The following is a 47,450-nucleotide window of genomic DNA, read 5'->3' as shown; positions in this document are numbered from 1 at the left end:
CCACCCTCGAACGCGGGATCCGCCGAGACGACGACCTCGCCAACTCCTACCGCGAATGGCTCACCGCCGCTTGACAGCCCATAGGAGCATCAATCCGTCCGCCGCCGGCCGGCCGCCCGGGACTGTCGGTCCCGGCTGCTAGGAATGTGCTGTCCGCCGGGAAGCTGACGGACAGTCACCTCCCGTTCCGTGATCCGATCCAGCCGGAGTACCGCCATGAGCGCTGCCGACACCCCCACCGCTGCCCAGCCCGAGCCGAACGACCCGAACGACCCGCTGGCCCTCGCGGAGCTGTTCCGTGGCGGCGGCGAGCCGTGGCTCCCGCTGCTGAAGCCGGTCATCGAGGCGCAGCCCGGCGCGGCCTCGTTCATCGGTCCGGGCCGCAGCCCGGAGGTCGTGCCCGTCCGCGAGCTGACCTTCCAGGCGCTCAAGCCGCACGCACCGCACAAGTGGAAGGTCGTGGTCTTCGGCCAGAACCCTTACCCGCGGCCGGAGAGCGCCACCGGCATCGCCATGTTCGACAACACCTTCCACGACTGGAAGGACAGCCAGTTCGGCCGGGTGATCAGCATCCGCTGCCTCATCAAGGCCGCGGCGATGTGGAAGTACGGCATCCCCAAGAAGACGCCGATCGCCGACATACGGGCACTGCTGAAGGAGCGGGAGACCGTCCAGCCGCCGGAGTGGTTCCAGGCGATGCTGACCCAGGGCGTGCTGCTGCTGAACGCGGCCCTGACCGCCAGTGCCGACGGCGCGATGGGGCCGGACCAGCACACCGGGTTCTGGCGGCCGGTGGCCGAGCGGATCATCGAGGAGATCCTCCGGGCCAAGCAGCAGGCCGACGAGGAGGACCGGGGCGTCGTCTTCGCCTGGTGGGGCGCGCACGCGCGCAGCCTGAAGAACGTGGTGCTGCGGCTGCAGAAGAAGTACCCCGAGGTCGAGGTCCGCCACATCGACCACGCCAACCCGGCCGCCCAGGGCGACATCTTCTGCGACGGCGACCACTTCGCCACGGTGAACGCCGCGCTCGCCTCGCTCGGCTGCGAGGAGGTCGACTGGCTCCCCAGTGCGGGCTGGAACACCGGTGCGGCGCAGGGCGGGGGTGCGGACGGCGGGGTCGCCGAGCGGATGGGCGCGTTCATCGCCTCGACCATGGAGCTGCACCAGCTCTACCTGGACCGACTCGCGAGCGTCAAGGACGAGGGCCTCGAACTCCCGGCGATCAGCGGGGTGTTCGACACGCCGCTGATGGACTTCCGGGGAGCCGTGGCCCCGGTGGCCGAGCTGCTCCGGGGCCTGGACCGGCACGTCGCGCTGTCGCACGACTTCGGCAAGCGGCGCGCCGACGAGGGGGAGTCCGGCCTGTCCGCCGACGCGATCGCGGCGCTCTACCTCTACACCTGCGAGTCCGCGTTCTACCGGGAGATCAACGCGGTGCTGCGCTCGCCGGACCGCGGCCGGCTGGTGCCGTACCTGCCGTACCTGCGGCTGCTGTTCGCGGCGGTCTCGCAGCTTCCGGTGCGCACCGAGCCGCTCTGGCGCGGGGTCTCGCTGGACCTGCGCAAGCAGTACCCGCTCGGGCGGACGGTGACGTGGTGGGGCGTGTCCTCCTGCACCTCCAAGCTCGGCGTGGCCCAGTCCTTCCTGGGCAGCCGGGGCAAGCGGACGCTGTTCGAGGTGCGCCCGCTGCGGGCCGCGGGCATCCAGCGGTTCTCGGCGTTCACGGGGGAGGAGGAGTTCATCCTGCTGCCGGGCACCCAGCTGAAGGTCACGGACGTGCAGGCCCAGCGCGGCGGGCTGTGCACCGTGACGCTGACCGAGGTCGAGGAGGCGCCCCTGGTGTCCTGAGCCGACCACGGCCCACTAATATCTGACTCAGTTAGGAGAGTTACTTGGTTAAGTCGTGATGGCTCCTCCGAACAGCAGCCGAGCCGACCACGGGGGAAGCGATGACGTCCGAGACCTTGGGCCTCGACGGCGAGTTGGCACGTGAGCGGGCCCATGTCGAGGCCTGCCGCGCGGCGACGGCCCGGCAGGTGGCGGAAGCCGACCACCAGGTCGTCGCCGGCGAGGACGTGTCGGGCGACGGCGCGAGCGCGGAGGCGCTGGGCCGCTACCTGCGGACCCGTGCCAAGCGGATGCGGGAGCTGCCGGACAGCCCGTCCTTGTGGCTTGACGTCAGAGGAAGTAGAGCCGGCTCAGGGCGACCTCCTCGGCGGGCTCGGAGCGCAGCGGGGTGCCGTCGAGGGTGACCAGCCCGGTCCGCGCGTCGACCAGGACCTCGCCCAGGCGGCTGTTGCGGACCATGTCGGCGGGCCCGATGCCGCGGGTGTTCCGGACGGCGACGCGGCGGCGGCGCGTCGTCATGCTGTCGTACGGGCGGTCGCCGCTGCCGGACTCGGCCGCGGCGCGGCTGGTGAAGGCGACCGAGAGGTCGGCCGGGGTCGCGCCGTGGGCGCCGAACAGCGGCCCCAGGACCAGGGGTTGGCAGGTCTCGGTGGCCGCGTTCGGGTCGCCGGTGACACCGTACGCGGGGAACCCGGCCTTGAGGACGAGCTGCGGCTTGGCGCCGAAGTGGTCCGGGCGCCAGAGCACGATGTCGGCGAGCTTGCCGACCTCGATCGAGCCGACCTCGTGGCTGAGCCCGTGCGCGATGGCCGGGTTGACGGTCAGCTTGGCGATGTAGCGCAGCACCCGCTCGTTGTCGTCGTCCGGCCCGTCGCCCTCCATCGGGCCGAGTTCGGCCTTCATCTTGCCGGCCATGGCGAAGGTGCGGCGCACCGTCTCCCCGGCCCGGCCCATGCCCTGGGCGTCGGAGGAGGTGATGCCGATGGCCCCCAGATCGTGGAGGACGTCCTCGGCGCCCATCGTCCCGGCGCGGATCCGGTCGCGGGCCATCGCGGCGTCGCCGGGCAGGTCGACCTTGAGCCCGTGGACGGAGACGATCATGCCGTAGTGCTCGGCCACCGCGTCCCGGCCGAAGGGCAGGGTGGGGTTGGTGGAGGAGCCGATGACGTTCGGCACGCCCGCCATCTTCAGCACGTTGGGGACGTGCCCGCCGCCGCAGCCCTCGATGTGGAAGGCGTGGATGGTCCGGCCCTCCAGCACGCGCAGGGTGTCCTCCACCGACAGGCATTCGTTCAACCCGTCCGTGTGCAGCGCCACTTGGACGTCGTGCACCTCGGCCACGGACAGTGCGGTGTCCAGCGCCCGGGTGTGGGCGCCCATGTCCTCGTGCACCTTGAACCCGCAGGCGCCGCCCTCGGCCAGGGCTTCCACCAGCGGAGCCGGGTGCGAGGACGAACCGCGGCCCAGGAAGCCGATGTTGACGGGCCAGGCGTCGAAGGCGTTGAACGCGTGGCGCAGCGCCCAGGGGGAGTTGACGCCCACACCCCAGGCCGGGCCGACCTCCTGGCCGATGATCGTGGTGACGCCGGAGGCCAGCGAGGCCTCCATGATCCGCGGCGACATCAGGTGGACATGGGTGTCGATGGCGCCAGCGGTGGCGATCAGCCCCTCGCCGGAGACGATCGTCGTCCCGGTGCCGACCACCACCTCCACCCCGTCGAGCGTGTCGGGGTTGCCCGCCCGCCCGATCGAGGTGATCCGGCCCTCCCGGATGCCGATCGAGGTCTTGCGGATGCCCTGGACCGCGTCGATCACCAGCACGTTGCTGATCACCACGTCGCAGGTGTCCCGGACGGCGGCGGCCTTGAGGTGCAGGCCGTCCCGGGCGGTCTTGCCGAAGCCCACCAGGAACTCGTCCCCCGGCTGCTGGGAGTCCGACTCGACCCGGACGACCAGCCCGCTGTCGCCGAGCCGGACCCGGTCCCCGGCGCGCGGGCCGTGCACGGCCGCGTACTCGGACGCCTCGATGCTGCTGCTCACCGCTCGGTCTCCTTTGCGTCGTCGTCACCGCTCACCCCGAGGTAGCCCTGCGCGGCGGCCCGCCGCAGCGCCTCCCGCCGGACCCGGGGCGAGTCCAGCGGGCCGTCCACGAGCCCCGCGAAGCCGATCGCGACCCGCTCGCCGCCGATCGGCACCAGGCCGACCTCGACGACGGCGCCCGGGTCGAAGCGCACCGAGGATCCGGCCGGGACGGCCAGGTGCATCCCGTACGCGGCGGCCCGGTCGAAGTCCAGGCGCGGGTTGGCCTCGAAGAAGTGGAAGTGCGAGGTGACCGAGACCGGCACCTCGGCCGTGTTGCGCACGGCCACCGTGCACACCGGCCGTGGGGAGGGGGCGCTGTGGTCGGCGAGGAGGACGGCGCCGGGCGCCGCCTCGCCGAGACCGCCGCCGCCGAACGGGTCGGCGATCACGGCGAGGCGGGTGCCGTCCTCGAACACCGCCTCGACCTGGATCTCGGTGACCAGGTCCGGCACGCCGGGCAGTACGTCGTCGGGGGAGAGGACTGACCGCCCGCGTGCCACGGCCTCGGTCAGCCGCAGGCCGTCGCGGGCGGCCTCGCAGACGGTGTCCGAGATCAGCGCGGTGGCCTCGGGGATGTTGAGCCGCAGGCCGCGGGCGCGGCGGGCGCGGGCGAGTTCGGCTGCGGTGAAGATCAGTAGCCGGTCGCGTTCGGTGGGGGTCAGCTGCACGGGGTCGGTTCTCCCTCGGGGCGGCGGGACGGCGTCAGACGGCTGGGCGGCGGGAGCGCGGGGCGGCGGGACCGCTGGGCGGGCGGGTCAGCCGGCGGGCTGGTCGTGGGTGGAGCAGTGGATGCCACCGCCACCGGACGCGATGGTGTCGATCTGCAGCGGGACGATCTCGCGGTCCGGGAACTGGTCCTTGAACACTTCCTGGGCGTGCCCGTCGGCCCGGGAGTCGCCGAACAGTGGCAGGTAGACGCCCTTGTTGCCGATGTAGAAGTTCATGTACGAGGAGACGAAGGCGTCACCGCGCCCGGTGATCTTGTCCGGGTCGGGCTGGCTGATCTCAACGACCTTCAGCTTCTTGCCGGTCGCGTCGGTCGCTTCCGCCAGCACGGCCCGGGCCTGGTCGGCCGAGCGGGACCAGACGTCCGCCGGGGTGCCGGGGAAGGCTTGGTCCAGGAAGACGACGCCGGGCGCGGCGAAGCGGGCCAGGCAGTCGACGTGGGCGTCGGTGATGTCCTTGCCCTTGACGCCCGCCAGCCAGATCACCTTGGTGACGCCCAGGGCCTGCTTGAGCTCGGCCTCGACGTGGTCGCGGTCCCGGCCAGGGTTGCGGTTGTCGTTGACCACCGAGCTCTCGGTGACCAGCAGCGTCCCCTGGCCGTCGCTCTCGAAGGAGCCGCCCTCGGCGACCAGCTGGGTCGCGACCCGCTCGATCCCGTACTTGTCCAGCACCGCCCGGGCGATCCGGGCGTCGTTGCCGTGCTCCTGCTTGCCGCCCCAGCCGCTGAAGTTGAAGTCGACGCCCTTGACCTTTCCGCCGTCCTCGACGAACACCGGGACGGTGTCGCGGGCCCACAGGTCGTCCACCGGGACGGACAGCAGCTCGACGTCCTTGCCGCAGGCGTTGCGGGCCGAGTCCTCCTGGCCGGGACGGACCAGCAGGACCAGCGGCTCGCGCTGGCCGATGGCCCGGGCCACGGCGGCGATGTCCTTCCGGACGGCGCCGAGCTGCTCGCCCCAGACGTTCTCGGAGGCGGGCCAGGCCATGAAGGTCCGCTCGTGCTTCTCCCACTCGCCGCCGAGCCGGCGTCCGCGCGCCGGTGCGGGCGCCGAGGGGTTCGCCGGGGCCGGCCCGGACGGCTGCTCGGCGGCGCCGGAGGACGGGGCGGCCGGCTCGGCCGGGTCCTCGTCGGCGGCGCAGGCGGTCACGCCGAGGGCGAGCACACCGGCACCGGCGAGGGAGCGCAGCACCGTGCGGCGGGCGAGGGAGGACTGGGACACGGTGATCTCCGGTGGGGCCGAGGGTGGATCGAGGTGCGGTGGCTGCGCGCGGGCGGCGGTCGACGGCGGATCGGCGGACGCGAGTGGTCGGGGGCCGTGAGTCGACGCGAGTGGTCGGCAGCGCCGGGACTGAACTCTCGCATTGACTGAAAAATCAGTCAAGCTCTACGGTGAAGCCACCAAACCACCCCGAGACGACCCGGGCCGCCCGAACGCGGTTACGGTCCCGACGATGAAAGGCCGGGTGAGGCGGAGATGCTGCGCAATGGTCTGGAGCCCTGGCACCTCCTGATAGTGCTGGCGGTCGTGGTGCTGCTCTTCGGATCCAAGAAGCTTCCGGACATGGCGCGCGGACTGGGCAAGTCGATGCGCATCCTCAAGGCGGAGACGGCGGCCATGCGGGAGGAGGACCCGCCCAGCCCCGGCACGGCCGCCACCGGGACGGCCACCCCCGGCACGCCCGCCACCGGGACGGCCACCCCCGGCATGCCCACCCCCGGCACGCCCGCCGTCGGAACGGCCGAGTCGGCCCGGCGGCCGGCCTGACCGGTCCCGCCGCGACCCCGGAAGCGCCGAGAGCCCGTCGCCCCCACCACCGAGTGGAGGGACGACGGGCTCTCGGTCGTGCCGACCGGGTCAGCCGTTGCGGTGGTAGTGGTCCAGCGACACCTTGACCGGCCCGTCCGCGCCGGCCGCCGACAGCACCCGGACCACGGCCAGCTCCCGGCCGTCCGCGGACCGGACGCAGAAGGCGCCGCGCGCGCCGACCGCGCTGAACGGCAGCCGCGCACTGGGACGGCTGCCGAGCCCCTGGAGGCACTCGGCGAGGCCGAGACCGGCGTCCCGGCCGATGTAGGAGTCGGCGCTCTCCGGGATGAGGAACTCACCGTCGGTGCGCCCGACGTACCAGCTCGCGCTGTCGGTCGGCACCACCGTGCCCGAGGCCAGGTCGAACTCGTACCCCGGGTCCGCCGAGGTGAGCTCGACCGCCCGGTAGTCCGCCGTGTAGTCGGCGGCGGGTGCCGACGGCGCCGGGCGGGTCGGCGAGGCCGTCGCGGGGCCCGAGCGCGCGGGGCCCGGCGATCCGGTGGGCGTCGGCGAGGCCGGAGGTGTGCCGGGCTCGGCGGACCCGGACACCGGGGCCTCGGCCGTCGCCGTCTCCACCGGATCCGGGTCGTCGAGCACGAACACCGCCGCCGCGGCGCCGACGGCCAGGGCGACGGCGGCGATCAGCGCGGTGCGCCCGAGGGCCCGCTTCGGCCGCGCTTCCGGACGCGGGCTCGGACTCGTGCCCGGACCCGGCACGGCGCCGGGCCCGGGCGAGGCCGCGGCGGAGGCTGCCACCGGGGCGGGCGCGGCAGCGAGCAGGGTGGGCGTCGGCCCGGCCGATGAGCCGAGGACCGTCGGGGCCGAGTCCAGGCCGGGGCGGGCGGCCTCGGCGGGCACCTGGGGCAGGTCGGCGTGCCGGGTGATCTGGCTGGTCAGCGGGTACGGCAGCCAGTCCTCGCCGAACCTGAGCCGCCCGCCCACCGCCGGGTGGTTGCGGGCGGCGGCGATCACCTCGGCGGTGGTCGGCCGGTCCTCCGGCCGTTTGGCCAGGCAGTGCCGGAGCAGTTCGCGCAGGCTCTCCGGGACCCGGTCGAGGTCGGGCTCCTCGTGGACCGTCCGGTAGAGCGCCGCCGGGTCCGGTCCGTCGCCGAAGGGCGGGGTGCCGCCCGCGACGTGCACGCCGAGGGCGCCGAGGGCGTACACGTCGGTGGCCGGTGTCGCGGCCTGTCCCATGGCCTGCTCGGGGGCCATGTAGGCGGGCGAGCCGATCCGCAGCCCGGTGCCGGTCAGCGCGCTGGCGTCGGCCGCGCGGGCGATGCCGAAGTCGATCACCCGGGGGCCGTCGGCGGCGATCAGCACATTGGCCGGCTTGAGGTCGCGGTGGACCACCCCGCTGGCGTGGATCGCCTGGAGCGCCTCCGCGATGCCGGCCAGCAGCAGCAGGACGGTCCGTTCGGGGAGCGGGCCGAAGCGCTGCACCACCTGCTGCAGGGACGGGCCCGGCACGTAGGTGGTGGCCAGCCACGGCGTGGCGGCGTCCGGGCCGGCGTCGACCAGCTGTGCGGTGAACAGACCGTGGATGCGCCGGGCGCTGGCCACCTCCTGAGCGAACCGGGCCCGGAACTCGGGGTCCTCGGCCAGCTCGGGCCGCACCACCTTGAGCGCCACCGGCCGGCCGCCCGGGGTGTACGCGAGGTAGACCCGGCCCATGCCGCCGGCGCCGAGCCGCGCGTACAGCAGGTGGCCGCCGATCTCGCGCGGGTCGTCCGCGGTCAGCTCCTGGAAGACCGGCTGGAGGGCGAAGGGGGATCGGTCAGCGGACATGCGGGCTGCCTCTCTCGGCGGACAGGGACGGGACGCGGAGCCGTCCGGGCCCTGGGTGGGCAGGCGACGGCTCGCTGGCGCCGCAGAGTTTAGAGGTTTCGTCAGGATCCGCCGAATCCGACCCCGCCGGGCCGCCGGAGGCCGCGCGCCCGGCCGCGCTCCTGCTCCGCCCGGCCACGCTCCGGTTCCGTCCGGTCGCGCCTCGGCTCCGCCCGGCCGCGCTCCAGCTCCGCCTCGACGGCGCCGCGCAGCAGCCGGCGGGCGTGCTCGATCGGCAGCGAGCCGCTCAGCCAGCGCACGCTGAGGCCCTCGACCAGGGCGGTGAGCCGTTCCGCGGCGGCCGCGTGGGCCGGGGCGGTGCCGCTCGGGTCGGCGCGGGCGAGCAGCTCGGCGACGTCGTGCACCCAGCTGTGGGTGCTCCGCGCCAGTTCCTCGCGCAGGTCCGGCTCGAACACGGCGGTGGCCCGCAGCTCACCCCAGGCGGTGCTGTTCTCGCGCACCTCGGCGGTGTCCTGGAGCTCCAGCAGCAGGACCTGTTCGAGGTCGGCGCGCGGGTCCCTGGCCTGGCCGGGGGCCCGGTCGAGGGCGGGGCGGTCCTCGGCGGTGTAGTGGTCGGCGCGGTCGCCGATGTACTCCAGCGTCTGCCGCAGGATCCCTGCCCGGTCGGTGAAGTGGTAGTAGATCAGTGCGGTGGACACGCCGGCCTCGGCGGCCAGCTCGCCCATCCGCAGGCCGCGCACGCCGCGTCGGGCGATGACGCGGGTGGCGGCCTGGAGTATCCCTGTCCGGCGGTCTGACATGGACGCTCACTCTACCCGTCCTGGTTGCGGTCTTGACGAAATCCTGATCAGTTTGTCAGGTCGTTTCGCTTTATCCGGCTCACGGGGTTGACTGGATTTTCAGTGAGGTACAGGATGCGGGGCAACCCCCACACCTCCCACCTCTTCCAGGGAGCGTTTCATGATCATTCCCAAGCCTTCCGAGGCCACCCCCATGCCCTCGCGTCGAAGGCTGCTCCAGTACGGCGCGACGGCCCTGCCGGTGCTGGCGCTCGGTGCGGCCCTGCCGGCCGCCGCCCACGCGGCGACCACCGACTACGCCCCGGGCAGCGACTACGCCCCGAGCGCCGATCCCCGGACGGCCGCGGCCGCAGCCACCCCCGGGCTGCGGATGCCGGCCGAGACCGACCGGCACGACCGCACCTTCATGGCCTGGCCCGCCCTGTCCTCGATCTGGGGCAGCCAGCTCTCCGCCGTCCGCGACGACATCGCCCGGGTCGCCTACGCGATCTCCCGGTACGAGCCGGTCGTCGTGGTGGCCCGCCCCGGCCAGGCCGCCGACGCCCGGTACTGGCTGGGCCGCGGCGGCGCCTACGGCATCACCGTCCTGGAGATCCCCAACGACGACCTGTGGATCCGGGACTTCGGCCCGACCTTCCTCACCGCCCCGGGTGCGGTCGCCGGGCTCGACACCAACTTCAACGGTTGGGGCAAGAGCGGTACGTCCTACTACCAGCCCTACGCCGAGGACGCCGCCGTCGCGGCCACCCTCCTCCGCGGCTACGGCGTCGACCGCGTCCGCGCGCCGTTCACCGGCGAGGGCGGCGCACTGGAGACGGACGGCCAGGGCACCCTGCTGGCCACCGTCAGCTCGCTGGTCAACCCCAACCGCAACCCCGGCATGACCCAGGACCAGGTCGAGCAGGCCCTCAAGTCCAGCCTCGGCCTGAGCAAGGTGATCTGGCTCCCCGGCCTGGCCGGCCAGGACATCACGGACGACCACATCGACTGCCTGGCCCGCTTCACCGCGCCCGGTCGGGTCGTCCTCGACCAGCCCGGCCCGGGCACCGCGCAGATCTGGATCGACGTCTACCAGCAGTCCAAGCAGATCCTGGCCGACGCCACCGACGCCCAGGGTCGCCCCCTGGTCGTCACCGAACTCCCCGGCCCCGACCGGCAGTTGATCCGGGGCAGGGGCAAGGACTTCCTGTCCAGCTACACCAACTACTACACCGCCAACGGTGCGGTCTTCGTCCCGCAGTTCGGTGACACCGCCGCCGACGCAGCGGCGTACGCGATCCTCCAGGCCGCCTACCCGGACCGCGACGTGGTGCAGCTGAACATCGACAACATCGCGAGCGGCGGAGGCGGCATCCACTGCGCCACCCAGTCCCAGCCCAGCGTCCCGCCGGCCGTCTGAGCCACCCCCCCGAGACCCCCGGCGGCCCGCGGGCCAACCCCACGGAGGCGGGCCGCCGGGCCCATCGCTCCACCCGCACACCCGATCCCGAAGAGGTATCCCGTGACCGTCACGTACCGCATGCCCGCCGAGTGGACCGAACACGAGGGCTGCCTGATGGCCTGGCCCGTCCGTGCGGACCTGTGGGGCGACACGCTCGCCGAGGTGAAGCGCGAGTACGCCGAAGTCGCCCGCGCCATCGCCGAGTTCGAGCCGGTGACGATGGTCGCCCCGCCCGGCCACGGCGAGGAGGCACGCGCCCTGTGCGGCGCGGGCGTCGCCGGTGTCACCGTCGTGGAACTGCCGCTGGACGACTCCTGGTTCCGCGACTCCGCGCCGATCTTCGTGCTCGACGCCGAGGGCCGCCGCGCGGGCGTGGACTTCCGCTTCAACGCCTGGGGCGGCAAGCACCACCCCTGGGACGCCGACGACCGGATCAGCGCCCTGCTGCTGGAGCACCTCGACGTCCCGGCCGTCCGCTCCGAGATGATCCTCGAAGGCGGCGCGATCACCGTCGACGGCGAGGGCACCCTGATCACCACCGAGCAGTGCCTGCTGCACCCCAACCGCAACCCCGGCATGAGCCGCGAGGAGATCGAGGCCGAACTCAAGCAGCGCCTCGGCGTGACCAAGGTGATCTGGCTGCCCTACGGCGGCCTGCTGGACACCGAGACCGACGGGCACGTCGACGGGGTCTGCGCCTTCGCGGCCCCCGGCAAGGTCGTCATCCAGCTCCCGGCCGACCCCGAGCACCCCGACTACGCCCGGATGCGGGCCAACCGCGCCGTGCTGGAGCACTCCACCGACGCCCAGGGCCGCCCCTTCGAGATCGTCGACGTCCCGCAGGCCGCGTTCGTGGAGGTCGACGGCCGCGAGGTCGAGGTCGGCTACCTCAACTACTACCTGGCCAACGGCGCCGTCGTCGTCCCGGTGGCCGACCACCCCGAGGACGAGGGCGCCCTCGCCGTGCTGGCCGCGGCGTACCCGGGCCGCAAGGTCGTCGGCGTCCGCTCCCGGGTGATCGCCTGGGGCGGGGGCGGGATCCACTGCATCACCCAGCAGGTCCCGGCCGCCCGCGGCTGACGGACCCCCTCGCGCGGCCCGCCGGAAGCAGGGTCGTACGCTCTCCGGACCCCACCAGCGGCCCGACCCGGACAGGGTCGGGCCCGAAAGCGGTCCGGACCGTACGCCCGCAAGCCCGCGAGGCCCCCACGTCCTCTCCCCGCTCCGACCGAAAGTCCCCCTCATGACCCTCACCCCCGCGAGACGCGCCACCTCCCCGGGCCGGCTCGCCCTCGCCGCCACGGCCCTGCTCTCCGCCGCGGCCCTGGTCGCCGCCTGCTCCGGCCCGCCGCACAACGGTGGTGGCGACCAGGCCGGCGTCCAGCTCTCCGCCACCACCCCGCAGGCCAAGGGCGACATCGACTCCTTCACCTGGGCCACCTACGCCGAGCCGCCCACGCTCGACTACATCCAGGCGTTCGACTACCCGCAGAACACCATCCTCGCCAACGTCTGCGAGAGCCTGATGCGCTGGACGCCCCAGCTCACCCTGGCCCCCGGACTGGCCGAGAAGGCCTCCAACCCGGACCCGACCACCTGGGTCTACGACCTGCGCTCCGGCGTGCACTTCCACGACGGCTCGGTGATGACCGCCGACGACGTGGTCTACAGCTTCGGCCGCCAGACCAACCCGGACAACGCCGCGGCCTGGGCCCAGACCTTCCAGAACGTCGACTCCGTCACCGCGACCGGCCCGCTCCAGGTCACCGTCAAGCTCAAGCGCCCCGACTCCCAGTTCCCGCAGTACATGGCCACGGCCGCCGGCGTCGTCGCCGCCAAGGCCGGGGTCGAGGCGGCGGGCAAGGACTACGGCACGGCCGGCAGCCTGGACTGCACCGGCCCTTATCGGCTGGGCACCTGGAACAAGGGCCAGTCGATCGAGCTGGAGCGCTTCGACGACTACTGGGGCACCAAGGCCAAGGCCAAGAAGGCCGTCTTCCGCTTCCTCACCGACCCCTCCGCCCGCACCAACGCGATGCTCAGCGGCGAGGTCGACGGCGGCTACCTGATCCCGACCGAGAGCTACGACCGGCTGAAGAAGACCGGCCCGGGCACGCTCTACTTCGGCGAGGGCCTGAGCACCGTCAACCTCAACGTCACCAACCTCCAGGGCGTGCTCGGCGACGTCCGGGTCCGCAAGGCGCTGTCCCTGGCGCTCGACCGCTCCGGCTTCGTCAAGACCGGCCTGGCCGGCGCCGGCACCGTCACCGGCTCGCTCACCACCAAGGCCGCCTGGGGCGGGGCCCCCGAGGACGTCCGCAAGAGCGCCTTCGAGAACCTCACCCCCACCGCCCAGGACCTCGACCAGGCCAAGGCCCTGATCAAGGAGGCCGGCGCGAGCGGCAAGACCGTCACCGTCGCCACCAGCACCATCGGCCAGGACGTCTCGCTGCTCGCCACCGCCGTCCAGTCCGCCGGCGCGCAGATCGGCCTGAACGTCCAGCTCAAGACCATCGCGCCGAACGCCTTCACCGCGCTGTTCACCGACCCCAAGGCCCGGGAGGGCCTGGACCTCTTCCCCGAGACCTACTACGACTCGGTGACCGACCCGCTCGACCTGCTGGCCAACTTCAAGACCGGCGCGTACCAGAACTTCGGCGGCTACAGCGACCAGGCCTACGACGGGCTGGTCGACCAGGCCACCGCCGAGTACGACCCGGCCAAGCGCGCCGCGATCGAGGCCAAGCTCCAGCAGACCGCCTCCCAGCAGCTGCTCTGGATCCCGGTCGCCGAGTGGCCCACCGCTCTTTTCCTCAACAAGCGGATCACCGGCGCCCCGACCACCATCTCGTACATGTACTACCCGTGGGCCGCCGATGTGGGGGCCGCCCGGTGAACTCCCCCGGAGCGATGGGCTTCCTGAGGTTCGCGGCCCGACGCCTGCTGGAGATGGCGGTCACCCTGCTCGGCGCGTCCTTCGTGGTGTTCGGCGCGATGTACCTCGCGCCGGGCAACCCGGCGAGCTTCCTGCTGTCCGGCCGGTCGGCCTCCCCGGAGGCCCTCCAGGCGATCAACGAGCAGTACCACCTGGACGACCCGTTCCTGGTCCGCTACCTCCGGTGGCTGGGCCAGGTCCTCCAGGGCGACTTCGGGCGTTCCATCACCTACCGCACCGACGTCTCCAAGTTGCTCGCCGACCGGCTCCCGGCGACCATGCTGCTGGTGGCCATGGCCCTGGTGGTCGTGGTCGTCGTCGGCCTGGTGCTCGGCCGGCTCGGCGCGGTGCGCGGCGGCGCGACCGACTCCACCATCCTGGTCACCACCACCTTCGCCCTCGGCACGCCCTCCTTCGTCGCGGCCGTCCTGCTGCAGGGCCTGTTCGCGGTGAAGCTGGGCTGGTTCCCGACCAGCGGCGCCGGTGACGGCCTCGGCGACATGCTCTGGCACCTCACCCTCCCGGCGATCGCCCTCGCGCTGTACCTGATCGGCATGCTCGCCCGGGTCACCCGCTCGGCGATGCTGGAGGCCCTGGAAGGCGAGCACGTCACCGTCGCCCGTAGCCGGGGCGTCCCGGAGCGCGAGGTGATCAGCCGCCACGTGTTCCGCAACGCGCTGGGCACCGTGCTGACCACCGGCGGCCTGATCGTCTCCACCCTGCTTGTCTGCACGATCCTGGTGGAGTCCGCGTTCAGCATCGGCGGGCTCGGCCAGCTGCTCGAACTGTCCACCACCACCAAGGACTTCCCGACCGTCCAGGCCATCTCGCTGATCATCGTCGCCCTGTTCATGACGGTGAACCTGATCGTCGACCTGCTCCACCCGCTGGTCGACCCCCGGGTCACCCTCGGCTCCAGGAGGTCCGACGCATGAGTGTCGCCCTCACCCGCCGCCCCGGCCTCGCCCGGATCAAGTCCGCCGGCGGCCCGCTCCACCTGATCTGCCTCGGCTTCGCCGCCCTGGTGGTGCTCGCCGCGCTGCTCGCGCCCTGGTTGGCGCCGTACGACCCGAACGGCGTCGACCTCGGCAACGCCCTCGCCGGGCCCTCGCCCGACCACCTGCTCGGCATCGACGCCGCGGGCCGCGACACCCTCTCCCGGCTCCTGCTCGGCGCCCGCACCTCGCTGCTCGGCCCGCTCGGCGTCGTCGCCTTCTCCACGGTCGCCGGCATCGCGGTCGGCCTCGCCGCCGGCTGGCGGGGCGGCTGGCTCGACTCCGTCCTGTCCCGCAGCACCGAACTGGTCTTCGCCTTCCCCGGCATGCTGCTCGCCATCCTGATCGTCTCGGTGTACGGGGAGGGCCTGCTCGCCCCGGTCGTCGCCCTGGCGATCGCCTACCTGCCCTACGTCTCCCGCCTCACCCGCTCCCTGGTGCTGGCCGAACGGACCCGGCCCTACGTCTCCGCGTACCAGGTCCAGGGTCACTCGGCCCTGCAGATCTGCCTGCGGCACGTCCTGCCCAACATCGCGCCGATCGTCCTCGCCCAGTCCGCCGTCAACTTCGGCTACGCCCTGATGGACCTCGCAGGCCTGTCCTTCCTCGGACTCGGCGTCCCCGCCCTCACCCCCGACTGGGGCCGGGTGGTCTTCGACGGCCAGACCGCGATCCAGCACGGCTACCCGCTCTCCGCGATCCTGCCGTGCGCCCTCATCGTGCTGACCGTCGTCGCCTTCAACGTCGTCGGCGAACGCTGGGCCGACCAGGTCGCCCGGAGGTCCGCATGAACGGGAAGCACGTGAACGACCACCGCACCACGGGAAGGACCGCGTGAACGCCCTCGACATCCAGGGCCTCCGGCTCCGACTGCCCGGCACCGCCCGCCCCGTCCTCGACGGCGTCGACCTCACCGTCGGCGTCGGCGAGACCGTTGCCCTGGTCGGCGAGTCCGGCTCCGGCAAGACCCTCACCTCCCGCACCGCCCTCGGCCTGCTGCCGCCGGGCGCCGAGACCGAGGGCAAGGTCCTGGTCGACGGCCAGGACGTCCTGACCATGGAGCCCGACCGGCTGCGCGCCCTGCGCACCGGCCAGGCCGCGATGATCTTCCAGGACCCCCGGGCCGCCATCAACCCGCTGCGCCGGATCGGCGACTTCCTCACCGAGAGCGTGCGGCTCACCGGCACGATGAGCGCCGCGGACGCCGACCGGCGGGCCGTGGAACTCCTCGACGCCGTCGGCCTCGGACCGGAACTGCTGCGCCGCTACCCCGGACAGCTCTCCGGCGGCATGCTGCAACGCGTCATGATCGCCGCCGCCCTGATGGGCGACCCGGTCCTGCTGCTCGCCGACGAGCCCACCACCGCGCTGGACGTCACCAGCCAGGCCGAGGTGGTCGCCCTGCTCGGCCGGCTGCGCGAACGCTTCGGCACCGGCCTGCTGTTCGTCACCCACGACCTCGGCCTCGCCGCCGCGATCAGCGACCGGGTCTACGTGATGTACGCCGGGCGGATCGCCGAACACGGCCCCGCCGCGGCGCTGTTCGAGCGGCCCCGCCACCCGTACACCGCCGCCCTGCTCGCGGCCACCCCCGCGCTGGACGCCCCGGCCGGCCGGCTCGCCGCCATCGACGGCCAACCTCCGGATCTGCGGAGGGAGTTGACCGGCTGCGCGTTCGCCGAACGCTGCCGCCACGCGACCGGGATCTGCCGCGAGCAGGTGCCCGCCCAACAGGGCGAGCACCCGGCCGCCTGCCACCACCCGCTCGAAGGGAGCCGCACCGATGGCTGAGCCCGTCCTGCGGGTCAGCGGACTGCGCCGCACCTTCGGCAGTGTGCAGGCCGTGGACGACGTCTCCTTCACCCTCGACGCCGGCGGCTCGCTCGGCATCGTCGGCGAGTCCGGCTCCGGCAAGACCACCACCGCCCGGATCGTGGTCGGCCTCGAACAGGCCGACGCGGGCGAGGTCCTGGTCCACGGCCGGGCCCGGAGCGGCCGGGCGCGGGGGAGGGCCGAACGGCTGGCCCGCGCCCGGGAGGTCCAGATGGTCTTCCAGGACCCGTACCTCTCCCTGGACCCGCGCACCAGCGTCGAGGCCGTGCTCCGCGAGACCCTGCGGCTGCACTTCCCCGACACCGACCACCCGGCCCGGATCCGGGAACTCCTCGACCAGGTCGGCCTGGGCACCCGGGCTGCCGAGGCGCTGCCCCGGCAGCTCTCCGGCGGCCAGCGCCAGCGCGTCGCCATCGCCCGGGCGCTGGCCGTGCGACCGGCCGTCCTGGTCCTGGACGAGGCGGTCGCCGCCCTGGACGTCTCGGTCCAGGCGCAGGTGCTCAACCTGCTCGCCGACATCCGCGAGGAGACCGGCATCGGCTACCTCTTCATCACCCACGACCTCGGCGTGGTCCGCTGCGTCACCGACGAGGTGATCGTGATGCGCCACGGACGGATCGTCGAATCCGGCCCCACCGCCCACGTCCTGGACTCCCCGGAGCACGCCTACACCAGGCTGCTGCTGGAGTCCGTCCCCCGGCCCGGCTGGGATCCCGACCGGATCGCCGCCGCGCGCCGCGCACTGTAAGACGGCCCGGGCGGCCCGGCAGGTGGTGGGATCTGCCGGGGGGCCCGGGCGAACGAGCACCACCGGCGGACGGCGCCGGGCCGGCAGCGACCCTGCCGGCCCGGCGCGTTCCGCCGCAGAAAGGACGACCGTGCAGGTCACCATCGACGAAACCGCCGCGACCGAGTCGGCCGTGCACCCGGCCCCCCGACGCCGCCGCCACTGGCGGTTCACCGCCGTCCTGGCGGTGGTCGTCACCCTCTGCGGAGCGGGGATCGGGCTGTACCTCAACGAACGCAACACCCGCGAGCAGACCAGGGAGCTGGCGATCCCGTCGGCACCCGACTGGATCGAACTGGACGTCACCGCCCAGGACGTCGACCCGACGGGCCAGCAGCTGACGCTCTACGTCACGCCCGTCCCGCACGGCAAGCTCGCCGCCGCACCGGACTCCCAGGCCTTCGCCCGCCCCGTCGAGATCACCCTGGCCGGCCTCCCCAAGGCCACCATCAAGGCGGCCGAGGGCGAGAGCGCGGCCGCCCAGGCCGTCCAGGTCGGCATGTACGAGGGCACCAAGACCGACTACCCCTTCGACCGCTACCGCACCGAGGCCGGGTTCAGCGCCACCAGCGGCGGCCAGGCCGTCCCGGTCGGCCTGGCCTTCACCGACACCGACCCGTTCTTCGTGGTGCGCCCGCAGGCCAAGGCCTCGGCCACCGGCAGCGTCACCCTGGACGCCAGGATCACCCGCTCCCGTAGCACCTTCATCCTCTCCTGGTTCATGATCGCCGCGATGTGGGCCATCGCCCTGGCCGTCCTCGGCGCCGCCGAGGTGCTCTACCGCAAGCGCGAGGGGCTGGTCTGGCCCTCCCTGGGCTGGATGGCGGCGAGCCTGTTCGCCCTGATCGGCATGCGCAACGCCGCCCCCGGCTCGCCGCCGATCGGTTCGCTGATGGACTACTTGACTCCCAAGCTCCCCGGCGTGAACGCCGGGGATTCCTACCACGCTTCGCGCGGTACCGCTGCGCGTGGGCGTGGTGGTTGGTTCCTGCTTCCTCCCCTGGTGGGGGTTGCTCGCGTGCCTCCCGATTTCCGACCGGGTGGTCTTCTGGCGATCCGCAGGCGTTTACCTCACTCGGTCACCCGGTGAGGGCCGGTACGTCCCCCGGTATGTGCTGCTGTCGGGCCGCCCGGATGCGGCGGCCCTCGGTGCGGATGTTGCGGGCCGCGTTCACGTCCCGGTCGTGCCGGGTGCCGCAGTACGGGCACTCCCACTCCCGGACGCTGAGCGGCTTCGCTCCGGTGTTGTGCCCACAGGCGCAGCACAGGCGGGAGGACGGGAACCCCCGGTCCACCCGGATCAGAGTGCGCCCGTACCGGGCGGCCTTGTACTCCAGCATGCCGACGAACCGCGACCACCCGGCATCGTGCACGGACTTGGCCAGGCGAGTACGCCCGAGACCGGCGACGCTCAGCGTCTCGACGTACACAGCTTGGTTATCGCTGATCAGCCGGGTCGAGAGCTTGTGCTGCCAGTCCCTACGCGCGTTCGCCACCCGGGCATGAGCCCGCGCGACCTTGACCCGGGCCTTCTCCCGGTTCCTCGACCCCCTGACCTTGCGGGACAGCTCCCGCTGCGCCTTCTTCAACTTCTTCTCGGCCCGGCGCAGGAAACGGGGACTGTCGACCTTCACGCCCCGGTCGGTGATCGCGAAGTGCGTGAGCCCGAGATCTATCCCGCAGTCCGCTCCGACCTCTGGGAGGAGGTCGGCGGCGGGGTCGGTCTCGACAACGAACGACGCCCAGTACCTACCCGCCGGATCCTTGATCACCGTCACGGACGTGGGGTCGGACGGCAGCCGACGCGACCAGGTGACCTTCACATCGCCGACCTTCGGCAGGCGCAGCCGGTCAGCGCCGGTGATCGACCAGCGGTCCGAGCGGGTGTAACGGGCGGTCTGCCGGTTGTCCCGGCGGGTCTTGAACCGGGGCGGCTCGATCTTCGGGCCGCCCCGCTTGCCCTTGACGCTGTCGAAGAAGTTCCGCCACGCCTGGTCCTGATCGCGCAGCGACTGCTGCAGCACACCCACCGGAGCGTCGGACAACCACTCCCGCTCAGGAGTCTTCTTCGCCTGTGTGATCAGGGACTTGGACAGATCAGCGGATTTCGGGAACGGCAGCCCCGCCACGTGTGCGTCCTGCCGGATGCGCAGCGCATCGTTCCACACCACCCGCGCACACCCGAACGCGCGAGCCAGTGACTTGCACTGACCTACCGTCGGGTGGAGGCGAAAGGAGTATCGGAGCTGCACAACAATCACTGTACTAACTGACGTTCATTTATGGCTGGGCATCAGGAAAATCGGGTGGACATTGTGTGTTCGCCGCGAGCTGGTCGAGTTCAACGGCGAGAACAGCCACGTCCACCTCCTGGTGAACCTCCCGCCCAAGGTCGCCGCCCCCAGGCTGGTCAACAGCCTCAAAGGCGTCAGCTCCCGCCGCCCGCGCCTGGGGGCGCCCCCTCCGGGGGAGAATTCCTCGACCTCGTACAGCACGACCGGCGGGCACCACGTCTCCGGTCCGGCCCCTATCTCGCCGGATCGGTCGGCGGCGCACCGATCAGCGTCCTGCGCCAATAAGTCGAGCAGCAGAACCGGCCTGTCCGACCGGGGTGGACGGCGGTCCGCCTTGACGGCGAAACGCCGCTTCCTGTCCTGCTCCGCAGGCGACGGGCTTCACCCTCGGGCTGAAGCCCGAGGCACCCGCCCGCTTTCCTGGTGGCGTTCTTCTGGGCCGAGGGATCATCGCCGCAATCCTGGCCTGCACCGCCTGGTCCGGCATCCGCACCGAGCATCGGCTGCGCCGGGAGCGGGAGGCTGCGGAGGCCGCCGAGGCCTCCTGAGCGGAGGGCGGGCGGCGGCTGCCGGACGGCGGGTACGCGGATTCCCCCGAACGGCGGAGCCACGCCGCGCCGGATCCCGACCGCGTTCTCAGTAGCCTGCGGAGCCGTACCCGACACCTACCGGAACGAGGCCCGATGGCTCCCTCCCGGCCGTCCCGCCGTGCCCTCCTGCAGTCCGGCGCCGCGCTCGCCGCCCTCGCCCTGGCCGGTGGCTGCTCCTCCGACGGCACGGCGAAGGAGCAGCCCGGGCCGGGCGGCGCGGCCTCGGGCGCGGCGCCGTCCAGCGGCCCGGCCGCCGCCGGGAGGGCGATGCCCGCCGAGTCGAGCCCGCACACCCGCACCTTCATGGCCTGGCCGGCCCTGGAGGAGGTGTGGGGCGACCAACTCCCCGGTGTCCGGCAGGACATCGCCGGCCTGGCCCAGGCCGTCGCGGGCTTCGAACCGGTCGTCCTGCTGGCCAGGCCCGACCAGGCCGACCAGGCACGCCAGGCCTGCGGCTCCTCGGTCGAGGTGCTGGAGCTGATGGTCGACGACCTGTGGGCCCGGGACACCGGCCCGACCTTCGTCACCGGCTCCCAGGGCCTGGCCGGGATCGACTTCAACTTCAACGGCTGGGGCGGCAAGCAGACCCACGTCAACGACAGTCAGGTCGCCCGCAACCTCCTCGACCACTACGGCATCACCCGCCTCCAGGCGCCGATCACCGGCGAGGGCGGCGGCATCGAGGTGGACGGCGAGGGCACGCTGATGGCCACCGAGAGCGCCTGGGTCAACGACAACCGCAACCCCGGCAAGAGCCGCGACCAGATCGAGGCGAGCTTCAAGGAGCTGCTCGGCGTCGAGAAGGTGATCTGGTTCAAGGGCGTCGCCGGGCAGGACATCACCGACTCCCACGTCGACGCCCTGGCCCGCTTCGCCGAGCCCGGCACCGTCGTGCTGCACCGCCCGGCCGCCGACACCCCGCCGGACGTCTGGACCACCGCCTCCGCGCAGGCCCTTCAGGTGCTGCAGTCCGCGACCGACGCCAGGGGCCGGACGCTCAAGGTGGTCGACCTCCCCGAGCCGGACGTCGCCCTGATCCCGGGCGCGGGCAAGAACTTCCTCGCCACCTACATCAACTACTACGTCTGCAACGGCGGCGTCATCGTCCCGCGCTTCGGCGACAAGGCCGCCGACGACCGCGCGGCCGGCATCATCGGCGACCTCCACCCCGGCCGCAAGGTCACCCAGCTGACCATCAACCACATCGCCGCGGGCGGCGGCGGCATCCACTGCGCCACCCAGCAGCAGCCCGCCGCCGGGACAGCGACGTCGGGACCGTGACGAGGGACCGTGACGAGGGACCGTGACGAGGGGGTGTGGAGACGGGGTGTGGCGACGGGCCGCGATGACGGGTCGTGACGACCGGCCGTCCGTCCGGCCAGGGGCGGACGTGGCGGCGGGCCCACCGGCCGGTCACGCCCTGGCGGACAGCGAGTCCAGCAGGGTCCGCAGCACCCGGCCGGCGTCCACCGTGCCGTCCAGCGAGCCGATCGCGGCGAGCCCGTCCACGGCGGCGGCGAAGGCCTCGCCGAGCGGCACCGGGTCGGTGCCGGTGCCGCGCTCCTCGACCAGGCACCGGAACAGCCGGACGAAGGAGGAGCGCCAGCGCGCGTACTCGGCCTCCAGAGCGGTGCGCACGCGTTCGTCGTTCAGGGCCAGCCAGTGCAGGGCCGCGTGCAGCCGCGCCAGGTCGGGGCTCTCCGGCCGGGTGAGCAGCGCCAGGACCCGGTCGGCGCGCTCGGCGTAGCCGCCCGGCTCGGTGACGGCCTCCTCGAGCGGCGTGATCCACTCGGGCCGGATGTCCTGCACCACGGTGACGATCAGCTCGGTGCGGTCCGCGAAGTGGTAGTGGCACATCCCGTGCGAGACCCCGCACAGCGCGGCCACGTTGCGGGTGGTGAACCGCCCGGCGCCGTCGCCCGCGAGGAGGGTGCGGGCGGCTGCGATCAGCCGTGCCCGGGTCTGCTCGCCCTTGGCGGAGGCGCGCGCCCGGCCGCCGCCCGGTCCGGAGTCCGGTCGCGGGGCCGCGCCGGTCGCCTGTGTCGCCATGGCCGTCACTGTAGCCACTCCGGGGGCGGCGGCAGGGCGGATCGGTGCGGATGCCTGCGCGAAGTATTGACCGAGCGCTTGGCCAGTTTTACCTTTTCGGTCAACTCGTCCACCCCCAAAGGACGTTGAAAGGGAGGCAGTGATGGAGGAAGGCTTCAGGCCCCACACCACCGACGACCCCCGACCGACCGCCGAGGCCCGACCTACCGTCGAGGCCCGACTCGGCCGCCGCGGGTTCCTGACGGCTGCCGGGCTCGCCGTCGCCGGCACCGCGCTGGCCGGCGCGACCGCCGGCCAGACCCGGGCCGCCACCCGGGCCCGCGGCACCGCGGCCGCCCCGCGGCTCGCGGCCGGCCTGCGGGTACCGCTGGACACCGTCCCGCACACCCGGACCTGGATGGCCTGGCCGGACAGCAGCACCATCTGGCGCGGCAAGCTCGGCGGCGCCCAGTCCAACATCGCCCTCGTCGCGCGGACCATCGCCAAGTACGAGCCGGTGACCATGTGCGCCAACCCGGCCGGCGTCGCCAAGGCGCGCTCGATGTGCGGCCCGGCCGTCACCGTCATCGGGGACATCCCCGTCGACGACTGCTGGATGCGGGACACCGGCCCGGTCTTCCGCACCGACGGCCTGGGCGGCCTCGACACCATCGGCCTCAACTTCAACGGCTGGGGCAACCATCAGAACCCGCACGGCAACGACGCCCTGGTCGCCCAGCGCGTCGCCGCCTACCTCGGCCTCCCGTTCACCACCGCCGGACTGGTCGCCGAGGGCGGCGCCATCGAGACCGACGGCTCCGGCACGCTGATGGCCACCCGGAGCAGCATCATCAACGCCGACCGCAACCCCGGCATGTCCCAGGCGGCGATCGAGAGTGCCATGTGCGCCGCCTACGGTGCCACCGAGGTGATCTGGTTCCCCGGCATCGCCGGCCAGGACATCACCGACGACCACGTGGACGCCACCTCGCGCTTCCTCGGCGCCGGCACGGCCGTCGTCCAACTGCCGCTGCCCAGCGACACCGACGTCTGGTCCCAGGACGAGCGCCAGCAGTACGCGATCCTCGGCTCCGCCACCAGCGCCCAGGGAGCCCCGATCTCGGTCAGCACCATCCAGGGCCCCGACTACTACCGGATCCGCTCCGCCGACCCGAACTTCGTCGGCTCCTACGCCAACTACTACCTCTGCAACAACGCGGTGATCTCGGCCCAGTTCGGCGACACCCAGGCCGACAGCGCCGCCCTCGCCGCCCTCGCCCGGCTGTTCCCCGGCCGTACCGTCGAACAGCTCAACATCGACTACCTCGGGGCGGGCGGCGGCGGCATCCACTGCGTCACCCAGCAGCAGCCCGCCGCCTGAAGTCGCGCGCGACCCCGACGGCGGCCGGCCCGGGGCCCGTCCACGACGGGTCCCGGGCCGGCCCGCCCGGTCAGCCGAGCGCGGGGATGTCGTGGGTGGCGCAGTGGATCCCGCCGCCGCCGGACGCGATGGCGTCGATCTTGACCGGGACGATCTCCCGGCCCGGGAAGTACTGCTTGAGGATCTGCTGCGCCCGGTCGTCGGCCCGGGCGTCGCCGAACTTCGGCAGGTAGACGCCCTTCGAGCCGATGTAGAAGTTCATGTACGAGGAGACGAAGGCGTCGCCGCGCCCGGTGATCTTGTCCGGGTCGGGCTGCTGCAGCTCCACCACCTGCAGCTTCTTGCCCGTCGCGTCGACGGCGTCCTTGAACATGCCGCGGGCCTGGTCGGCCGAGCGGGACCAGACGTCCGCCGGGCTGCCGGGGAAGGCCTGGTCGAGCAGGACGACTCCGGGGGCGGCGAACCGGGTCAGGCAGTCGACGTGGGCGTCGGTGATGTCCTTGCCCTTGACGCCCGCGAGCCAGATCACCTTGGTCACGCCGAGGACCTTCTTCAGCTCCGCCTCGACCTGGTCGCGGCTCATCCCCGGGTTCCGGTTGTCGTTGACGACGGAGCTCTCGGTGACCAGCAGGGTGCCCTGGCCGTCCGTTTCGAAGGAGCCGCCCTCGGCGACCAGCCGGGTCTCGACCCGCTCCACGCCGTACTTGGCCAGCACCGTCCGGGCGACCTTGGAGTCGTTGCCGCGCTGCTGCTTGCCGCCCCAGCCGTTGAAGTTGAAGTCGACGCCCTTGACCTTGCCGCCCTCCTCGACGAAGACCGGCAGGGTGTCCCGGGCCCACAGGTCGTCGACGGCGATCGGCACCACCTCGACGGCCGAGCCGCAGGCCTTCTGCGCGGCGTCCTTCTGCTCGGGGCGGGCCATCAGTACGACCGGCTCGCGCGCCGAGATCGCCTGGGCGAGGCCCGCGACGTCCCGGCGGACGTCCGGGAGCTGGTCGCCCCAGACGTTCTCGGAGGCGGGCCAGGACATCACCGTGCGCAGGTGCTTCTCCCACTCGGCGCCGAAGCGGCGGGCACCCGTGCCGCCCGGGGCGGTACCGCCGGGCTGGGGGGAGGCCGAGGCGGCGTCCCCGGGGTCGAGGTCGTCCAGGTTGTTGCAGGCGGTCAGGCCGAGGGCGAGGGCGCCCGCGCCGGCCAGGTTGCGCATCAGGGTACGGCGGGACATGGCGGTGGTCATACGGCTACTCCGGCTGTGGTCGGGGTCGGCGGAAGGAGGGGCGGGACGGCTACGGCAGCGGCTCGTGCATGGTCGAGCAGTGGATGCCGCCGCCGCCGGTCATCAGCCGGTCGACGTCGAGCTGCACCACCTCCCGGCCGGGGAAGGCCGCGGCAAGGGTGTCCCGCGCGGCGGCGTCCTTGTAGGCGTCGCCGAACTGGGCGGTGATGACCCCGCCGTTGACGAGGTGGAAGTTGAGGTAGGAGTCCACGAACTTGGAACTGCGGGAGCGGACGGTGTCCGGGCCGTGCACCACGATGACGTGCAGCCGGCGGCCCCGGGCGTCGGTCGCGGCGGACAGGATGGCGAACTGCTCGCGGGCGTCCCGCGCCCAGGCGTCGTTCCGGTCGGCGGGCGGCAGCTGCACCATCACCACGCCGGGCCGGACGAAGCGGGAGGTGACGTCGACGTGGTCGTCGGTGATGTCCTGGCCCTTGATCCCGGGCAGCCAGATCATCTTGTCCGCGCCGTAGGCCTCCAGGACGGCGTCCTCGATCTCGTCCCGGCTCATGCCGCGGTTGCGGTTCTTGTTGACCAGGCTGCTCTCGGTGGCCATCACGGTGCCGTCGCCGTCGGTCTCGATCGCGCCGCCCTCGCCGACGAAGTCCGCGTAGGAGTGGCGCAGGCCCCGGCGGGTGGCGACGCGTTCGGCGACCCGGGCGTCGTCGTAGTGGACCTGCTTGTTGCCCCAGCCGTTGAAGTTGAGGACCACGGCCTCCAGGCCGCCGTAGCCGTCCAGGCGGAACACCGGCGCGGTGTCGCGCATCCACAGGTCGTCGGTGGGGATGGCGCTGATCACCTCCACCGCGGCGCCGCACCGCTCCCGGGCCTTGTCCGCGCTCCAGTCGTCGGGGGCGCACATGACCACCGGCTCGAACTGCGCGATGGTGCGGGCGATCAGGGCGATGTCCTCCTGGACGCCGCCCAGGCGCAGCCCCCAGACGCCCCGGCGGGAGGGCCAGGACATCCAGGTCCGCGCGTGCGGGACGTCGTCGGCGGGCACCCAGGGGTACGCCTCGGTGGATCGGTCATCGCGGTAGTGGCTCATGAGGGTCTCCAGATCGTGCGGCGGCGCCGGAAGGGCGCACGGGGCCGCCAGGTCCACTCTTCGCGCCGCAACGCACCGGCGCACCACGGGAACGCGCCGGCGGCAGCGCCCTGCCTGTGGCTCAGGCTCCGGGTTCAGGCTGGCATTGACTGAAAAATCAGTCAAACTCATCGGCGTGCCATGACTCCCCTGCCGGGGAGTCTGTACGGAGCGTGACCGTTCGCCCGGGGCGGGGCCCGGTCAGGAGTCGAGCCGGTCCACCTCGGCGGCGATCGCGTCGACCATCAGCGTGCGGGCGTGCGCCAACGGCAGGCTGCAGCTGAGCCAGCGCGTGCTCAGCCCCTCCAGCAGCGCGGTCAGCCGCTCGGCGGCACCGGCCAGCGCGACCGCCGAGGACATCGGCCGTACGACGCCGAGCAGCTCGGCGATCTCCTGCACCCAGATCCGGGTGGCCCGCGCGAGATCCTCGCGCAGGGTCTCGTCGAACACCGCGCTCGCCCGCAGCTCGCCCCAGGCGGTGCTGTTCTCCCGCACCTCGACCGTGTCCTGGAGCTCCAGCAGCAGCGTCTGCTCCAGCTCCTCGCGCGCGGTCAGCGGCGGTGCGTCCGCCGGGCGGTCGGTCGTGTAGCGCTCCGCCCGGTCGTTGATGAACTCCAGCGTGTGCCGGAGGATCCCCGTACGGTCCTTGAAGTGGTAGTAGACGAGCGCGGTGGACACACCCGCCTCCGCCGCGAGTTCCTCCACCCGCAGCCCGCGCACCCCGCGCCGGGCGATCACCCGGGCTGCTGCTTCCAAGATCGACGTTTTACGACTGGCCACGATCCACCACCTTACCCGGGCGCTCCGGCCAAGATCGGGCCGGTCGCCCGAAGGGCCCGCGGGCCCCGGCGGTGCCGGCGGACCGGCCGGGGAAGATCGAATCTGATAAACCGTCAAATACCGTGCGACGGCAGGCGAACCGGCCTTCCGCCGGGCGGTCCCCGTCCTCGCCGAGCGCCTGCTCGCCCGCTGCACCGAGGCCCCCGCGACCACCCCCGGCCTCCTCGACGGCGCCGCCGGCCTGCTGCCGGCCCTGCTGGCCGCGACGACGTCCGTACCGCCCTCATGGGACCGGGCCCTGCTGCTCTCCTGAGGTGTCAGGGGAGCGGCAGGGCCCGGTCAGGGGAGCAGCGGTTCCGTCAGATCGGTTCCGTCACAGCCGCTCGGGCACCGGGTTGCCCACGGCCTCGATGGCCCGGCGCAGGGGCACCTTCACCAGCACCGCGAAGCCGATCACGAAGAACACCAGCAGCGAGATGATCGCCGAGCGGTAGCTGCCGGTGACCTGGTACGCGAGGCCGAAGACCAGCGGGCCCATCCAGCTGGTGCCGCGGTCGCTGACCTTGTACAGGCTGAAGTACTCCGCCTCCCGGCCCGCCGGGATCAGGTGCGAGAACAGCGAGCGGGAGAGCGCCTGGCTGCCACCGAGCACCAGGCCGATCATGCAGGCCAGGACGTAGAACCAGGCCGGCTGGTGGGCGGGCATGAAGTAGCCGAGCGCCAGGGTGATCACCCAGCCGACCAGCGAGCCGAGGATGGTCCGCTTGGCGCCGTACCGCTGGGCGATCCGGCCGAGCAGCAGCGCGCCGCCGATCGCCACGACCTGGACCATCAGTACGGCGGTGACCAGCGAGGTCTGGTCCATGCCGAGCTCCTCGCTGCCGAACAGCGAGGCCTGCGAGACGACGGTCTGGATGCCGTCGTTGTAGCAGAGGAAGGCGGCGAGGTAGAGCAGCGTCAGCGGGTGCTTGCGCATGCCCTTCAGGGTCCGGCCGAGTTCCCGCAGGCTGCCCTCGGCGGGTCGGTCGGCCGCGGCGGCGGCCCGGCTGGGCGCGACGCCGGCCCGGGAGGGCAGTCGCAGCAGCGGGACGACGGTGAACAGCGCCCACCACAGTCCGGCCGAGGCCAGGCAGATCCGCACGGCGGTGCCGGAGGACAGTCCCAGCGAGTCGCAGTTCTGGAACAGCGCCAGGTTGGCGATCAGCAGCAGGCCGCCGCCCGCGTAGCCGTAGGCCCAGCCCTTGGAGGAGACCTTGTCGCGCTCGTCGGGGGAGGCCAGGCCCGGCAGGTAGGCGTAGGAGAGGGCGACCGACACCGCGTACGCGATGTTGGCGACCACCAGCAGCGCGCCGCCGAGCAGGTACTTGTCGCCGTCGAGGAAGAACATCCCCATCGTGGCGAGCGCGCCGACGTACGCGAAGCCGCACATCAGCTCCTTGTGCCGCCCGGTGCGGTCGGCGACCGTGCCGGTCAGCAGCATCACCGCGACGGAGATCAGCACGGAGAAGGAGACGGTGTACGGGAAGAACGATCCGGCGCGGATCGACAGGCCGAGCGGGTGCACGTCGCCGGAGGCGTCGGCGGCCTTCTTGGCCACCTCGGTCAGGTACGGCCCGAGGAACACCGTCAGGACGGTGGCGGAGAAGGCGGCGTTGGCCCAGTCGTTGATGTACCAGCCGAACTGCGTCCGGCGCAGGGCGCGGCCGTCGTCGCTGGCGCGCGGCGGGTCCTCCGCCACGTGGTCCTGCAGGTGGTCCGTGGTGCTCATGCGGCCCTATCTCCCCGTGCTGGAGCCGGTGCTGCCGTCCGTCCAGCAGCCGCGCTCGCTGAGGACGTCCCGGAGGACGTCGATGCGATCGGCCATGATGCCATCCACACCGAGGTCCAGGAGAGAGCGGATCCGTGTGGGATCGTCCACAGTCCAGACGTGTACCTGCAGGCCGAGCCGGTGCGCGGCCCGGACGAAGGCCCGGTCGACCACCGGCACGCCCCGGTGCCGCTCCGGCACCTGCGCGCAGATCCCGAGGTACGGCGACGCCCCGCGCTCCGGCCGCGGCGACCTCGGCAGCACCAGCTCGCCCAGCGAGCGCAGCCGCAGCCGCGCCACCTCGCGGGGCCCGAGCGAGGTGGCCAGCCGGGGTCCGGCGGCGGCCCGGACGGCGGCCAGGCGGCTGTCGGAGAAGCCGCCGACGCAGACCCGGTCCCAGGCGTTCGTCCGGCGGATCGTCTCGACCAGCGGAGCGACGGCCGGCGCCGCCTTGACGTCGATGTTGAACCGGGCCGCCGGGAACGCCCCGAGCAGGTCCTCCAGCAGCGGTACCGGCTCCGTCCCGCCGATCCGGGCCCGCCTGACGCTCTCCCAGGGCAGCTCGGCCACCGCCCCGCCGCGGTCGGTGACCCGGTCGAGCCGGGAGTCGTGGAAGGCCACCAGCACGCTGTCGGCGGTCGCGTGCACATCCGTTTCGAGGTAGCGGTACCCGAGTGCCACGGCGGCCTCGAACGCGGCGAGCGAGTTCTCGGGATGCCCGAGCTCACCACCCCGGTGCGCGAAGGCGAGCGGCCCCGGATGGTCGAGGAAGGGGTGCATGTGGTGCTCCGAGCTGCGGGGAACAGGTGGCCGCGCTGCCCGTTCCACGGCCGTCCCGGATCGCGCGCGTTACAGTATTACGCACTCTGTCAAGCAGTAACGATCACTGCCCCGCCTCCCCCGGAGAGCGGGGGAGGCGGGGCAGTGGCGCGGGGTACCCGGGAGTCAGAGGCTCAGGGGCCGAGGCTCAGGGGTTGGTGATGAGCACGTCGTTCGGCCGGCCCAGCGAGCTGCCGTCGCGCAGGAGCACCTCGTCGGTGAGCATCGGCACGGTGACCGGCGAGGGCGGGAGCGGCGCCGGCTGGGGCGCGGGGCTCGGGGCCGGCGGCAGGGTGACCTGGCTGCCGAACGCGGGCGGCTTGGGCATGGTGTTGCCGGTGCCCGAGAGGTCGACCAGATCCGCGAGGCCGCCGTCGTCGTCCACCCGCCGCACGCCCAGCGGCGGCAGGCCGAGCAGCTGGAGGGCGGTCTTGGGCAGGCTGACGTGGGAGCACCAGCGCGAGTCGATGCCGGGGCGGACCCGGCCGCCGAACATCAGCAGCGGCACCCGGGGTCCGAAGGCGAGCTGGACGCCGTCGGAGGTGTACTCCACCTTGGGGGTGTCGACGTGGTCGTCGAAGCCTCCCCAGTCGTCCCAGGTCAGCATGAACACCGTCTCGTCCCAGGAGCTGGCCTGCACCACCGCGTCGACGGCCTGCCAGACCGCGTCCATGCCGAGCTTCACGTCCGCCTTGGGGTGCTCGTCGTACGGGCCGTCGTGCCACACCATCGACAGGGCCGGCAGCGAGCCGTTCCCCGCGTCGTCGAGGAACTGCTGCGAGGGCTTGGCCGAACGCACGATGTTCGCCGACCCCTTGAGCTGCTGGTAGAACTCCACCGGGTACCCGGTGGCGCCGGTGTAGGCCTTCCAGCTGAGGCCGTTCTCCTGGACGTGCCCGGGCAGCGAGGGCAGGTCCCACACCGGCTGGCTGTTGTGCGGAGGGTTGCGCAGCGTGGGGGACTGGCCGCCGGTGATGAGCATGTGGTTGGGCGTGGAGTTGGTGCCGAAGCCCGAGCAGTGGTTCTCCAGGAACGCGCCGGAGGCCGCCAGCCAGGCGTAGAACGGCAGATCGGTGGCGGTGTCGAACTGCACGTGGGCGGCGGTGCCCTGCTGGGTGAGCCAGCGGTAGTAGGCGTGCCGGTCGTGCGGCGGGTCGGCCACCGGGGGGTTGGGCGAGACGGGCCAGCCGGTGGCGACGTTGGCGCCGTAGGGCGCCATCGAGAGGAAGTAGTTGTCGGTGGTGTGGTTCTCCTGAACCATGATCACCACATGCTTGATCAGGCCTGCCGGGGACGACGTGGACATGGGCACCTCTCCGGACAACGGGCGTACGTGGACGATCTATTGACGCACGCTCAGCCTTCGCCGACCCGGCGCGCCGGGCCGTCGCTCACCGCAACGGCCCAAGGCGCTCCCGTGGCGCGGGGTCACCGTCCGGGAAACCCGATTTTGCGATCATCTGGTTCTCGCATATGGTGGTCACACCGACGCGGGGTGGAGCAGCTCGGTAGCTCGCTGGGCTCATAACCCAGAGGTCGCAGGTTCAAATCCTGTCCCCGCTACTACAGAGTCCGGGGCCGGCGCGTGATCGCGTCGGCCCCGGACTCGTTCCGCTCCGTGCGGCCGCCGCGAACCGCGGGTCGGATGTCGTACGAGGCGCCGTCAATCCGTCACCGGCATCTAGGCTGACCCCCGTGTGCCGGGTGGGCCGACCCGTTCGCCCCCCGATGGCCCCGGCGAGAGGTGGGCTGACGGCATGACGACGGCCGTGGTGGTCGGCAGCGGCCCCAACGGGCTTGCCGCCGCGATCCGCCTCGCCCAGGAGGGCGTCACGGTACGGGTGTTGGAGGCGCGGGAGACGATCGGCGGCGGCACCCGGTCCGGTGAGCGGACGTTGCCCGGGCTGATCCACGACGACTGCTCCGCCTTCCATCCCACCGGCGTCGCCTCGCCGTTCCTGCGGTCGCTGGGCCTGGAGGAGTACGGGCTGCGGTGGCTCTGGTCCCAGGCGGAGCTCGCCCACCCCCTGGACTCGGGAGCCGCCGGGGTGTTGTGGCGCGACCTGGACCGGACGGCCGAGCTCATGCCGCCGGCGGACGGCAGGACGTGGCGGCGCGTGTTCGGCCGGCTGTCGAGTCGCTTCGACCAACTCGCGGACGACGTCCTTCGTCCCGTCCCGCACGTGCCCGGTTCGCCGCTGGCCTTCGCCGAGTTCGGTGCCCAGGCCCTGCTGCCCGCCTCGTGGACGTCCAGGAGGTGGAGCGGCGCCCAGGCCCGGGCCCTGTTCGGCGGCGCGGCGGCCCACGCCTTCAGCTCGCTGCGCACGCCGTTCAGCAGCGCCATCGGCCTGATGCTGATCGCCGTCGGCCACGCCCACGGGTGGCCGGTGGCGCAGGGCGGCTCGCAGGCGATCACCACCGCGATGGCGCGGCTGCTGGAGCGGCTCGGCGGCACCGTCGAAACCGGAGTGGAGGTCCGCGAGCTCGACCAGCTCGACCGGCCCGACCTCGTCCTGCTGGACACCGGCCCGCAGGCCGCCGTCCGGATCCTGGGCGACCGCCTGTCGCGCCGGACCGCCCGCGCCTACCGGCGGTACCGGTACGGCCCCGCGGCCTTCAAGGTGGACCTGGCGGTCGAGGGCGGCATCCCGTGGGCCAACGAGCACTGCCGGTCCGCGGGCACCGTCCACCTCGGCGGGACGTTCGAGGAGGTCGCCGCCGCCGAGGAGGCGACCTTCCGCGGCAGGATGCCCCGCCGGCCCTTCGTGCTCGTCGGTCAGCAGTACCTGGCCGACCCGTCCCGCTCGGTCGGGGACCTCCACCCGGTCTACGCCTACGCCCATGTCCCGCACGGCTACCGGGGCGACGCGACCGAGCCGGTCCTCGACCAGATCGAGCGGTTCGCCCCCGGCTTCCGGACGCGCGTCCGCGCCCGGTCCGTCCGTACGGTGGCGCGGATGGGGTCGGACAACGCCAATCACGTCGGCGGCGACATCGTCGGGGGAGCCAACACGGCGCGCCAGCTCGTCCTGCGGCCCCGCCTCGCCGTGGACCCGTACGCGACCGGGGTGCCCGGCGTGTACCTGTGCTCCGCCGCCACCCCACCGGGTGCGGGGGTGCACGGGATGGCGGGTTTCCACGCGGCGGAGTCGGCCTTGAGGCGGCTGGCGAAGCGCTGACGGTGACCGGGTCGCTCCCGGATGGTCGGGGCCGACCTCGAACCGTCGGAGTGGAGAGGGCGGGCGAAGCTGAGTATGCTTCAAACTCGGTAAACAGAGCCATAGCCCATCTCGCCTCATCTTAGCATGGAGGGCTGGTAGGTTGTCAAATCCCGACGCGGAGACCCGGCGTGAGCAGGAGTACGTGTCCATGCTCTACGGACGGCTCGACGAACTCAGGCAGCAGTTGTCCGAGCGGATGGCGGCGGTCCTCAAGGCCTCCGGCGGCACGGACCAGGCGAGGCTGGAGCGCAACGTCACCCACGCCATGTACTCCGGCCGGCTGGCCCAGCTCGAAGCCGCCGACCACGGGCTGTGCTTCGGCCGGCTGGACCTGCTCGACCACAGCCGTCTGTACATCGGGCGGGTCGGCCTGTTCGAGGACTCCGAGGAGTCCGAGCCGCTGCTCGTCGACTGGCGGGCGCCGGCCGCCCAGCCGTTCTACCTGGCCACCGCGGTGAACCCGGACGGCGTCCGGCTGCGCCGGCACATCAGGGAACGGGGCCGCGTCGTGGTCGACGTCCACGACGAACCGCTCGCGCCGGACGGGCTCGACACCGCGACCGCCGGGGCCGGCCCCGGCGGGCCGGCCGGCGAGACCGCCCTGCTCTCCGCGCTCAACGCCGGCCGCACGGGGCGGATGTCGGACATCGTCGAGACCATCCAGGCCGAGCAGGACCGCATCATCCGGGCCGAGCACGGCGGGGTCCTGGTCGTCCAGGGCGGCCCGGGCACCGGCAAGACGGCGGTGGCGCTGCACCGCGCGGCGTACCTGCTCTACACCCGCCGTCAGCAGCTCACCCAGCGGGTCGTGCTGGTGATCGGGCCGAACCCGACCTTCCTGCACTACATCGGCGACGTGCTGCCGGCCCTGGGCGAGACCAGCGTCCTGCTGGCGACCGTGGGCGACCTCTACCCGGGGGTCCGGGCCGACGCCCCGGAGCCGGCCGAGGTCGCCGAGGTCAAGGGGCGCCTGGTGATGGCCGAGGTCATCCAGGCGGCCGTCCGGGACCGCGAGCACGTGCCCGACGAGCCGATCGAGATCGACTACGAGGGGCAGACGCTGACGCTGGACCCGGCGACCGTGACGCGGGTGCGCGACCGGGCCCGTGGCGCACTGCTCCAGCACAACGTGATCAGGCCGCTGGTGGTCCGGGAGATCACCTCGGCACTGGCCGACCGGTACGCCGACCTCATCGGAGCCGACCCCTTCGGCGGGCCGCGCCTGCTGGAGGACGAGGAGGTGGAGGACATCCGGCGGTCGATGCTGGAGGACTCCGCGGTGCGGGACGTGCTCGACCTGCTGTGGCCCGAACTGACCCCGCAACAGCTGCTGGCGGACCTGTTCCGCTCGCCGGAGCGACTGGAGTCGGCGGCTCCGGAGCTCGACCGGGAGGACCGGGCGTCGCTGCTGCGGGACGAGGACGAGGAGGGCCCCTGGTCGGCGTCCGACGTCCCGCTGCTGGACGAGGCCGCCGAACTCCTCGGCGAGGACGACCGGGTGGAGCGCCGGCGCGAGGAGGTGGCCTGGCGGCAGCGGGTCGAGTACGCCCGGGGCGTCCTGGACGTCGCGGCGGGCTCGCGGTCCCTGGAGGCGGAGGAGGGCGAGGCGCTGACCGCCTCCGACCTGGTCGACGCCGAATGGCTGGCCGAGCGGAACGAGGAGGCCGACCGCCGTACCCCCGCCGAGCGGGCCGCGGCCGAGCGCACCTGGACCTTCGGCCACGTGATCGTGGACGAGGCCCAGGAACTGTCCGAGATGGCCTGGCGGTTGCTGATGCGACGCTGCCCGACCAAGTCGATGACCATCGTGGGCGACACGGCGCAGACCGGAGACCTGGCCGGCACCGGGTCGTGGGCGCGGGTTCTCGACCCCTACGTCGCCGGCCGGTGGCGGCTCGAACAGCTCACCCAGAACTACCGGGTACCGGGCGAGATCATGGCCGTCGCGGCCGAGGTGCTGGCCGAACTCGACCCGGAGCTGGACGCACCCCCCTCCGTACGGGACTCGGGCGAGCAGCCCTGGCACCTGCGGGTCGAGCCGGGGCGGCTCGCCGAGCGGCTGGCCGAGGTGGTCGCCAGGGAGGCGGCGGGGCTCGACGGGCGGCGGCTGGCGGTCATCGTGCCGGACCAGCTGCTGCCGGACCTCGCGGAGGCGGTGCTGGCGGCGGTGCCGCAGGCGTCCGTGGGTGAGGACCCCGCGGCGCCGAGCCCGGTGACGGTCGTGGACGTCAAGCAGGTCAAGGGGCTGGAGTTCGACTCGGTGCTGATCGCGGAGCCGGGCCTGATCGTCGACGACTCGCCGCGCGGACTGAACGACCTGTACGTCGCGCTCACCCGCGCCACCCAGCGGCTGGGCGTCGTGCACAGCGGTGAGCTGCCCGCCGCGCTGTGGCGGCTCGCGCCCCTGGGCGGGTGATCACCGGTTCACCGTTGCAGGACGCGTCGTAGCCAGCGGGTGCGGGCGGCGTGGGCGTCCCGGCTGAGGGTCGCGTCCGGGGCGAGGGTGTCGAAGCCGTGGCAGGCGCCGGGCCACACGTGCAGTTCGGCGTCGCCGCCGGCCTGCCAGATCGCGTTGGCGTAGGCGACCGCCTCGTCCCGGAAGGTCTCGGCCGACCCGGCCTCGACGTAGGTGGCGGGCAGCCGGGCCAGGTCGGTGGCGCGGGCCGGGGCGGCGTAGGGGGAGAGGTCGGCGGCGCCGTACCGCTCGCCGAGCAGGGCCTGCCAGGCGGTGGCGTTGGAGGCGCGGTCCCAGGTGTCGCGGCCGGCCATCTGACGGCTGGAGAAGGTGTCGCCGCGGTCGTCGAGCATCGGGCTCAGCAGCAGCTGGCCGAGCGGCGCCGGACCGCCGCGGTCGCGGGTCAGCAGGGCCAGGGCCGCGGCGAGCCCGCCGCCGGCGCTCTTGCCGCCGATGACCACACGCCGCGCGTCCACGCCCAGCACACCCGCGTGCTCGACCGCCCAGACGAGTCCGGCGTAACAGTCCTCCAGCGCCCCCGGGAAGCGGGTGCGCGGCGCGAGCCGGTACTCGACGGACACGACCGCCAGCCCCAGCGGCAGCGCCCACCCGCGCAGCAGCCGCGGCAGGACGGACCACGCGTTGCCCGTCACCATCCCGCCGCCGTGCAGGTAGTACAGCAACGGCAGCACCCCGTGGACCCCGGCGGGCCGCGCGCTGACCAGCGTGACGTCGCCCTCGCCGTCGGCCCGGGGAACGCTCTGCTCCGCCACCTCGAACCGGCCGCCGTCGCGCAGCCGTTCGAGCGTCGGCCGGGGCCGGTCGGCGCGATCCCGCTCCTGCCACGCCGCCAGGCCCTCCGGGGTGAGCACCTCCCGCGCCCCCGCGCCGGCGGCCGCCACCGCCGCCCCCACCTGCGGGTCCAGCGCAGGCACCTGCCACGCCGCCGATCCACCCGTCATCCCGAACCCCCTGTGCCCGCTGAACGCCCTGGCCCCGCCCCGGCCATAGCCTGCCAGTTTTGCCAACTCCTGCCCACCGGGCGAAGGCCACCGACGTGACGGCCGGTAACTGAAGCCGGCCTCACCTCTGGCCGCGGAAGCCGGCCTCGGCGAGGTTGTCCATCGCCCGCACCCCGGCCCTCAACCGCGCCGCCGCACCCCGACCGCGCCACCGCGGCCTCGCCGCGCCGGTATCCGGGGGCGAACTACCATGAAATGCAAGGTTCTCTTGATCCCCGCACCTGCCCGCAGTGAGACGGTAGGGAGGCCGGCATGGAGTTCGGGAACGGATCCGGGCAAGTGGACGGCTCACGCTATCTGCCGATTTCCGAGCACGGCCTGATCGGTGATCTCCGCACCGCCGCGCTCGTCGGGACCAACGGCACCATCGACTGGTACTGCTGCCCGCGCTTCGACGCACCGAGCGTGTTCGCGTCCATCCTCGACGCCGACCGGGGCGGGTCGTTCGAGCTGGCCGCCGACGTGCCCGCGCGCACGCGCCAGTTCTACTTCCCCGACACCAACGTGCTGATCACGAGGTTCTACGCCGCCGACGGGGTGGCGGAGATCCAGGACTTCATGCCGGTCGTCGACGAGTCGCGCGAGGCCTCCCGGCACCGGCTGATCCGGCGGGTGGTGTGCGTTCGGGGAACCCTTCCGTTCGGAGCGCGGATCGCTCCCCGCTTCGGCTACGGCGCCGACCCGCACACCGCGCGCGTGCAGGCCCACGAGGCCGTCTTCGAGTCCCCGTCGATCTCGCTGGCGCTGACCTCCACCGCGCCGCTCGAGTGCGACGGCACGGATGTGTGGTCGCACTTCAAGCTCCTCGAAGGCGAGTCCGTGGTGTTCGCCCTCGACCGGATCGGCGACGACGTCCGCCCGCGGGCCTGTCCGCACGCCGAGGCGGAGGAGCAGTTCGAGGCGACGGTCCGGTTCTGGCGCCAGTGGCTGGGCCGCTCCCGCTACCGCGGCCGGTGGCGGGAGATGGTGCACCGCTCGGCGCTGGTGCTGAAGCTGCTCACCTACGTGCCGACCGGTGCGATCGTGGCCGCGCCGACGACCAGCCTGCCCGAGCGCGTCGGTGGTGAGCGCAACTGGGACTACCGGTACGTCTGGGTCCGCGACGCCGCCTTCTGCATCTACGCCATGCTGCGCCTGGGCTTCACCTCGGAGGCCGAGGCGTTCATGGGCTTCCTGTCCGAGCGGGGCATCATGCGGGGGACGGGCGCGACCGGCCCGCTGCAGATCATGTACGGCATCGACGGGCGCAGCGAGCTGCCCGAGTCCGAGCTGCGCCACCTGGAGGGGCACCTGGGGTCCGCGCCGGTGCGGGTGGGAAACGACGCCACCCATCAGCTCCAGCTCGACATCTACGGCGCGCTGATCGACTCCGTCTACCTGTACGACAAGTGGGGGCAGCCCATCAGCAGCGGCCACTGGGACGAGGTCGGCGCCGTGGTGGACTGGCTCTGCGACCACTGGGACCAGCCCGACGAGGGCATCTGGGAGACCCGGGGCGGTCGGCGGAACTTCGTCTACTCGCGGCTGATGTGCTGGGTGGCGATCGAACGTGCCATCCGGATGGCCAACCGGCGCGGCCTGCCGGCCGATCTTCCGCGCTGGCGGCAGAGCCGGGACGCGATCTACCGGCAGATCATGGGACAGGGCTGGTCGGCCGAGCGCGGGGCGTTCGCCCAAGGGCTGGGCGACGACGTACTCGACGCCTCCGTGTTGATGATGCCGATGGCCAAGTTCATCTCGCCCACCGACCCCAAGTGGCTCTCGACGCTGGAGGCGCTCACCGCGGACCTGGTCTCCGACTCGCTGGTCTACCGCTACGACCCGGAGGCCAGCCCGGACGGCCTGCGGGGCTCCGAGGGCACGTTCTCGATCTGCTCCTTCTGGTACGTCGAGGCGCTCACCCGCGCCGGCCGCCTGGAGGAGGCCCGGCTGGCCTTCGAGAAGATGCTCACCTACGGCAACCACCTCGGTCTCTACGCCGAGGAGATCGGCCGGACCGGAGAACAACTCGGCAACTTCCCCCAGGCGTTCACCCACCTGTCGCTGATCAGCGCCGCCTTCAACCTCGACCGCGCCCTCGGCTGAGTCCCACGGCCGACGCGGCCGTGCGCCGCGGACCACGTCGTCCCGGGCCGCCCGTGATCCTGCCACGGCGGGCCGTCGCGCGTGCCGACGAGCAGACTGGAAGGGCCGTCCCCTCCAGCCCTGCGACGACCCTGGGTGGTGAACCATGGCAGAGGCCACCGAAGCGGCGCGGACCGTGATCCTGACCGTGGACGACGATCCCGCGGTGTCGCGTGCCGTGGCCCGGGACCTCCGCCGCCGCTACCGGGACCGGTACCGGGTGGTCCGCGCCGAGTCCGGCGCGTCGGCGCTGGAGGCGCTGCGCGAGCTGAAGCTGCGGGGCGCGCCGGTCGCGGTGATCCTGGCGGACTACCGGATGCCGCAGATGAACGGCATCGAGTTCCTGGAGGAGGCGCTCGATCTGTACCCCGGGGCCCGGCGGGTGCTGCTCACCGCCTACGCCGACACCAACGCCGCCATCGACGCCATCAACGTCGTCGACCTCGACCACTACCTGCTCAAGCCGTGGGAGCCACCGGAGGAGAAGCTCTACCCGGTGGTGGACGACCTCCTGGAGTCGTGGCTGGTCACCGACGGTCGCACCGTGGACACCACCAAGGTCGTCGGCCACCGCTGGTCGGCCCGGTCCACGCAGATCCGGGAGTTCCTCGCCCGCAACCAGGTGCCGTACCGGTGGTACTCCAGCGAGGAACCGGAGGGCAGGCGGCTGCTGGCCGCCGCGGGGCAGGACGGGCGGCAGCTGCCGCTGGTGGTGACCCCGGGCGGCACCGCGCTCGTCGAGCCCACGGAACGGGACCTGGCCGCCCACGTCGGGCTGTCGACGACGCCCGCGGCCGACTTCTACGACCTGGTCATCGTCGGCGGCGGACCCGCCGGCCTCGGCGCGGCCGTCTACGGAGCCTCGGAGGGGCTGCGCACCGTCCTCGTGGAACGCGAGGCGACCGGCGGCCAGGCCGGCCAGAGCTCCCGCATCGAGAACTACCTGGGCTTCCCCGACGGCGTCTCCGGCGCGCAGCTCACCGAGCGGGCCCGCCGCCAGGCCACCAAGTTCGGGGCGGAGCTGCTCACGGCGTGCAAGGTCACCGGCCTGGAGGTGAACGGGGCCGCCCGCACGCTGCGCTTCGCCGACGGCTCCGCCGTCTCGGCCCAGGCCGTGATCCTCGCGACGGGCGTGTCGTACCGGCAGCTGGACGTGCCGGGGACGGCCGAGCTGACCGGACGCGGGGTCTACTACGGTTCGGCGCTGACCGAGGCGGCCGCCTGCCAGGGGCAGGACGTGTACATCGTCGGTGGGGCGAACTCCGCCGGCCAGGCCGCGATGTTCCTCGCCCGGACCGCCCGGCGGGTCACGCTGCTGGTACGGGCTCCGCAGCTGGCCGCCTCCATGTCGTACTACCTGCTCCAGCGGGTCCAGGAGGCCCCCACCATCACGGTGCGCACGGACACGGTCGTGGAGGCCGCGCACGGCAAGGAGCACCTGGAAGGGCTGACCCTGCGCAACCGGGCGACCGGGCGGACCGAGACCGTCGACGCCCAGTGGATGTACGTCTTCATCGGCGCCGCCCCGCTGACCGACTGGCTGGAGGGCACCGTGCTCAGGGACTCGCACGGCTTCGTGCTGACCGGGCCCGACCTGAGCGCCGACGGGGGCCCGCCCGCCGGATGGGTGCTGGACCGGCCGCCCTACCACCTGGAGACCAGCGTGCCGGGGGTGTTCGCGGCCGGGGACGTGCGCGCGGAGTCCGCCAAGCGGGTCGCCTCGGCCGTCGGCGAGGGCGCCATGGCCGTCATGCTGGCCCATCGCTATCTGGAGCAGTCATGACCACCGGTCCGGCCAAGTGCGAGGAGCAGGAGCTGCGGACCCTGTTCCTGTTCGAGAAGCTGGCCCCCGACCAGATCGCCCGACTGTGCCGGGACGGCCGTGTGGAGTGGTTCGACCCGGGCCCGGTGTACCGGGAGGGCGATCCGGCCGAGAGCTTCTACTCGCTCTTCCAGGGCACCGTGGTGCTCTCGCGCCGCGTGGGCGGCCAGGACGTGGACGTCAGCCGCACGTCCGTGCCCGGGGTGTACGCCGGTGCCTTCCAGGCCTACCTCGGCGACCAGGTGCCGCAGGTGTACAACAACTCGCTGCGGGTGACCGAACGGTCGAGGTTCTTCGTCCTGCCCGCGGAAGCCTTCGCGCGGATCATGCACGAATGGTTTCCGATGGCCGTCCACCTGCTGGAGGGCCTGTTCTTCGGGTTCAAGAACACCCAGCAGGCGATCGGCCAGCGGGAACGGCTGCTGGCCCTCGGCTCGGTGACCGCCGGACTGACGCACGAGCTCAACAACCCCGCTGCCGCCGCCATGCGCGCCACCTCCGCGCTGCGGGAGCGCATCGCCCGGGCACGCCGCGAGTTCGGCGAGCTGGCCGCCGAGCCGAACCGGGGCGAGGGCCTGGCCCACCTGAGCGAGCTCCAGGACATGACCGTCCGCCGGGCGGGGCAGGCCCCGCCCCTCGGCCCGCTGCAGGCCGCGGACCTGGAGGACGAGGTCGACGACTGGCTGGAGGAGCACGATGTCGCCGACGGCCGGCAGCTGGCCCCGGTCCTCGTCCAGGCGAGCCTGGGCACCGACTGGTTGGACGACATCGCGGGCGCGGTCCCCGAACACCTGGTGGGCAGCGCACTGAACTGGCTGGGCTGCACGGTCGAGGCCGAACTGCTGCTGGGCGAGATCGAGGACGCCATCCACCGCATCTCCGCGCTCGTCGGCGCGGCGAAGCAGTACACCCAGCTCGACCGGGCCCCGTACCAGAACGCGGACGTGCACGAGCTGCTGGACAGCACGCTGCTGCTGCTCGCCGCGAAACTCGGCCCGGACATCACCGTCGTGCGCGACTACGACCGCACGTTGCCCTGCATCCCCGGCTACCCCGCTGAGCTGAACCAGGTCTGGACGAACCTGATCGACAACGCCGCCTGGGCCATGCGCGGCGACGGAGGCGGGGGCGGCACGCTGACGGTGCGCACCGCACGGGACGGGGACCGGGTGCTGGTCGAGTTCCGCGACACCGGCCCCGGCGTGCCCCCCGACGTCCAGAGCCGGGTGTTCGACCCGTTCTTCACCACCAAACCCGTCGGCGAAGGCACCGGACTGGGCCTGGACATCGCCTGGCGCATCGTCGTCAACCGGCACGGCGGGGACCTACGGCTCGATTCCACCCCCGGCGACACCCGCTTCCAGGTCCGACTCCCGATCGACCCCGCACAGCCCGACACCCCGCAGGAGTCCCCATGAGCACCGAGAACCCGATCGACCCCACCGTGCCGCCGAGCGGCGTCGGGTGCGTCGAATGCGAGGCCGCGGCCGGCTGGTGGTTCCACCTGCGGCGCTGCGCGCGCTGCGGCCACATCGGCTGCTGCGACGACTCTCCGGCGAGGCACGCCACGGCGCACGCCGAGGCGACCGGCCACCCGGTGATCCGCAGCTTCGAACCGGGCGAGAGCTGGTTCTGGAACTACGACACCTCGGAGCTCTACGAATCGGGGCCCGAGCTGGCCGCGCCCGACAGCCACCCCCTGGACCAACCCGTCCCCGGGCCCGTCGGCCGGGTGCCGGCCGACTGGCAGGAGCGCATCGGCTAGCTAGGCCGGCTGACGGGCCTCGGTGATGAGGGTGTAGAGCTCCACGATGACCCCGTCCCTGCAGTGGGCGATGTCCATGCCGGTCACGACCGACGGTTGGACGTCGAGAAGGTTGCGACGCATGAGGTCGGCGACGCTGCTGGTCACTGGTTTCTCCCCTCGGGGGCACTTGAGCATTCAACTCGAAGGCTGGACCTTTCAGCTTGAAGGCTCAAGTCAATCACCGTGCGGCAGATCGGCGCCGCCGCTCGGGACGGTCAGCGCGCGGGAGAGTCGATGCGCTGCAGGATGCGTTCGGCATCCTGGCCGAGCCGGCGCAGGCGCTCGCCGGAGAGGTTGTCCACGACGAGGTGACGGACGTAGGCCACGTGGCCCGGGGCCGCCGACTCCAGCATGCTCACTCCGGCGGGCAGGAGGATGGCATTGGTGAAGCGTCCGTCGCTCGGATCCGGCTCCCGCCGGACGTAGCCGCGACTTTCCAGTCGCTTCACCATGTGCGACAGGCGGGAGAGTGAGGTGCTGGTGTGCTCGGCCAGCGTGCTCATGCGCAGGGTCCGGTCGGGGGCCCCCGAGAGGACGGCGAGGGTCATGTACTCGACCATGCTCAGCTCCGCGTCGCGCTGGAGCTGAGCGTCGATCGCCCAGGGGAGCCTGGTGACGAGGCGGACCACCGACATCCAGGAGGCGAGCTCGCCCGACGTGAGCCACAGGTCCGCGTGCTCGTCCTTCTCCGCCTGCGGCGCCTGGTCGTGGGTCGTCATTTTTCGAGCGTATCAGTCCCATCCTGCGGGTGAAATGGTCAGGAAGACGTCTGCCTGCCAGGGCGGAATCGCTTGAATGTTCATTCTCCGGCGCGGGCGCCGTAGCCGCGAAGCAGTGCGCGCAGGATGCCCGTCAGGCAGGGGGCGACGTCGACGACGGCATGGGCGAGGTCCGGGTCCGACTCGTAGAAGCGGCGCAGCTCCGTTCCCGGGGCGGCCATCTGCCACAGCGCCCCGGCCATCGCCGTGGCCGTGGCGACGACGTCGAGGGCCTGCGCCGGGTCCAGCGGGACCGAGCGGCGCAGCGCCTCGCCGACGGCCGTGGCCTCGGCGACGGCCGTCAGTTTGAAGGCACGGACGGCCTCGGTGGAGACGTTGCGCTCCAGGTTGATCGGGGTGTGGGCGAGCAGATCGCAGAACAGCGGCCGCGCCACCAGCGACTCGGCCAGCAGGCCGGCGACGGCGTTCGCGTCGCCGCTCGGGGCGTTCCCGTCGTCCGTGCCGGGCGCTGCGACGGCGAGCTGCTCACGTACCGCTTGCGACCACTCCACCCACCCGGTGGCGGCCAGTCGGAGGAAGATCTCCTCCCGGGTCTCGAAGTAGCGGAGCATCGCCGACTTGTGCATGCCGACCTCGTCGGCGATGTCGGTCAGGGTCACCGATCGGATGCCGTCCGCTGTGGCCAGGCGGGCTGCCGCGTCGAGGATCGCGGTCTCACGGGCGCGCATGGCGCTCGAGTACTCGAAACGGCAGATCGCCGACGCCGATGCCTGGCAGGCCGTCTCGGCCTCCGCAGACTTCGGCGCGGAATACCCGGTCGAGCTCCCGGCGGGCGCCGAGCAGGAGCGGTCGGGCCTGATGTGAGAGAGGCCGGGATTGGTGTGAGACTGGGCACGAAAGGGGTGATCCCCGTGTCGGACCCACCGCACGTGTCCGCCGGTTCCGACACTGCCGTCGACGAGCACCGGCTGGAAGAGCTGATCATCGAGGCACAGACGGCCCTGCCGTTCGAACTGGTCGGCCTGGCGAACCGGTGCGCCGCGGCGCTCGGCCTGGACGCCGCGCTGATCTACCTCATCGACCTGCAACAACGGCTGCTCGTCCCACTCGACGAGGCCTTGGAGCCGTTGCCGGTGGAACGCTCGCCGGCCGGCTGGGCCTACCGCAGGGTTTCCCCGCAGGTGGCGGCCAACGACGGCGGCGTGATCGTCTGGATGCCGCTGGTCGACGGTGCGGAGCGGCTGGGCGTGCTGGCGGTGCGGACCGCCGCGCTCACCGGGGTGCGGATGCGCCGCAGCCGGATGCTGGCCCATCTGTTCGCCATGCTGATCACCTCCAAGCGCACCTACAGCGACTGGCTCGCCTCCCTCGCCCGGACCGAGACGATGGGGTTGCCCGCCGAGATGCTGCGGGCCTTCCTGCCGCCCCACACCGTCGGCAGCAGCAGGTGCGTCTCGACCGCGGTCCTGGAGCCGGCGTACGACGTCGCCGGTGACGCCTTCGACCATTCGGTGATCAAGAACGTGCTGCACACCATGATCCTCGACTCCATGGGCCACGATCTGACCGCCGGCCTGACCACGTCGGTCGCCATGGCGGCGGCGCGCAACGCCCGCCGCGCCGGCGGCGCCCCGGCCGACATCGTCGGCTCCGTCGACCAGGCGCTCGCCCACTGGCTGCCCGACCACTTCTGCACCGGCGTGCTGTGCCGGCTCGACGCGGAGACCGGGGTGCTGCACTGGGTCAACTGCGGTCACCCGCCGCCGCTGCTGATCCGTGCCGAGCGGGTGCTCCACGGAGCGCTGGACAGCCCCCCGCAGCCCCCGATCGGCCTGGCCGGCCAACTCGCCCCGCCGACCCGGCAGGTCCACGAGACGACCCTGGAACCGGGCGACCGTGTCCTGCTCTACACCGACGGCGTCGTGGAGGCACGCGACACGGAAGGCGCGGAGTTCGGCCTCGACCAGTTCACCGACTTCATCATCCGCTCCTCCGCCGCCGGCCAGCGCCCGGCCGAGGTGCTGCGGCTGCTCATCCACGCCATCCTCGACCACCAGCGCAACCAACTGCGGGACGACGCGACCATCCTGCTCTTCGAATGGCACCCGTACGACTGGTGACGCGGTGGTGCGGCGCATGCTCACCTCTGTCGGACGGTAAGGCGCCCCCGCGGCCGAGCGCCGTGCGTGGCCCGCCGTCGATGCGGCGGGCCAGGGGTCAGGGGCCAGGGGTCAGGGGACGATCCTCACCGACTCGTCCCGTGGGTGGTGGAGCCGGTGGAGGCCGGCGTAGGCGGGGCTGCCGGCGAGGAGTTCCTCGTGGGTGCCGTGGGCGGCGACCCTGCCCTGTTCGAGCAGGACGATCTGGTCCGCGTCGCGGACCGTGAGCAGGTTGTGCGAGATGATGATCGTCGTGCGGCCGGCCATCAGCAGGTGCAGCGGGCCCATGATCCGCCGGGCCGACTCGGCGTCCAGGCCGGTGGTGGGTTCGTCCAGGACGAGGACGGGCGCGTCCCGGACCATCGCACGGGCGATGGCCAGACGCTGGCGCTGGCCGCCGGAGAGGAGTCGTCCGCGCTGGCCGACCACGGTGTCGTAGCCGTCGGGCAGCCGGCTGACGAACCCGTGGAGGTCCGCCGCCCTGGCGGCCGCCAGGATCTCGGCCTCGGTCGCGTCCGGGCGCCCGTACGCGATGTTCTCCCGGACGGTGCCGTGGAAGACCAGGGTCTCCTGCAGGACCACGGCGACGTTCTCGCGCAGCTCGGTGAGCGACAGCTCGCGCAGAGCGACACCGTCGAGCCGGACCGTGCCGGCGGTCGGGTCGTAGAAGCGGAGCAGCAGCTTGGCGACGGTGGACTTCCCCGCACCGCTGGCACCGACCAGGGCCAGCGTCTTCCCCGGAGCCGCCCTGAAGGACACCCCGGACAGTGCGGGCGCCGCCGTCTCCGGGTAGCTGAAGGTCACGTCGTCGAACTCGATCCCGCCCTGGGCGCGGCCGATCGACCGCGGGGTCGGCGGGTCGACGACCTGCGGGCGCTGGTCGAGCAGTTCGATGATCCGCTCGGCGGCTGCGGAGGCGCTGTAGAAGGTGTTGCCGAGCCCGGACATGCCCCGGATCGGGCTGTAGAGCCGGCTCAGCAGCGCGAGGAAGACCATCAGGCCGCCGAGGGTGAGTCGGCCGCGGACCAGTTCCCACGTCCCGAGGCCCATCACCGCCAGGCCGCCGAGCAGCTCGATGAACTCGACCGTCGGTGCGTAGAGCGCTCCGATCCGGGTCGAGGCCATCGCGGCGTGGTACCGGCCGATGCTCTCGCGCTGGAACCTGGCGTGCTCCCAGTCCTGGCGGTTGTACGCCTGGACGAGCGCGATGTTGCCGAGCGCCTCTTCGGTGACCGCGCTGATCGAACCGCCGCGCCGGCGGCGTTCGCGCGAGGCCGCCCGGATCAGCTTGGCGAAGCGGCGGGCGGTGAGGACGAACAGCGGTGCGGCGACCAGCGCGGTCAGCGTCAGGTCCCACCGCAGGGCCAGCAGCAGGCCGACGTAGATACCCAGCCGCGCCACCTCGCCGATCGCGCTGACGATCCCGGAGAGCAGGAAGGTCTCGACCGCGTCGACATCGCCGGTCACCCGGGACAGTACGTCGCCGAGCTGCCGCCGCTCGAAGAAGCCCAGTGACAGGCCCTGGATGTGCCGGAACACGTCCGATCGCAGGATGATCAGGAAGCGCTCGCTGACCCAGGTGGAGGTCACCCGGCCGGCGAAGCCCAGCACTCCGGAGAGCAGGGCCAGCCCCGCGTAGGCGAGGGCGATCGGCAGGAACAGGCTCAGCCTGTGCGGGATGAGCATGTCGTCGATCACGATCTTGAACAGCCAGATCTCCGCCGCCTCGATCGCCGGTCCCACGGAGACCAGGACGAGCAGCACCACCAGCCAGCGGCGGCCGCCCTTGGTGTAGGGCCAGAAGCGCCGGAAGACCTCCCGGAGCGGGACCGGCGGTGCGGCGGCGACCAGGGCGTCGGAACTCTCGACGACGAGCAGCCCTCGCAGAACCTCGCGGAGAGTCCGTCTTCGCGTCATCTCACGGTCTTCATCTCACGGTCATCCCGCTTGCTGCCCGGTACGGGTCACCTCGCTGAAGCCTGCCACCGGGCCTGGAACCCGCGGGGTGGCACGAACCGGATGGACCGGGCGGGCGAACGGCAGGCCGGGCACGAAACATGCCCGGCCCGCTGTTGCAACGAGTTGCAAGCGTTCAGCTACTGCGGACGTCAGTACCAGCCGCCGCCGTAGCCACCGCCGCCGCCGCGACCGCCGCCGCCACCGCCGTGGCCGCCGAAGTCGCGGCCGAAGTCGCGGCCGAAGTCGCGGTCGAAGTCGCGGCCGAAGTCGCGGTCGAAGTCGCGGAAACCGTAGCCGCCGTAGCCGCCGCCGCCGTAGCCGCCGCCGCCACCGCCACCGTGTCCACTAAACCTGCCGAGGTCACAGAGGTTTGCGAGGAATCCCATGATCAAACCTTCCTACGATTCCCCCTCAAACCATCGTTAATCCGGGCCCGTGGCATCGCAAGCAGAATCCGGGAAAAGATAGATAATTAAAATTTCGTCAGAATATCACACTTGGCTGATCATGCTAGAAGCATCGTCGGCAAAATAAAGCCAAAGCTTGGTTGAGCTCAAGTCAACAGGGCCCGTGCCACGCGGGTTGCGCGGGCGCGGGCCCTGTCGGGGTCATCCTGGTGGTCCCTGTCCGGCCCCCAGGGTGCGGGGGGTCAAGGTCGCCGGTGTTGCTGGGGGTCGGTTTAGTACCAGTGGTGGTTCTGCCAGAAGGTCCAGGCGGCGTTGGGGCTGCCGTAGCGGGTGTTCATGTAGTCCAGGGCCCACTTGATCTGGGTGCGCGGGTTGGTCTTCCAGTCGGCGCCGGCGGAGGCCATCTTGGAGGCGGGCAGGGCCTGGCCGAGGCCGTAGGAGCCGGAGCTGGGGTTGGTCGCGGTGACGTTCCAGCCGGACTCGTGGGAGATGATCTGGCTGAACGAGGCGAGCTGGTCGGCCGGCACCATCTGGGCGGCGATGGCCTGGGGGGAGGCGTCGGCGGCGGAGGCGACGGCGGGGACCACGGCGGCGCCCAGGGCGGTCAGTCCGGCGGTGCCGGCGAGGATCGCGGCGGAGGTACGCATACGCAG

General features: G+C 72.5%; 39 protein-coding genes, 1 tRNA gene and 2 pseudogenes. 22 read left to right on the top strand and 20 right to left on the bottom strand.

Going from position 1 to position 47,450, the window contains the following annotated elements; all coding sequences use genetic code 11:
• Positions 1 to 216: 216 nt before the first annotated feature.
• Positions 217 to 1,848 (top strand): ADP-ribosyltransferase domain-containing protein, encoded by a 1,632-nt coding sequence (locus ACGF12_RS29875; RefSeq protein WP_393036701.1) that lies wholly within the window; start codon positions 217 to 219, stop codon positions 1,846 to 1,848.
• Between the two features lie 330 nt (positions 1,849 to 2,178).
• Here the strand turns inward: ACGF12_RS29875 and ACGF12_RS29870 are convergent, their stop codons facing one another.
• The 3 genes from ACGF12_RS29870 to ACGF12_RS29860 form a co-directional block, all read right to left on the bottom strand.
• Positions 2,179 to 3,888 (bottom strand): urease subunit alpha, encoded by a 1,710-nt coding sequence (locus tag ACGF12_RS29870; RefSeq protein ID WP_393036698.1) that lies wholly within the window; start codon positions 3,886 to 3,888, stop codon positions 2,179 to 2,181.
• Complete coding sequence (gene ureA, locus ACGF12_RS29865; protein ID WP_393036695.1) at positions 3,885 to 4,598, bottom strand: urease subunit gamma; 714 nt, start codon at positions 4,596 to 4,598, stop codon at positions 3,885 to 3,887. The genes ACGF12_RS29870 and ureA overlap by 4 nt, the downstream gene beginning before the upstream one ends.
• A gap of 87 nt (positions 4,599 to 4,685) precedes the next feature.
• Positions 4,686 to 5,876, bottom strand: coding sequence for an agmatine/peptidylarginine deiminase (locus tag ACGF12_RS29860; RefSeq protein WP_393036692.1), 1,191 nt, complete (start codon positions 5,874 to 5,876; stop codon positions 4,686 to 4,688).
• 255 nt (positions 5,877 to 6,131) lie between these two features.
• Here ACGF12_RS29860 and tatA point away from each other — a divergent pair, with 255 nt between their 5' ends.
• Positions 6,132 to 6,422 (top strand): Sec-independent protein translocase subunit TatA, encoded by a 291-nt coding sequence (gene tatA, locus ACGF12_RS29855; protein WP_393036689.1) that lies wholly within the window; start codon positions 6,132 to 6,134, stop codon positions 6,420 to 6,422.
• A 90-nt stretch (positions 6,423 to 6,512) separates the two neighbouring features.
• Here the strand turns inward: tatA and ACGF12_RS29850 are convergent, their stop codons facing one another.
• Together ACGF12_RS29850 and ACGF12_RS29845 are read right to left on the bottom strand one after the other, a co-directional pair.
• The gene (locus tag ACGF12_RS29850) at positions 6,513 to 8,249 is read right to left on the bottom strand and encodes a protein kinase (RefSeq protein WP_393036687.1); all 1,737 of its coding nucleotides are present in this window, start codon (positions 8,247 to 8,249) and stop codon (positions 6,513 to 6,515) included.
• Positions 8,250 to 8,467: 218 nt separating this feature from the next.
• Positions 8,468 to 9,049: pseudogene (locus ACGF12_RS29845) on the bottom strand (TetR/AcrR family transcriptional regulator); the annotation flags it as partial.
• Positions 9,050 to 9,209: 160 nt separating this feature from the next.
• On the opposite strand from ACGF12_RS29845, the gene ACGF12_RS29840 reads away from it, so the two are divergent.
• From ACGF12_RS29840 to ACGF12_RS29805, 8 genes are all read left to right on the top strand, one after another.
• Positions 9,210 to 10,448, top strand: coding sequence for an agmatine deiminase family protein (locus tag ACGF12_RS29840; RefSeq protein WP_393036685.1), 1,239 nt, complete (start codon positions 9,210 to 9,212; stop codon positions 10,446 to 10,448).
• A 102-nt stretch (positions 10,449 to 10,550) separates the two neighbouring features.
• A complete protein-coding gene (locus tag ACGF12_RS29835) occupies positions 10,551 to 11,570 on the top strand; it encodes an agmatine/peptidylarginine deiminase (protein WP_393036683.1) in 1,020 nt (339 codons plus the stop codon).
• A gap of 163 nt (positions 11,571 to 11,733) precedes the next feature.
• The gene (locus ACGF12_RS29830) at positions 11,734 to 13,386 is read left to right on the top strand and encodes an ABC transporter substrate-binding protein (protein WP_393036681.1); all 1,653 of its coding nucleotides are present in this window, start codon (positions 11,734 to 11,736) and stop codon (positions 13,384 to 13,386) included.
• Complete coding sequence (locus ACGF12_RS29825) at positions 13,383 to 14,360, top strand: ABC transporter permease (RefSeq protein WP_393036679.1); 978 nt, start codon at positions 13,383 to 13,385, stop codon at positions 14,358 to 14,360. Before ACGF12_RS29830 ends, ACGF12_RS29825 begins: the two co-directional genes overlap by 4 nt.
• Positions 14,357 to 15,211 (top strand): ABC transporter permease, encoded by an 855-nt coding sequence (locus ACGF12_RS29820; protein WP_393036677.1) that lies wholly within the window; start codon positions 14,357 to 14,359, stop codon positions 15,209 to 15,211. Before ACGF12_RS29825 ends, ACGF12_RS29820 begins: the two co-directional genes overlap by 4 nt.
• A 43-nt stretch (positions 15,212 to 15,254) precedes the next feature.
• On the top strand, positions 15,255 to 16,211 hold the full coding sequence (locus tag ACGF12_RS29815) for an ABC transporter ATP-binding protein (RefSeq protein ID WP_393036674.1): 957 nt from the start codon (positions 15,255 to 15,257) through the stop codon (positions 16,209 to 16,211).
• Complete coding sequence (locus ACGF12_RS29810; RefSeq protein WP_393036671.1) at positions 16,204 to 17,001, top strand: ABC transporter ATP-binding protein; 798 nt, start codon at positions 16,204 to 16,206, stop codon at positions 16,999 to 17,001. Before ACGF12_RS29815 ends, ACGF12_RS29810 begins: the two co-directional genes overlap by 8 nt.
• A 130-nt stretch (positions 17,002 to 17,131) precedes the next feature.
• Complete coding sequence (locus ACGF12_RS29805) at positions 17,132 to 18,130, top strand: DUF4436 family protein (protein ID WP_393036668.1); 999 nt, start codon at positions 17,132 to 17,134, stop codon at positions 18,128 to 18,130.
• Here ACGF12_RS29805 and ACGF12_RS29800 read toward each other — a convergent pair.
• On the bottom strand, positions 18,120 to 19,292 hold the full coding sequence (locus tag ACGF12_RS29800) for an RNA-guided endonuclease InsQ/TnpB family protein (RefSeq protein ID WP_393036666.1): 1,173 nt from the start codon (positions 19,290 to 19,292) through the stop codon (positions 18,120 to 18,122). The two genes, ACGF12_RS29805 and ACGF12_RS29800, sit on opposite strands and share 11 nt — an antisense overlap.
• Positions 19,293 to 19,368: 76 nt before the next feature.
• Here ACGF12_RS29800 and ACGF12_RS29795 point away from each other — a divergent pair.
• Positions 19,369 to 19,488: pseudogene (locus tag ACGF12_RS29795) on the top strand (transposase); the annotation flags it as partial.
• A 529-nt stretch (positions 19,489 to 20,017) separates the two neighbouring features.
• A complete protein-coding gene (locus ACGF12_RS29790) occupies positions 20,018 to 21,205 on the top strand; it encodes an agmatine deiminase family protein (protein WP_393036663.1) in 1,188 nt (395 codons plus the stop codon).
• 132 nt (positions 21,206 to 21,337) lie between these two features.
• On the opposite strand, the gene ACGF12_RS29785 is transcribed toward ACGF12_RS29790, so the two are convergent.
• The gene (locus tag ACGF12_RS29785) at positions 21,338 to 21,973 is read right to left on the bottom strand and encodes a TetR/AcrR family transcriptional regulator (RefSeq protein WP_393036660.1); all 636 of its coding nucleotides are present in this window, start codon (positions 21,971 to 21,973) and stop codon (positions 21,338 to 21,340) included.
• Positions 21,974 to 22,115: 142 nt separating this feature from the next.
• Here ACGF12_RS29785 and ACGF12_RS29780 point away from each other — a divergent pair, with 142 nt between their 5' ends.
• Positions 22,116 to 23,333, top strand: coding sequence for an agmatine/peptidylarginine deiminase (locus tag ACGF12_RS29780; RefSeq protein ID WP_393036657.1), 1,218 nt, complete (start codon positions 22,116 to 22,118; stop codon positions 23,331 to 23,333).
• A gap of 70 nt (positions 23,334 to 23,403) precedes the next feature.
• Here ACGF12_RS29780 and ACGF12_RS29775 read toward each other — a convergent pair whose 3' ends face one another.
• From ACGF12_RS29775 to ACGF12_RS29750, 6 genes are all read right to left on the bottom strand, one after another.
• The gene (locus ACGF12_RS29775; protein ID WP_393036654.1) at positions 23,404 to 24,558 is read right to left on the bottom strand and encodes an agmatine/peptidylarginine deiminase; all 1,155 of its coding nucleotides are present in this window, start codon (positions 24,556 to 24,558) and stop codon (positions 23,404 to 23,406) included.
• A 61-nt stretch (positions 24,559 to 24,619) separates the two neighbouring features.
• Positions 24,620 to 25,657 carry an agmatine/peptidylarginine deiminase gene (locus tag ACGF12_RS29770; protein ID WP_393036651.1) on the bottom strand — a complete coding sequence of 346 codons (1,038 nt, stop codon included), beginning with the start codon at positions 25,655 to 25,657 and terminating at the stop codon, positions 24,620 to 24,622.
• 240 nt (positions 25,658 to 25,897) lie between these two features.
• Positions 25,898 to 26,476, bottom strand: coding sequence for a TetR/AcrR family transcriptional regulator (locus ACGF12_RS29765; RefSeq protein ID WP_393036648.1), 579 nt, complete (start codon positions 26,474 to 26,476; stop codon positions 25,898 to 25,900).
• Positions 26,477 to 26,849: 373 nt separating this feature from the next.
• A complete protein-coding gene (locus tag ACGF12_RS29760) occupies positions 26,850 to 28,244 on the bottom strand; it encodes an MFS transporter (protein WP_393036645.1) in 1,395 nt (464 codons plus the stop codon).
• Positions 28,245 to 28,250: 6 nt separating this feature from the next.
• Positions 28,251 to 29,063, bottom strand: coding sequence for a glycerophosphodiester phosphodiesterase (locus tag ACGF12_RS29755; protein ID WP_393036643.1), 813 nt, complete (start codon positions 29,061 to 29,063; stop codon positions 28,251 to 28,253).
• Positions 29,064 to 29,250: 187 nt separating this feature from the next.
• Positions 29,251 to 30,408, bottom strand: a complete 1,158-nt coding sequence (locus tag ACGF12_RS29750; RefSeq protein WP_393036640.1) for an alkaline phosphatase family protein — start codon at positions 30,406 to 30,408, stop codon at positions 29,251 to 29,253.
• A 183-nt stretch (positions 30,409 to 30,591) separates the two neighbouring features.
• Here ACGF12_RS29750 and ACGF12_RS29745 point away from each other — a divergent pair.
• From ACGF12_RS29745 to ACGF12_RS29735, 3 genes are all read left to right on the top strand, one after another.
• Positions 30,592 to 30,665, top strand: a tRNA-Met gene (locus ACGF12_RS29745).
• A gap of 194 nt (positions 30,666 to 30,859) precedes the next feature.
• On the top strand, positions 30,860 to 32,281 hold the full coding sequence (locus ACGF12_RS29740; protein ID WP_393036637.1) for a phytoene desaturase family protein: 1,422 nt from the start codon (positions 30,860 to 30,862) through the stop codon (positions 32,279 to 32,281).
• Between the two features lie 142 nt (positions 32,282 to 32,423).
• Positions 32,424 to 34,739, top strand: a complete 2,316-nt coding sequence (locus ACGF12_RS29735; protein ID WP_393036634.1) for a HelD family protein — start codon at positions 32,424 to 32,426, stop codon at positions 34,737 to 34,739.
• Between the two features lie 8 nt (positions 34,740 to 34,747).
• Here the strand turns inward: ACGF12_RS29735 and ACGF12_RS29730 are convergent, their stop codons facing one another.
• Entirely contained in the window at positions 34,748 to 35,740 is a 993-nt protein-coding gene (locus ACGF12_RS29730) for an alpha/beta hydrolase (protein ID WP_393036631.1), read from the bottom strand.
• A gap of 312 nt (positions 35,741 to 36,052) precedes the next feature.
• On the opposite strand from ACGF12_RS29730, the gene ACGF12_RS29725 reads away from it, so the two are divergent.
• The 4 genes from ACGF12_RS29725 to ACGF12_RS29710 all read left to right on the top strand — a co-directional run bounded on the left by ACGF12_RS29725 (position 36,053) and on the right by ACGF12_RS29710 (position 41,511).
• Positions 36,053 to 37,885 (top strand): glycoside hydrolase family 15 protein, encoded by a 1,833-nt coding sequence (locus ACGF12_RS29725; RefSeq protein WP_393036629.1) that lies wholly within the window; start codon positions 36,053 to 36,055, stop codon positions 37,883 to 37,885.
• Between the two features lie 145 nt (positions 37,886 to 38,030).
• On the top strand, positions 38,031 to 39,707 hold the full coding sequence (locus tag ACGF12_RS29720; protein WP_393036627.1) for an FAD-dependent oxidoreductase: 1,677 nt from the start codon (positions 38,031 to 38,033) through the stop codon (positions 39,705 to 39,707).
• On the top strand, positions 39,704 to 41,164 hold the full coding sequence (locus ACGF12_RS29715; protein WP_393036624.1) for an ATP-binding protein: 1,461 nt from the start codon (positions 39,704 to 39,706) through the stop codon (positions 41,162 to 41,164). Before ACGF12_RS29720 ends, ACGF12_RS29715 begins: the two co-directional genes overlap by 4 nt.
• Entirely contained in the window at positions 41,161 to 41,511 is a 351-nt protein-coding gene (locus tag ACGF12_RS29710) for a UBP-type zinc finger domain-containing protein (protein ID WP_393036621.1), read from the top strand. The genes ACGF12_RS29715 and ACGF12_RS29710 overlap by 4 nt, the downstream gene beginning before the upstream one ends.
• On the opposite strand, the gene ACGF12_RS29705 is transcribed toward ACGF12_RS29710, so the two are convergent.
• The 3 genes from ACGF12_RS29705 to ACGF12_RS29695 form a co-directional block, all read right to left on the bottom strand.
• Positions 41,512 to 41,658 (bottom strand): hypothetical protein, encoded by a 147-nt coding sequence (locus ACGF12_RS29705; RefSeq protein WP_393036618.1) that lies wholly within the window; start codon positions 41,656 to 41,658, stop codon positions 41,512 to 41,514.
• 110 nt (positions 41,659 to 41,768) lie between these two features.
• Positions 41,769 to 42,272 (bottom strand): MarR family winged helix-turn-helix transcriptional regulator, encoded by a 504-nt coding sequence (locus tag ACGF12_RS29700; protein ID WP_393036615.1) that lies wholly within the window; start codon positions 42,270 to 42,272, stop codon positions 41,769 to 41,771.
• An 80-nt stretch (positions 42,273 to 42,352) separates the two neighbouring features.
• Positions 42,353 to 43,000, bottom strand: coding sequence for a TetR family transcriptional regulator (locus ACGF12_RS29695; RefSeq protein WP_393036612.1), 648 nt, complete (start codon positions 42,998 to 43,000; stop codon positions 42,353 to 42,355).
• Here ACGF12_RS29695 and ACGF12_RS29690 point away from each other — a divergent pair.
• Both ACGF12_RS29690 and ACGF12_RS29685 read left to right on the top strand, forming a co-directional pair.
• The gene (locus ACGF12_RS29690; RefSeq protein ID WP_393036609.1) at positions 42,999 to 43,136 is read left to right on the top strand and encodes a hypothetical protein; all 138 of its coding nucleotides are present in this window, start codon (positions 42,999 to 43,001) and stop codon (positions 43,134 to 43,136) included. The genes ACGF12_RS29695 and ACGF12_RS29690 overlap by 2 nt on opposite strands.
• A 38-nt stretch (positions 43,137 to 43,174) precedes the next feature.
• Positions 43,175 to 44,392 (top strand): PP2C family protein-serine/threonine phosphatase, encoded by a 1,218-nt coding sequence (locus ACGF12_RS29685; protein WP_393036606.1) that lies wholly within the window; start codon positions 43,175 to 43,177, stop codon positions 44,390 to 44,392.
• A gap of 111 nt (positions 44,393 to 44,503) precedes the next feature.
• Here the strand turns inward: ACGF12_RS29685 and ACGF12_RS29680 are convergent, their stop codons facing one another.
• From ACGF12_RS29680 to ACGF12_RS29670, 3 genes are all read right to left on the bottom strand, one after another.
• Positions 44,504 to 46,348 carry an ABC transporter ATP-binding protein gene (locus tag ACGF12_RS29680; RefSeq protein WP_393036603.1) on the bottom strand — a complete coding sequence of 615 codons (1,845 nt, stop codon included), beginning with the start codon at positions 46,346 to 46,348 and terminating at the stop codon, positions 44,504 to 44,506.
• Between the two features lie 191 nt (positions 46,349 to 46,539).
• The gene (locus ACGF12_RS29675) at positions 46,540 to 46,776 is read right to left on the bottom strand and encodes a hypothetical protein (RefSeq protein ID WP_393036600.1); all 237 of its coding nucleotides are present in this window, start codon (positions 46,774 to 46,776) and stop codon (positions 46,540 to 46,542) included.
• Between the two features lie 293 nt (positions 46,777 to 47,069).
• Entirely contained in the window at positions 47,070 to 47,444 is a 375-nt protein-coding gene (locus ACGF12_RS29670; protein ID WP_393036704.1) for a transglycosylase SLT domain-containing protein, read from the bottom strand.
• Between the last annotated feature and the right edge of the window lie 6 nt (positions 47,445 to 47,450).

The organism is Kitasatospora sp. NPDC048296, assembly GCF_043201815.1.
Lineage (GTDB): Bacteria > Actinomycetota > Actinomycetes > Streptomycetales > Streptomycetaceae > Kitasatospora.
The sequence above is the reverse complement of the archived record's forward strand: the minus strand, read 5'-3'. Positions and strand labels throughout refer to the sequence as shown.

Coding starts and splice junctions, on each gene's coding strand:
- ACGF12_RS29875 (WP_393036701.1), top strand. CDS start 217: ATGAGCGCTGCCGACACCCCCACCGCTGCCCAGCCCGAGCCGAACGAC.
- tatA (WP_393036689.1), top strand. CDS start 6,132: ATGCTGCGCAATGGTCTGGAGCCCTGGCACCTCCTGATAGTGCTGGCG.
- ACGF12_RS29850 (WP_393036687.1), bottom strand. CDS start 8,249: ATGTCCGCTGACCGATCCCCCTTCGCCCTCCAGCCGGTCTTCCAGGAG.
- ACGF12_RS29840 (WP_393036685.1), top strand. CDS start 9,210: ATGATCATTCCCAAGCCTTCCGAGGCCACCCCCATGCCCTCGCGTCGA.
- ACGF12_RS29830 (WP_393036681.1), top strand. CDS start 11,734: ATGACCCTCACCCCCGCGAGACGCGCCACCTCCCCGGGCCGGCTCGCC.
- ACGF12_RS29820 (WP_393036677.1), top strand. CDS start 14,357: ATGAGTGTCGCCCTCACCCGCCGCCCCGGCCTCGCCCGGATCAAGTCC.
- ACGF12_RS29810 (WP_393036671.1), top strand. CDS start 16,204: ATGGCTGAGCCCGTCCTGCGGGTCAGCGGACTGCGCCGCACCTTCGGC.
- ACGF12_RS29790 (WP_393036663.1), top strand. CDS start 20,018: ATGGCTCCCTCCCGGCCGTCCCGCCGTGCCCTCCTGCAGTCCGGCGCC.
- ACGF12_RS29785 (WP_393036660.1), bottom strand. CDS start 21,973: ATGGCGACACAGGCGACCGGCGCGGCCCCGCGACCGGACTCCGGACCG.
- ACGF12_RS29780 (WP_393036657.1), top strand. CDS start 22,116: ATGGAGGAAGGCTTCAGGCCCCACACCACCGACGACCCCCGACCGACC.
- ACGF12_RS29775 (WP_393036654.1), bottom strand. CDS start 24,558: ATGTCCCGCCGTACCCTGATGCGCAACCTGGCCGGCGCGGGCGCCCTC.
- ACGF12_RS29770 (WP_393036651.1), bottom strand. CDS start 25,657: ATGAGCCACTACCGCGATGACCGATCCACCGAGGCGTACCCCTGGGTG.
- ACGF12_RS29760 (WP_393036645.1), bottom strand. CDS start 28,244: ATGAGCACCACGGACCACCTGCAGGACCACGTGGCGGAGGACCCGCCG.
- ACGF12_RS29755 (WP_393036643.1), bottom strand. CDS start 29,063: ATGCACCCCTTCCTCGACCATCCGGGGCCGCTCGCCTTCGCGCACCGG.
- ACGF12_RS29750 (WP_393036640.1), bottom strand. CDS start 30,408: ATGTCCACGTCGTCCCCGGCAGGCCTGATCAAGCATGTGGTGATCATG.
- ACGF12_RS29740 (WP_393036637.1), top strand. CDS start 30,860: ATGACGACGGCCGTGGTGGTCGGCAGCGGCCCCAACGGGCTTGCCGCC.
- ACGF12_RS29730 (WP_393036631.1), bottom strand. CDS start 35,740: ATGACGGGTGGATCGGCGGCGTGGCAGGTGCCTGCGCTGGACCCGCAG.
- ACGF12_RS29725 (WP_393036629.1), top strand. CDS start 36,053: ATGGAGTTCGGGAACGGATCCGGGCAAGTGGACGGCTCACGCTATCTG.
- ACGF12_RS29720 (WP_393036627.1), top strand. CDS start 38,031: ATGGCAGAGGCCACCGAAGCGGCGCGGACCGTGATCCTGACCGTGGAC.
- ACGF12_RS29715 (WP_393036624.1), top strand. CDS start 39,704: ATGACCACCGGTCCGGCCAAGTGCGAGGAGCAGGAGCTGCGGACCCTG.
- ACGF12_RS29710 (WP_393036621.1), top strand. CDS start 41,161: ATGAGCACCGAGAACCCGATCGACCCCACCGTGCCGCCGAGCGGCGTC.
- ACGF12_RS29700 (WP_393036615.1), bottom strand. CDS start 42,272: ATGACGACCCACGACCAGGCGCCGCAGGCGGAGAAGGACGAGCACGCG.
- ACGF12_RS29690 (WP_393036609.1), top strand. CDS start 42,999: ATGGCGCTCGAGTACTCGAAACGGCAGATCGCCGACGCCGATGCCTGG.
- ACGF12_RS29695 (WP_393036612.1), bottom strand. CDS start 43,000: ATGCGCGCCCGTGAGACCGCGATCCTCGACGCGGCAGCCCGCCTGGCC.
- ACGF12_RS29680 (WP_393036603.1), bottom strand. CDS start 46,348: ATGACGCGAAGACGGACTCTCCGCGAGGTTCTGCGAGGGCTGCTCGTC.
- ACGF12_RS29675 (WP_393036600.1), bottom strand. CDS start 46,776: ATGGGATTCCTCGCAAACCTCTGTGACCTCGGCAGGTTTAGTGGACAC.
- ACGF12_RS29670 (WP_393036704.1), bottom strand. CDS start 47,444: ATGCGTACCTCCGCCGCGATCCTCGCCGGCACCGCCGGACTGACCGCC.